This window comes from Mucilaginibacter rubeus (assembly GCF_003286415.2).
Taxonomy (GTDB): domain Bacteria; phylum Bacteroidota; class Bacteroidia; order Sphingobacteriales; family Sphingobacteriaceae; genus Mucilaginibacter; species Mucilaginibacter rubeus_A.
Genome location: NZ_CP043450.1, coordinates 865,073 through 922,743, shown reverse-complemented (window position 1 = coordinate 922,743; position 57,671 = coordinate 865,073). Strand labels below are relative to the sequence as shown.

Annotated in this window: 52 protein-coding genes (2 of these 52 running past the window's edge); 19 read left to right on the top strand and 33 right to left on the bottom strand. The window is 44.9% G+C overall.

The features are described 5' to 3' along the window. The 7 genes in view from DEO27_RS03715 to DEO27_RS03685 are tightly spaced (at most 8 nt apart) and all read right to left on the bottom strand, a layout consistent with a single transcriptional unit that may run on beyond the window. On the bottom strand, positions 1–735 hold the 5' portion of the coding sequence (locus tag DEO27_RS03715; RefSeq protein WP_112569869.1) for a type II secretion system F family protein. Its footprint begins 414 nt before the window's first position; 735 of the gene's 1,149 nt are visible here — the first part of the coding sequence; it begins with the start codon at positions 733–735; the stop codon falls past the left edge of the window. Further along, a complete protein-coding gene (locus DEO27_RS03710) occupies positions 722–1,222 on the bottom strand; it encodes a type II secretion system protein J (RefSeq protein ID WP_112569867.1) in 501 nt (166 codons plus the stop codon). The genes DEO27_RS03715 and DEO27_RS03710 overlap by 14 nt, the downstream gene beginning before the upstream one ends. Continuing rightward, on the bottom strand, positions 1,206–1,580 hold the full coding sequence (locus DEO27_RS03705; protein ID WP_112569865.1) for a hypothetical protein: 375 nt from the start codon (positions 1,578–1,580) through the stop codon (positions 1,206–1,208). Before DEO27_RS03705 ends, DEO27_RS03710 begins: the two co-directional genes overlap by 17 nt. Next, on the bottom strand, positions 1,562–2,830 hold the full coding sequence (locus DEO27_RS03700; RefSeq protein ID WP_112569863.1) for a hypothetical protein: 1,269 nt from the start codon (positions 2,828–2,830) through the stop codon (positions 1,562–1,564). Before DEO27_RS03700 ends, DEO27_RS03705 begins: the two co-directional genes overlap by 19 nt. 1 nt (position 2,831) lies before the next feature. Further along, complete coding sequence (locus DEO27_RS03695; RefSeq protein ID WP_146750012.1) at positions 2,832–3,431, bottom strand: toxin-antitoxin system YwqK family antitoxin; 600 nt, start codon at positions 3,429–3,431, stop codon at positions 2,832–2,834. Further along, positions 3,428–3,931 (bottom strand): hypothetical protein, encoded by a 504-nt coding sequence (locus DEO27_RS03690; protein ID WP_112569859.1) that lies wholly within the window; start codon positions 3,929–3,931, stop codon positions 3,428–3,430. Before DEO27_RS03690 ends, DEO27_RS03695 begins: the two co-directional genes overlap by 4 nt. Positions 3,932–3,939: 8 nt before the next feature. Continuing rightward, positions 3,940–4,899 (bottom strand): hypothetical protein, encoded by a 960-nt coding sequence (locus DEO27_RS03685; RefSeq protein ID WP_112569857.1) that lies wholly within the window; start codon positions 4,897–4,899, stop codon positions 3,940–3,942. Between the two features lie 213 nt (positions 4,900–5,112). Between DEO27_RS03685 and DEO27_RS03680 the strand changes: the two genes are divergently transcribed. From DEO27_RS03680 to DEO27_RS03645, 8 genes are all read left to right on the top strand, one after another. Next, a complete protein-coding gene (locus tag DEO27_RS03680; protein ID WP_112569855.1) occupies positions 5,113–5,538 on the top strand; it encodes a type IV pilin protein in 426 nt (141 codons plus the stop codon). 52 nt (positions 5,539–5,590) lie between these two features. Continuing rightward, entirely contained in the window at positions 5,591–6,055 is a 465-nt protein-coding gene (locus DEO27_RS03675) for a hypothetical protein (protein ID WP_112569853.1), read from the top strand. Then, a complete protein-coding gene (locus tag DEO27_RS03670; RefSeq protein ID WP_112569851.1) occupies positions 6,055–7,485 on the top strand; it encodes a GspE/PulE family protein in 1,431 nt (476 codons plus the stop codon). The genes DEO27_RS03675 and DEO27_RS03670 overlap by 1 nt, the downstream gene beginning before the upstream one ends. Positions 7,486–7,487: 2 nt before the next feature. After that, positions 7,488–8,489 carry a hypothetical protein gene (locus tag DEO27_RS03665; protein ID WP_112569849.1) on the top strand — a complete coding sequence of 334 codons (1,002 nt, stop codon included), beginning with the start codon at positions 7,488–7,490 and terminating at the stop codon, positions 8,487–8,489. Between the two features lie 180 nt (positions 8,490–8,669). Continuing rightward, a complete protein-coding gene (locus DEO27_RS03660; protein WP_223818155.1) occupies positions 8,670–10,598 on the top strand; it encodes a type II secretion system protein GspD in 1,929 nt (642 codons plus the stop codon). Continuing rightward, on the top strand, positions 10,520–11,818 hold the full coding sequence (locus DEO27_RS03655; RefSeq protein ID WP_146750011.1) for a hypothetical protein: 1,299 nt from the start codon (positions 10,520–10,522) through the stop codon (positions 11,816–11,818). The genes DEO27_RS03660 and DEO27_RS03655 overlap by 79 nt, the downstream gene beginning before the upstream one ends. Position 11,819: 1 nt before the next feature. Next, the gene (locus DEO27_RS03650; protein ID WP_112569845.1) at positions 11,820–12,347 is read left to right on the top strand and encodes a hypothetical protein; all 528 of its coding nucleotides are present in this window, start codon (positions 11,820–11,822) and stop codon (positions 12,345–12,347) included. A 52-nt stretch (positions 12,348–12,399) separates the two neighbouring features. Beyond that, complete coding sequence (locus tag DEO27_RS03645) at positions 12,400–12,669, top strand: hypothetical protein (RefSeq protein WP_146750010.1); 270 nt, start codon at positions 12,400–12,402, stop codon at positions 12,667–12,669. A gap of 434 nt (positions 12,670–13,103) precedes the next feature. Here DEO27_RS03645 and DEO27_RS31955 read toward each other — a convergent pair whose 3' ends face one another. Then, a complete protein-coding gene (locus tag DEO27_RS31955) occupies positions 13,104–13,259 on the bottom strand; it encodes a helix-turn-helix domain-containing protein (protein WP_410505398.1) in 156 nt (51 codons plus the stop codon). A gap of 376 nt (positions 13,260–13,635) precedes the next feature. On the opposite strand from DEO27_RS31955, the gene DEO27_RS03635 reads away from it, so the two are divergent. Continuing rightward, complete coding sequence (locus DEO27_RS03635; RefSeq protein WP_112569841.1) at positions 13,636–13,875, top strand: hypothetical protein; 240 nt, start codon at positions 13,636–13,638, stop codon at positions 13,873–13,875. On the opposite strand, the gene DEO27_RS03630 is transcribed toward DEO27_RS03635, so the two are convergent. Then, positions 13,850–14,950 carry a hypothetical protein gene (locus DEO27_RS03630; protein ID WP_112569839.1) on the bottom strand — a complete coding sequence of 367 codons (1,101 nt, stop codon included), beginning with the start codon at positions 14,948–14,950 and terminating at the stop codon, positions 13,850–13,852. The two genes, DEO27_RS03635 and DEO27_RS03630, sit on opposite strands and share 26 nt — an antisense overlap. Before the next feature lie 441 nt (positions 14,951–15,391). Here DEO27_RS03630 and DEO27_RS03625 point away from each other — a divergent pair, with 441 nt between their 5' ends. Both DEO27_RS03625 and DEO27_RS03620 read left to right on the top strand, forming a co-directional pair. After that, the gene (locus tag DEO27_RS03625; RefSeq protein WP_190295311.1) at positions 15,392–16,300 is read left to right on the top strand and encodes a sensor histidine kinase; all 909 of its coding nucleotides are present in this window, start codon (positions 15,392–15,394) and stop codon (positions 16,298–16,300) included. Next, the gene (locus tag DEO27_RS03620; protein ID WP_112569835.1) at positions 16,281–16,988 is read left to right on the top strand and encodes a LytR/AlgR family response regulator transcription factor; all 708 of its coding nucleotides are present in this window, start codon (positions 16,281–16,283) and stop codon (positions 16,986–16,988) included. Before DEO27_RS03625 ends, DEO27_RS03620 begins: the two co-directional genes overlap by 20 nt. Here DEO27_RS03620 and DEO27_RS03615 read toward each other — a convergent pair. Together DEO27_RS03615 and DEO27_RS03610 are read right to left on the bottom strand one after the other, a co-directional pair. Further along, complete coding sequence (locus DEO27_RS03615) at positions 16,972–19,887, bottom strand: lantibiotic dehydratase (protein ID WP_112569833.1); 2,916 nt, start codon at positions 19,885–19,887, stop codon at positions 16,972–16,974. The genes DEO27_RS03620 and DEO27_RS03615 overlap by 17 nt on opposite strands. Beyond that, positions 19,884–20,558, bottom strand: a complete 675-nt coding sequence (locus DEO27_RS03610; RefSeq protein WP_112569831.1) for an RNA polymerase sigma-70 factor — start codon at positions 20,556–20,558, stop codon at positions 19,884–19,886. The genes DEO27_RS03615 and DEO27_RS03610 overlap by 4 nt, the downstream gene beginning before the upstream one ends. 505 nt (positions 20,559–21,063) lie before the next feature. Between DEO27_RS03610 and DEO27_RS03605 the strand changes: the two genes are divergently transcribed. Then, entirely contained in the window at positions 21,064–21,600 is a 537-nt protein-coding gene (locus DEO27_RS03605; protein ID WP_112569829.1) for a hypothetical protein, read from the top strand. 389 nt (positions 21,601–21,989) lie between these two features. Here DEO27_RS03605 and DEO27_RS03600 read toward each other — a convergent pair whose 3' ends face one another. The 9 genes from DEO27_RS03600 to DEO27_RS03560 form a co-directional block, all read right to left on the bottom strand. Continuing rightward, a complete protein-coding gene (locus tag DEO27_RS03600; RefSeq protein ID WP_112569827.1) occupies positions 21,990–22,622 on the bottom strand; it encodes an SMI1/KNR4 family protein in 633 nt (210 codons plus the stop codon). Between the two features lie 389 nt (positions 22,623–23,011). Then, entirely contained in the window at positions 23,012–23,602 is a 591-nt protein-coding gene (locus DEO27_RS03595) for a suppressor of fused domain protein (RefSeq protein WP_112569823.1), read from the bottom strand. After that, positions 23,574–27,404 carry a DUF6443 domain-containing protein gene (locus DEO27_RS03590; protein ID WP_112569821.1) on the bottom strand — a complete coding sequence of 1,277 codons (3,831 nt, stop codon included), beginning with the start codon at positions 27,402–27,404 and terminating at the stop codon, positions 23,574–23,576. Before DEO27_RS03590 ends, DEO27_RS03595 begins: the two co-directional genes overlap by 29 nt. A 29-nt stretch (positions 27,405–27,433) precedes the next feature. Then, complete coding sequence (locus DEO27_RS03585) at positions 27,434–28,186, bottom strand: DUF4200 domain-containing protein (protein WP_112569819.1); 753 nt, start codon at positions 28,184–28,186, stop codon at positions 27,434–27,436. A gap of 81 nt (positions 28,187–28,267) precedes the next feature. Further along, positions 28,268–29,293 carry a hypothetical protein gene (locus DEO27_RS03580; RefSeq protein WP_112569817.1) on the bottom strand — a complete coding sequence of 342 codons (1,026 nt, stop codon included), beginning with the start codon at positions 29,291–29,293 and terminating at the stop codon, positions 28,268–28,270. A gap of 4 nt (positions 29,294–29,297) precedes the next feature. Continuing rightward, positions 29,298–30,002 carry a hypothetical protein gene (locus tag DEO27_RS03575; RefSeq protein WP_112569815.1) on the bottom strand — a complete coding sequence of 235 codons (705 nt, stop codon included), beginning with the start codon at positions 30,000–30,002 and terminating at the stop codon, positions 29,298–29,300. A 20-nt stretch (positions 30,003–30,022) separates the two neighbouring features. Continuing rightward, positions 30,023–33,508 (bottom strand): hypothetical protein, encoded by a 3,486-nt coding sequence (locus tag DEO27_RS03570; RefSeq protein WP_112569813.1) that lies wholly within the window; start codon positions 33,506–33,508, stop codon positions 30,023–30,025. Between the two features lie 64 nt (positions 33,509–33,572). Beyond that, complete coding sequence (locus tag DEO27_RS03565; protein ID WP_146750009.1) at positions 33,573–33,755, bottom strand: hypothetical protein; 183 nt, start codon at positions 33,753–33,755, stop codon at positions 33,573–33,575. A gap of 209 nt (positions 33,756–33,964) precedes the next feature. Continuing rightward, positions 33,965–34,363 carry a hypothetical protein gene (locus DEO27_RS03560; protein WP_112569811.1) on the bottom strand — a complete coding sequence of 133 codons (399 nt, stop codon included), beginning with the start codon at positions 34,361–34,363 and terminating at the stop codon, positions 33,965–33,967. Between the two features lie 82 nt (positions 34,364–34,445). Between DEO27_RS03560 and DEO27_RS03555 the strand changes: the two genes are divergently transcribed. Both DEO27_RS03555 and DEO27_RS03550 read left to right on the top strand, forming a co-directional pair. Then, positions 34,446–35,720, top strand: a complete 1,275-nt coding sequence (locus tag DEO27_RS03555; RefSeq protein WP_112569809.1) for an IPT/TIG domain-containing protein — start codon at positions 34,446–34,448, stop codon at positions 35,718–35,720. A 471-nt stretch (positions 35,721–36,191) separates the two neighbouring features. Continuing rightward, the gene (locus DEO27_RS03550) at positions 36,192–36,596 is read left to right on the top strand and encodes a hypothetical protein (protein WP_112569807.1); all 405 of its coding nucleotides are present in this window, start codon (positions 36,192–36,194) and stop codon (positions 36,594–36,596) included. Positions 36,597–36,969: 373 nt separating this feature from the next. On the opposite strand, the gene DEO27_RS03545 is transcribed toward DEO27_RS03550, so the two are convergent. The 3 genes from DEO27_RS03545 to DEO27_RS31830 form a co-directional block, all read right to left on the bottom strand. Further along, positions 36,970–37,179 carry a hypothetical protein gene (locus tag DEO27_RS03545; RefSeq protein WP_112569803.1) on the bottom strand — a complete coding sequence of 70 codons (210 nt, stop codon included), beginning with the start codon at positions 37,177–37,179 and terminating at the stop codon, positions 36,970–36,972. A gap of 123 nt (positions 37,180–37,302) precedes the next feature. Further along, a complete protein-coding gene (locus tag DEO27_RS03540; protein WP_262714157.1) occupies positions 37,303–38,067 on the bottom strand; it encodes an SDR family NAD(P)-dependent oxidoreductase in 765 nt (254 codons plus the stop codon). 29 nt (positions 38,068–38,096) lie between these two features. Continuing rightward, positions 38,097–38,348 carry an SDR family NAD(P)-dependent oxidoreductase gene (locus DEO27_RS31830; RefSeq protein ID WP_262714156.1) on the bottom strand — a complete coding sequence of 84 codons (252 nt, stop codon included), beginning with the start codon at positions 38,346–38,348 and terminating at the stop codon, positions 38,097–38,099. A 76-nt stretch (positions 38,349–38,424) separates the two neighbouring features. On the opposite strand from DEO27_RS31830, the gene DEO27_RS31285 reads away from it, so the two are divergent. From DEO27_RS31285 to DEO27_RS03530, 3 genes are all read left to right on the top strand, one after another. Continuing rightward, the gene (locus tag DEO27_RS31285; RefSeq protein WP_190295310.1) at positions 38,425–38,595 is read left to right on the top strand and encodes a hypothetical protein; all 171 of its coding nucleotides are present in this window, start codon (positions 38,425–38,427) and stop codon (positions 38,593–38,595) included. Positions 38,596–38,954: 359 nt separating this feature from the next. Beyond that, a complete protein-coding gene (locus DEO27_RS03535; protein ID WP_146750008.1) occupies positions 38,955–39,191 on the top strand; it encodes an NUMOD4 domain-containing protein in 237 nt (78 codons plus the stop codon). Continuing rightward, positions 39,188–39,625, top strand: coding sequence for an NUMOD1 domain-containing DNA-binding protein (locus tag DEO27_RS03530; RefSeq protein WP_112569798.1), 438 nt, complete (start codon positions 39,188–39,190; stop codon positions 39,623–39,625). Before DEO27_RS03535 ends, DEO27_RS03530 begins: the two co-directional genes overlap by 4 nt. Positions 39,626–39,685: 60 nt before the next feature. Here DEO27_RS03530 and DEO27_RS03525 read toward each other — a convergent pair whose 3' ends face one another. From DEO27_RS03525 to DEO27_RS03480, 10 genes are all read right to left on the bottom strand, one after another. Next, a complete protein-coding gene (locus tag DEO27_RS03525) occupies positions 39,686–39,871 on the bottom strand; it encodes a hypothetical protein (protein WP_190295309.1) in 186 nt (61 codons plus the stop codon). A gap of 88 nt (positions 39,872–39,959) precedes the next feature. After that, entirely contained in the window at positions 39,960–40,289 is a 330-nt protein-coding gene (locus DEO27_RS03520; protein ID WP_112569794.1) for a hypothetical protein, read from the bottom strand. Positions 40,290–41,911: 1,622 nt separating this feature from the next. Further along, the gene (locus DEO27_RS03515) at positions 41,912–42,217 is read right to left on the bottom strand and encodes a hypothetical protein (protein WP_262714171.1); all 306 of its coding nucleotides are present in this window, start codon (positions 42,215–42,217) and stop codon (positions 41,912–41,914) included. 1,103 nt (positions 42,218–43,320) lie between these two features. Then, a complete protein-coding gene (locus tag DEO27_RS03510) occupies positions 43,321–44,043 on the bottom strand; it encodes a hypothetical protein (RefSeq protein WP_112569786.1) in 723 nt (240 codons plus the stop codon). A gap of 21 nt (positions 44,044–44,064) precedes the next feature. Continuing rightward, a complete protein-coding gene (locus DEO27_RS03505; protein WP_112569784.1) occupies positions 44,065–44,664 on the bottom strand; it encodes an RHS repeat-associated core domain-containing protein in 600 nt (199 codons plus the stop codon). Positions 44,665–45,026: 362 nt separating this feature from the next. Beyond that, the gene (locus DEO27_RS03500; protein ID WP_112569782.1) at positions 45,027–45,629 is read right to left on the bottom strand and encodes a hypothetical protein; all 603 of its coding nucleotides are present in this window, start codon (positions 45,627–45,629) and stop codon (positions 45,027–45,029) included. A 21-nt stretch (positions 45,630–45,650) separates the two neighbouring features. Continuing rightward, positions 45,651–49,559: a TIGR02594 family protein gene (locus DEO27_RS03495; RefSeq protein ID WP_190295308.1), complete on the bottom strand. Its 3,909-nt coding sequence runs from the start codon at positions 49,557–49,559 to the stop codon at positions 45,651–45,653. Positions 49,560–49,588: 29 nt separating this feature from the next. Beyond that, the gene (locus DEO27_RS03490) at positions 49,589–53,509 is read right to left on the bottom strand and encodes a PKD domain-containing protein (RefSeq protein WP_112569778.1); all 3,921 of its coding nucleotides are present in this window, start codon (positions 53,507–53,509) and stop codon (positions 49,589–49,591) included. Between the two features lie 140 nt (positions 53,510–53,649). Continuing rightward, positions 53,650–54,549 carry a hypothetical protein gene (locus DEO27_RS03485; protein ID WP_112569776.1) on the bottom strand — a complete coding sequence of 300 codons (900 nt, stop codon included), beginning with the start codon at positions 54,547–54,549 and terminating at the stop codon, positions 53,650–53,652. Next, entirely contained in the window at positions 54,546–55,604 is a 1,059-nt protein-coding gene (locus DEO27_RS03480) for a hypothetical protein (RefSeq protein ID WP_112569774.1), read from the bottom strand. The genes DEO27_RS03485 and DEO27_RS03480 overlap by 4 nt, the downstream gene beginning before the upstream one ends. Before the next feature lie 637 nt (positions 55,605–56,241). On the opposite strand from DEO27_RS03480, the gene DEO27_RS03475 reads away from it, so the two are divergent. Continuing rightward, positions 56,242–56,436 carry a hypothetical protein gene (locus DEO27_RS03475; protein WP_112569770.1) on the top strand — a complete coding sequence of 65 codons (195 nt, stop codon included), beginning with the start codon at positions 56,242–56,244 and terminating at the stop codon, positions 56,434–56,436. 267 nt (positions 56,437–56,703) lie between these two features. Then, on the top strand, positions 56,704–57,671 hold the 5' end (the start) of the coding sequence (locus DEO27_RS03470; protein ID WP_112569768.1) for a lanthionine synthetase LanC family protein. The gene runs 1,693 nt beyond the window's last position; only the first 968 of its 2,661 coding nucleotides appear in the window; its start codon is at positions 56,704–56,706; the stop codon falls past the right edge of the window.

Below are 57,671 nucleotides of genomic sequence, written 5' to 3'. Positions count from 1 at the left end.
CTTTTGCACGATGTTACCCGCCAGCGGCAGGCGCAGTACCAAGGCGGAAATAAACTGCCGGTAACGTTCCGTTTTGCGGCTGTACCAGATCACTCCCGCGATGATCGAGACAATGATAACGAATCCATAAAAGTTATTCTCCATCGCCTGCGAGATGCTGATGATCTTTTCCGTGATCCAGGGCAGCTGGCCACCGAAGCGTTTGAACACGTCGCCGAACATTGGCACCACAAACTTCAACATAAAAAATACTGCCCCCAGCGAGGTGCTTAATACCACGCAGGGATAAGTGAGCGCAGAAACGATCTTCCGCCGCTGTTTGATCTTATTCTGGTAGAATTTCGCCAGGTCTTCAAGCACCTCTGTAAGCTTCCCCGTTTCTTCTCCGATCTGTAAACTGTACACCTCGTAAAGCGAGAATTTCCCGGTTTGATCCAATGCCCGGGAAAAGGGGGCCCCTCTCAGGACGGATTCCTGTATGGTGCCAAACAATTGTTTGTCCTTTTCTTTTTCCTGGTCGGCAGTAATAAGCTCAAAACTGCTTTTGAGATTGATGCCGGCCAGCAACAGTGAGCTAAGCTCCAGGTACAAGGCTTCTTTTTTTTTATCGCTCAGCTCCTGGTTACCAAAACTGATGTCCTTGTTAAGCAGGGCTAACAGGCTGTTTTCACCGTTTTGTTTAGGTGGTTTCGGCGCTTTTTGGGGTTCGTATCTGCTTAGGTCAATGCTTGGCATCTTTTAATGGCTGGAAAAGGTTGACGGAACTGTATATTTTATGATAATGATACGGAATTTTCTGGTTGTCCAGGAGCAGTACGAGTTGTAAATCGTCTATCATCTTTCCAGGTTGATCGCCATCAATAGGCACTGATTCAAAGGCAGTGTTGAAACTTTCGGTGATTACCTTAAAAGTATCAGCCAGCATTTTTTGACGGATGACTTTATCTGCCAGGAAACGATAGCTGACCGTATCTTTGCTGCTTGTCAGCGTAAGGGTATTGCCGTCCCTGGTAATCCCCTCCGCTTTGCCGATTTCCCTGCTCAGGCGCTGGTCCAGGGTGGTCACGGTACTGGTGCCGCCATTTCGGTCGACAAAAGACAGGTACGAATGACTGATGATCGCGTAGGCACTGTACATCATGCCGATCACGACGGCGGAGATCAGCATGGCGATAATAAGCTCCATGATCGTAAATGCCGGAATTTTATGGTTGATCTTCATGGCTGATGATTACTTTCTTTAACTGCGCTACCTGTTCCTGGTTAGCGTCAAAAGCGGTCAGGGTAATGACCGATAGCCGGGGCTCATTTTCAAACGGGCTTATGTCCTGTTTGACGGTTATGTCGTCAACGGTGACCGTCTGACCTACAGCAGAACCGGCCAGTTCGTCCCGGAAGAGGATTTCCTGCAAAACAGCCTGGGCCCTCAGCTTTTTCGGGGACAGCGACAGGCGGCTGATATTCGTAAAGATCATCATGGCGATCCCAAATACGACGATAATAATGATCATCGAGACGATCACTTCCAGCAGCGTAGATGCACGGAGCTTATACCCGATGTTCAGTTTGCCTCCAGCCATTGTAAGATCTTTTTAGGTTTGCCTGCAACCGGTGCAAGTTCGCTGCTTAAATAATACGAAGAAAGCGAGCGGGAATCGATACTGACATTGATCAGGTAGTTTTCGTACCGGGTAAATTCGCTCTGGTATAAAAAACGCCTGGCAAAAACACTGCCGTCTATCCTTACCCCCGCCTTTAGGTTCAGGATACCCGAAGCGTAAACCTGCCCGCGGACCAGGGCGCTTTTGCCGAGTGAAATAACAGGCGGCAATTGCTGTTCGTCTTTTTGGTAACTGAAAATAAGGCCTTCAAATGTACTTCGGTCTCCGAGGTCTGATCTGGCGGACAGCCCGACGGTATTTCCGGTACCAAACCGGAGCAGCCCAAGGCAGGAAGGGTAACTGAAACGGCAGTTACGCCCTGTGCTGACGGAATCCGAAGCAAATAGCTGACAGTTGCCACGGAAACCGCTGCTGACGGATATGCCTTTTGCGAATACCAGGATATTGTTCAGGCTGGCTGTGCTGTCGATGAATATGGTGGTGTCTGAATATAAAATGATATTCCCGGTCAGGCTGATATGGCTGATGGTTTTTACCTGCTTACCAAAACTGTAGGTAAGGACCGGTTTCAGGAAGGACTGTGCGATGCTGTCCGTGCCGGCAGGAAAGCCACTCACCGGGGGCGACAATGCCAGTTGTTTTTTTAGCTGTTCCAGCCTGCCTGCTGAAAGTTGCGGCAGCTTCCTTTCACTATCGGAGATTTTACCGTTAACAATGTCGGGGTTACCGGTATAGGCTTTGTTATCCACATAAGCGGCCCTGATACCTGCTTTAGGGATAAACGCGTTACCCCTGATAAGCGTATTTCCGCTGACAGAGACCGGGCGGTCTTCATCAATGAGGTATAAGGCCGCCCATTGGGCTGAGTCTATGGCGTTTGCCAGGGAAAATACCTGGTAAAGCGTATCGCGTCCGGTAAATGCACTTGCACTGCACACCTCAAAGATACCCCAGTTCGTTTTTTTTAAGCTGACCGAATCGGCATCACTGTTGAAGAGGCTGAAGGTACGACCATCGTTATAAATACTGTCCCTGGTGTTGAGCAAAATAGTTATACCGGAATTCAGGTTGTTCCGGAGCTGATCTGAACGGAATTTGGCCTGGTACCGGGTTTTATACAGGTATGCGGTGATAATAAGCGCGGAACAGATCACGCTGATAACAAGCGTGATGACTATGACCATATACAGGGCGGAGGCTTTGAGCATGTTATGATGTTGGCGCTTGCCGGGTCTTCCCGGCTTTCTTTTTGAAAATATTGATCCTTTTCAGGAAACTGCCGTTTTTGGAAGGAACTATTTTACCCTTTTTGTAAATGACCGTTCTGACAGAATCGCTGCCTGCATGAAAAATGATCTTGCCGTCCAATTGGTCTCGTTCATACCTGCCGGATTGCGTTTCGGTGCCCTTACTGTCGTAATAGGCGAATTTTCCGGTTTTAAGGCCTTCCTGCCAGGTGATGATGCTGCTCAGCCGGCCTGTTTCTGTCCAGGTTTTCCATGTACCGTCCCTGAGGCCGTTCCTGAATATGCCCTGTTGTATTAAATGGTGGTTGCCGTCTGATTCCTCGTAAATGCCATTGAGCAATTTGCCGCTGAAACCGCCCTGCTGCTCATGAATAGCGTTGTTGCCGAACCAGTAATAAAGCAGATCCGGCCGCGTGGAAATCGTGCCGGAAACGGGATGTACCTGGGTACGGATCGTTTTCCCGGAATCAGAGATATGGATATTGTACAGCCCGTAATCGGGCATCTGGGCCATAGCGTTCCGGGAAAATAATATAAATAAACAAGTCAGTAAATGCCTCATGGTGTTGCCGGTTTTAAGGGGATGTATTTTGTTTCGCCCTGGTAGGCGATTTTAATCGAGTCCTGGTAGTTTCTGATCAGTTTCAGACCGCTGTTCATCTCGCCTTCGCTCATCATCAGTTCCGTCCCGTTCAGGTGTACGATGGCTACCAGTTTCCTGGAATCGGCGTTACGGATATAGCCCACATACCTGATAAAATCCCAGTTCATAGCAGCAAGCCGCTGATGCGGCGCAATTTGTGCCATGCCTGGTGGCGCTGGTTTACGGCTGGCCGTATCTTTCCTTTGCACGATACCAAAAGGATCTCGGTAGTTCAGCAACAGGCGGGTGGTATCTTCGGGGATGGAGTAATCGTTATAAGCCTCTTTTTTCACCGGGCCCGACATTATGGCCGCATCCGGCCCGTTATCACCCAAAGCGCCGAATACCCGGTAGATGATCAGGCCCCAGACGATCATTACAGCACCTCCCAAAAGGTATGTGAATTTTTTGTTCTTCATAAAACCGTTTATTGGAGCACAAAACTTTGTAACGCTGAAAGGGCGCTTTCATTACCGGCTCCGTCGAGTGCGGAGACCTGCCAATAGATCCTTTCTCCGGAAGAACCCTGCGCAAAGCTATAGGTATTGGTATTCAGCAAGGCCGGGAATGCAGTACTATAGAGCGTCGTGGAATCTGCCTTATAAACATACAGCTTATAGTTTGAGGCTGTAGCGGACTTAGTCCACTGCAGGCCCACCGGCTTGCTGATCACCGCATTGTTTTGCGGGGATGAAAGTATAACGGCAGCAGGAGCTGTGGCGTCGAAACCGATGTTATTGACGGCAGACCATTTTGATTGTTCTGTCGCGCTCTCCGCCCTGACCCGCCATTGGTAGTTCTGGTCTTTAGGAAATTTATAGGTATACTGCTGGCCCGGGATGGTCAGGTCAATGAGTATATGGCTGGCATCAGCAAAATTATTCGTATCCAATTGCAGGTGGTAGCTGGTGGCGCTGAAAAGCGCGCCCCATTTAAAAACTGTGCTGCTTTGATTGGTTACTGTATTGTTAGATGGGGAACTCAGGATCACTGTTTGAGCAGCGAGTGAAGAAGGTATAATGGTCAGGTGATTAAGGGTGCTGAACTCAGTTTGGGAACTTCCGTTTTCTGCCCTCACCCGCCATTGGTATTCGCCGGGGTCAAGGGTCAGCGTAAACCGGTTACTTTTAATAAGTGTATCTTCGACCAGGCCGCCAATGGTGTCGAATCCCGGTGTCACTACCTGTAACCTGTAGTAAAGGGCATCTTCCACTTCATCCCACCAAAAGTTCACATTGTAACTGGTGCTTTGGTATTTATCTGACGGGGCTTTAAGTGTTACAGGCCGCTTGCTGATATTGGGTTCGATAAAATCCTTGCAGGCAGACAAGAAGACCATCGATAGGGCAAACAAAAAAAACAGGAGCTGTGCGGGTTTAAGTTTCATTCCGACTAAATTAAAAATAATTCATCATATGACCGGGAATGTTTTGCATGCAACGTGAATTAAGTATCCGGATACCAAACTGGCAACGCTGATTATTGTACCCTGATTGACACTTTACATTTTTCAATACAATATTTATTCTTCTGTATATCAAATGCTTTCAGACGGAAACATTTGCACTGAAATATTTTTTCTGTACTTTAGGCAGGAAATATGAGATTGCCTAAATTAAAATCACAAAAACGCCTTCCCGCGTACACACTTACCGAGATCCTGGTTGTACTGGTGATCATCGGTATACTCATTCTGTTGATCCTTCCGAATTTACTCCCATTGATTACGAAAGCAAAAAGTACGGAGGCCAAATTGCAGCTCAGTCATTTGCAGATGCTGGAGAAAACGTATTTCTATGAGCATTCCAAGTATTCGAAGGATCTGGGCGAACTGGGTTTTATCCAGGAGAAGCTGAGTACGGAAGGGAAGGATGCGAAAGCCAATTACCGGATCGAAATCGTTAATGTTTCCAATACCGGTTTTACTGCCAGGGCTACTTCTGTTGTGGATTTTAATGGAAATGGTACGTTCAACGTCTGGGAGATCGACCAGGATAAAAATTTAAAGGAAGTAACCCCCGATTGACGTGGCACTATTTTTAAAGTTAATTGTCTTAACGACGCTTGGCGTATTTACTATGCAGGATTTTAAAGAACGTGCCGTTTACTGGTTCCTCCCTCCTGTTTTAGCTGCTGCTTTGATCGGCCTGAAGCCATTCCGGAACATGGATGATTGCTGGCCGGTTATATTCAACCTTAATTTTATCGCTTTACTGCTCCTACTATCAACGGCTGTTTGCTCGCTCTGGAAGCGGCGGTTTATTAATATTTTAAAATTCTGGGGATCAGGCGATATATTGTTCTTTACAGCCATCTCGTTTTATTTGTCGGCACTGAACTTCATCCTCTTTTTCGTTACCGGCTCGATAGCCCTGCTGTTTTGCTGGAGCCTGTGGAGAAGGGTCTCAGGGAAGATCGCCCGCTATATTCCAATGGGGGGCTTTCATGCTATTTTATTACTGGCCTTATTGAGCTGCGACTGGTTTTATCTTCATTTTAATGTAACAGAGGATCTCTGGCTGTGGCACATGATCATTCACTAATGGAAAGGGAAGAAATATTTTTGCTGACGGAAAACCTCCACCTGCTGAGTAAGGAACAGGCCTGGCATTACCGGGTATTGCCCGAGCGTGGAACAGAGCTGCTGATGGAACTGTATTGTGAGGCTGGCGTAGACGAGGGCAGCCTGGCTGCTGAACTGGAAGTATTGCTGGGAAAAGAGATCCTGCTGAAACCGGTACCGGTAACAACGGTTGCCCGTTTGCTGTCAAAATATTACCTCCGGGAAAATGCGGCAGAAGGCACCGCACAGTTACAGATGAGCAGGCATGCGGATGATTTTCTTGAAAATCTTATTTCAGAGGCTAAAAGCCTGAAAAGCAGCGATATTCATATTGAAAAATATGAACATAAATGCCGGGTCAGAATCCGGATCGATGGGAATATGGTGGAGCGTTACCTGCTCAAAAATGAAGATTATCCGGCGCTGATCAACAAGATCAAGATCTACGCTAACCTGGATATTGCTGAAAAGCGGCTTCCGCAAGATGGCAGGATCAACTTTAAAAGCGGGGATCAGCAGTTCGATATCCGTGTGTCTGTGTTGCCGACCTTATACGGAGAAAAAGCAGTACTCAGGCTGTTGAATAATGACGCGACCGATATTGATCTGAACAGTCTTGGCTTTTCGGATACTGACCTGGAAAATTACCTCCAGGGTGTGAAAAGCCCCAATGGTATCCTGCTGATCAGCGGGCCGACGGGTTCGGGAAAGACAACCACACTGTACGCAACGTTAAAATTATTGAATAAAGAGACCCGGAATATCCTCACCATAGAGGACCCGGTGGAATACACGCTGGAGGGGATCAACCAGGTACAGCTTAAAGAATCAATAGGGTTGGGTTTCGCGGCGGCACTGCGCACTTTCCTCAGACAGGATCCGGATGTGATCATGGTAGGTGAGATCCGGGACCCGGAAACAGCCAATATGGCCATCCGGGCGGCACTGACCGGTCACCTGGTATTGTCAACAATCCATACCAATTCAGCCTGGGGAACAGTGTCACGCCTGATCGATATGGGGATACCGTCTTTCCTGGTGGCTAATACCCTGAGTACAACAGTAGCGCAGCGGCTTATCCGGCTGCTGTGCCCGCATTGCAAAACACTTCATGATTTTGACAATTCGCTGTATCCGCGCCAGTACCGGCCGTCGCGTGATCTGGCTTACCATTACAAGCCGCATGGCTGTGAACAGTGTTACTATACCGGTTATAAAGGAAGAAAAGCGATCTATGAAGTAATCCCGATCGACCTTGACCTGGCCGAAGAGATCAAGAAGGGAAACGCTAATATCCACAGTCTTCTGGCGGGTCGCGGTATCCATACACTGGCAGAGAATGCTTTCAATATATTCAGCGAGGGCCTGACTTCTATTGACGAGATCTACCCGCTGTTATTTAATTATTAAGTATGATGAAGAGAATTTTAACTTTTGGCGCTTTTATAGTTGCCGTTGGAACCGTCGCTCCGGTTTTGTCCAAAGGAAAGCGTGCTGTAGTGGATGTCAGCCCGAAAGCAAGCAGGACAAACGATTTGCATTTATTCCGGGCCAGCTTATGGCAGAACATAAAAAGTCTTACACCGATGAAAGCTGCTCCGGCAATTGAAAAAGAGGATTCAGCATTCAGGGACCAGCACATCATATCTGTTTGCGGAACGGAGATAAGCTTGCGCAAAGTGACAACCTTCGTCCCAGCCAACGGCGGGCCCGGGCCAAAGGTATTAATCGAATTATTCAAAGTAGACGTCTATAATCCCGGGCGCGTTGCCGGCGCTCAGCACGATCGTAAAACCGGAGTCGGCTTATCCTGGGGCACGGGTCACATCTTAACTTCAAAAAGTATAGACACCTTATTGGACAGGCTGAACAAAAACGCCTTTATTAATCTTGGGCAGTTGGCGCCGGCTTTTTTTGATAATCTGAGGGCGCTTGACCGTCATGATAAAATTGAAGTGGGCAGATTACCCCAATTGAGCGCAACCAACGCCGAGGCTGCAGAGCTGAGCCTCGGCAGCAAAAACTATTACCCGAAAAATAAACAAACCGGAAGCGCTACTGCAGCTTCAAATGCTGTTTCCTCAAAAGTTTACGAAATGATTAATAATAGATTATCCGTAGCGTTCAAACCTGATAGCCTAAATGGTGATGAACTAAACTTTAGGATCAGCGTGAAGATTTCCGACGCTATTGAAAATCCGGGGACCTCTCCCGGCAACCCGGTGATCAGTAAATCAGAGGCTAATTTACCGGTTCACAGTGGCGATGTTATTGTTTTGGGCGGGATCGGACGCCTGGAGAGCAGGGAAAACCCAACACATGATCCGTCCTACAAATGGGTATTCATGGGGTTACCAAAACCCCAATCAGGCATTATCAGTGTCCTGTTTATTAAACCTACAGTTATCAGGTGAGAGAACGGATGTAAGGCTACCGCTTAGATAGCTTAGGACTTAACAGGGGAGGCATTGAGGAACCGGATGGGGCTTGCCGGTAGCGTTGCTTTCAATCCGCAGCCGGAGACTTAATTGATGGTATGTGGAAGTCCACAGGAATGAATTGAGCCGACCGTTGCTATTTTATTATAAAGTAATATGGGGAAAAGATTTTTACTTTTTTTATTTTTTATCATTATTGCCGGACGCCTGAGTCCAGCCATCGCGCAGGAAACGGAACGTGTCCAGGGGATCCATCAGAAACTTGACGACCTGGCCGTAAGGGTCCCCGGCCTCGGGCAGCGTGTACAGCTGCGTATCAGCGGGATATCGATCCGCGAATACCTGAATGCTCTTGGCCGCGCCAATAACCTGAACATTAGTGTGGATCCCACACTTACGGTCGTCGTCAATGACAATTTTAACAATGCGACCGCAGCAAATATCCTCATGCTGCTGGCACAGAAATACAACCTGGATATTACCGTGGTAGGAACGATCATTTATATCACACCTTTCCAGGACCCCAATCGTTTTGTGAAACCTTTGTTGAAGGATATCAACGCGAAGTATAACCAGGCAGAGAATAAACTGTCGCTGGAATTGCAGAATGACAGCCTGCCGGCGGTAGCTAAAAAGATCAGCCAGGTTTCAGGTAAGAATGTGATCGTGCCGGGTTCGCTACAGGCTAAACTTGTAACGGCATTCATCGAAGGAGCTCCTTTTGACGGGGCACTGGAAAAGCTGGCTTTTACCAATGAATTGAAGATGGTGAAGACCGGTGACGGCTTTTACCTGTTCCAGCCATTGGGAGAAAACGAGGAGCTGTATATCAATGGGGATAAAAACACTTCTGTCCGGAAGAATTTCAGGCCTGCCGGGCCTGTTGCCGGAGGCGCAACGGGCTTATATGTCCGGATCGTAAATGGTCAGAAACTGATCTCAGCTGATGCGGTTAACGCACCGATCAATGATATGGTCAAGCAGGCCTCACAGGAAACGGGTAAAAGTTATTCGATCTATTCGGAGATCAAAGGCAACATTACCTTACACGTGATGGATGTAAGTTATGATACGTTTCTCAACCTGCTGTTCAAAAGTACGGAGTATACATTTCACTCAGAAAGCGGGATCTATGTTATCGGAGACAGAAAACAGGAAGGTCTAAGGTCTTACCGGGCGATCCATCTGCAAAACCGGGCGATCGATACGGTAATGATGATGATCCCGTCCGACTGGAAACGCGGACTGGAGATCAAAGAGTTCCGGGAACAGAACACCCTGCTCGTGTCAGGATCGGATGCACAGATCAACGAAGTGGAAGCCTTTATCAGGCAGCTTGACGTTTTGGTGCCAAGCGTACTGGTTGAAGTGACGCTGATCGATATCCATAAATCAAATACAATCTCTACCGGGATCTCAGCCGGCGTTTCCGATAGCGTAAAAACCGGAGGCACGGTTCTTTCGGGCCTTGATTACACGTTCGGGGCCAAATCAATCAACAGTTTTCTCAGCAGCCTGAGTAAAAACAGCTCGATTAACCTGGGCCGGGTAACGCCTAACTTTTATATCAGCCTGAAAGCGCTGGAGGAAAGCAATAATGTCGATGTTCGCTCAGTGCCCAAACTGGTTGCCCTGAACGGGCACACTGCTAAGATGAGCATCGGCAGTAAAAGATATTATAAAAATACGACCCAGAATGTGATCACAACCACGGCCACGCAATCTATTTTTTCGAATGTTTATGAAGCTGTTAATGCTGATTTATCCATCGGGATCAAGCCGCTTGTATCGGGCAATGATGAAGTGACGCTTGGGATCAGCGTTAATATTTCTGACTTTACTTCTATCCCGACGGACGGCTCTCCGCCCCCACAGTCAATCAGCAAGTTTGAAACCAGTTTGCGGGTACATAGCGAAGATACCATTGTACTGGGTGGTATAGAACGAACGGAAAGTGACGAAAGCGGCTCAGGAATTCCGATACTTTCCCGAATCCCGGTGCTGAAATGGATTTTCAGCAGCCGGACGAAAACCAAATCAAAAGTGGTCAGTGTATTATTTATCAAATCGACAATTATCAGATAGTGAATATGGCGGTGCTGGATCGTTTTTATGCAATCAAACAGGCTGGTGGCCTGAGTGTTGTTATCCTCAAGGATGGCAGTGCCGAGGCTGGTTATTGCCAGGTATCGCTTGACGGCAAAAAGCTTTCGTTTGAAAAGAAGCTCAGAGGTCTCGATTTACTGGAATTACGAAAGCACATCGTGCCGGCTGTACCCTTAAGTGTCACTATTTCAGGTCGCGGGGTATTGTATAAACAACTGGACCGGGCAGAAGATATCAGCCCGGCCAATTTTTCAGCAGTGCTGCCCAACGCGTCCATGGATGATTTTTATGTGCAACATTTCCCTTCGGGGGCACACTCCTTTGTGGCTGTCATGCGTAAAGCAGAGGCTGACAAATGGCTTGACCTGATTTTGGGCCAGGGGCTATCTCCGGTCATGCTAAGCCTGGGTCCTTTTCCTGTGGAGCATATCCTGCCGCAGCTGAATATTTATAATGAGGAAATTATCTTCAGCGGCATAAAAATTGAAAGGTCGCCGGACAGGAACTGGAAAAGCTTAAGTTTCGGCGAGGCTTTTCAGTCGGTTTATCCCATTAAGGTTGAGAATGAAGTGCTGGAGCAACAGCTCGTTGTTGCGTATGCAGCGGCTTTTCAGTTACTGCTTTCCGGAAAGGTGAATGCGGTGAACGCGGGTGTGCCTGCTGTAGGATTGGCACTTGACGGGTTGATCAGTGACCGGAAATTTAAGGTAAATACAGGCGTTGCCCTGCTGGTCTGCCTTGTTTTACTGCTGGCTAATTTTATATGGTTTTCGGAGCTGAACACGGAGAATGCCCGTTTAGCGGAGGAGGTCAGCACCTCCGCCAGGACAAGTACGGACATAGAAGCTCTGGCTGATAAGATCAGGCAAAATGAATCTTTACTGACCGAGCTTGGCTGGGACGGCGGCATCAATAAAAGTGTGCTGATCGATCAGGTCGCCGCATTGATGCCAGGTGAGCTGACCTTAAAGCAAATTGATATTAATCCGGTTGATGCAGCTGCTGAGCACGATTTTGCCAGTTTGAAATTCCAGGAGCGGAAAATGCTGATCCGGGGGGAATCTGCGCAGATCATCCCGGTCAATGAGTGGGCGGCAAGGTTAAAATCAAAGAAATGGGTAAAGAGTGTGGAACTGGAAAGCTATAATTTCAATAATGAACTGAGCACCGGGTTATTTACATTAACGCTGACCTACTGATATGCTGAAGTACTGGCCTTTTAAGAAAGACTATTTATTGGTATTGATAATTGCCCTGATGGTCACAGCGGGTTATAAGCTGGCTTTCAAACGTACGATGGAGGCCCGGAGCCTGAACAAAGAGTTTAAAGAACAGCTCAAGCAGCAACACAGCGTTGCAGACCAACCCGGTTACACAGAGCGGAAGGATACCAATCTGGCCCGGATCATCGGTCTTTACCGGGTTGATACTGTTACTTTCAGGAATAATGCAATCAACTCGATAGCCCTGATAGCGGAGAAAAATAATGTAAAATTCATAAGCGCGCCGCTGCAGGAAAAACGTTATCACACCGAAAAATATATGCTTCAGAAATTAAGTTTCTCGGGAGATTTTTTTTCATTATTGAAATTGCTGAACCAGCTGCAGGCTGCGAAGGGTACGGGGATGATCCGGTCCTGCTCTTTCAGGGTTCCTTCGGGGAGAGCGTCTCCGGAGGTCGCGAAAAGTGTTTTGTTGGATATTGTCTTTCAGGTGGTAATCAAGTAACCTGCCATAACGCCCCTGCCCCGCTCTTTTTGTCTCTAAGCACTGATTCATAATGTCAATTTCATATCCCTCATGTTATTGCCCTCCATTGCGGTTATCCCCTTCGGGAACAACCAGTATACAAACCAATTTCACGTACGACCATATGTACCGGGTTACCGCGATCAACCAGTATTATAACGGTTCGGCAACGGTAAGCCATGTGGCCACTTATAGCTACAATGAACTGGGGCAGGTCTACCAGAAAAAGCTGGCCCCGGTAAGCGCTTCCAGTTACCTGCAAAGCGTGGACATGCGCTACAATATCCGGGGCAACTGCTGAGCATCAACAATAGTAAGCTGAGCAATGACAGCGGGCAAACGAACGGCGATACCAACGACCTGTTCGGAATACAGTTATTGTACGAGAAGGTGGATGCCAACCTGGGTAATAACAGTTATTATAAGGGCAAGCTTTCGGCTGTCAATATCTAATGATCTGAGTGGAGTTCGTCTCAGCAGAAACTTTCCGGGAGCAGCATCGAAAGAATCTTGATCGGCGCCGCGGGGAGGAATGAAATTGAAATACCGCATTAGTTACCGGAAAGCGACTTCATAACACATTTAAGCGAATATTAAAGCTATAATAGCCCAACTGCCCGCCGGAAATGACAGTATTAATTGAGCCAGATCAGGTAAATTTAGATTAACAAAATGCCAAAAATTGCCTAGTCCTTAGCATAAGACAGGTCAGGGAGCGCCCGGATAAACTGCTTTTTATTTTCTCAGTAATTCAGTAATGTCGATCTCAAGGCCCTTGCAGACATCCAACAAGTACAGGTAGGTCGGGTTGATATTACCCCTTTCGACACGGCTGATTGACTGCGGGTCCTTATTGATCCTGTATCCCAGATCCTTCAGCGTAAGCCCCATACCGTTCCGTATAGTCCTGAGCCTGTTACCCAAAACGAGCAAACTTTCCTTCTGTGCCTCCTTGATACCCATGTGTTAACTACCAGTATCAATTTTGGCCACATTTAAGAAAAAATCAATCAACGTATACGTTGATAATTGAAAATAATTTCTATCTTGTCAGGCATCAGCATCAAAGACGGCGACGGCTTTGAAACAAGCCATTCCGACAGTTCCGGGTGGCTGACCGGTCAAAATCTCCGGGAACGGCAATACCCGTGATTTAACTCAGGTCCGGAAAAAATTAACATCCGGAAAAACCCAAACAGCTACTTTTTTACCTGGTAAAACACCGACAAAACGACCAACAGGCAAAAGCCCTATTAACCCATCAGCAATGAAAAACCCGGAAATACTATCCGTACCCATCCATAAACTGCCGGTAAGCCGGTTATTTAAACAGGGCAGCGAAAGACTGGGTTTTGGGACCTTACAGGAAATCCTGGATGAGACACCCGGAAAGCTAATGAAAAAAGAAAATTTTAATTACGTCTGGTTCGGGGAACTGATCGATATCCTGACAGCAGAAGGCCTGCTGCACCTGTTACAACCTACGCAGGGAAACAGTAGGGTTTAAGAAAATCAACCGCGCTGCCGAGCATCCGGACAACTTTTAAAGCGGAAGACTGCTCTAAAGCATAATACGCGTTACTGATACTTTCCGCCGAGATCTGCTCCTGGCGTTTTGTGGAAAAAACCGCAGCGGCGTGATCGAATATCGCAGTCAGTTTGACCGCCCCGTAAAAACCCGACTGATACAGCGCCCGGATCATACAAGCTAATTGTTTCACAGAAATATTGAGCGGGATTTTAGAGGTATCGCTCCCGGCAGGAGCAGAAAGCCTTAAAAGCGCCTGGTAATCATTCAGCCAGTCCCGGTACAGGGCACCGATAGGCGGCCATTTCGTGTCAAAACAGCGGCTGCACGCCACATGCGTCACTGGAACACCGGCAATTAACTCGGCGAAATGTTCTGCATGATCTTTAGGGCGTAAATTCGAAATGCCTTTTAAACACCGTTTGCGCAAATAACCAAAGAACCTGGCGTGATTGAAATTGAACGCCATCAACGTAGCAACCAGGATTTCATCCGTCATCAAGGCGAGATTCTTCCCTTTGCCAGACAGTTCCAGCATCAGTTCTTCCCGGTAATACAAAGCCTCCAAGGTCATTGGCCCCGCGTCCGGGGATTGGTAAATTGGTCCAAGACTTTCTCTTAAACACAATTTAAAATCCTCATCGACATTTGACAGCAAAAGCTGTTGACAGAATTCCCGGTAAGCCGGCTCAAGCAAACGAATCCTGTACTGTAAATATTCCAGAGCAACCCATTGATCCTGATCAATAAACCCGGTGTAAAACCTCAACAGGTGATCCATGAGTTCATTGAGTACTTTCGGTCCATCCGGAAAAGCATTAAGAAACTTCTCGGATATCAGCCCATTCAAAAAACTGAAATGAAAATCAAAATATCGGGATAGTGCATCTTTATTAATATCAGAAAAAGCTGCAATCGACCATGCTTCCCTGGCCCGATTACAGCTTTCTGTCGCCACTTTGCTGAAGTCCGAACTCCATTTATTATCAACGGCAGCTTTCTTACCTTGTCGGGCAAGTATCGTTGTCAATATCTGCAATTCGTTTTTCAACATTCCTTTTTATACGATTACAATATGGGTAGTCGTACCAACGGTCGTACAAGTGGTGGTAGGATCGGTTGTATTTGTACTGTTTGTAGTGGTTTCAAATCCCAAATAGGCTCTGCCCTGTTTGTAAGATTTCAAACATTTCGGTTCGGTTAATTTTAATTTTCCTGTTTTCATAATTATTTATTTTAAATTAATACGTATTTGATATATTGAGTAAATAAAACGTAAACAACATATTTCAACTGGTAAACGGCAACTAAATCCATCAAAGCTATAAACCACTCCATGAATAAATATATTATCCCACATATCGTATACTGGCTTGTTTATATAGTTTATGAGATGCTTTTCAACAAATTTCTATATCGCGTATCCACCCCGCTTGCCAGCTTATTTTTTTTCTATACATGCAATATATGTGTGTTTTATTGTCACTATCATATTTTGAACCGCTACTTAAATCGTACACCGCCGCGATATCTGGCCTTGATTTTCATGGTGATCGCAGAAATTCTAACAGCGTCTTCAATTAAAATAACCTTCGACTATTTCATGATGTCAACGAGTCTCCCACCGGAGGAATTTTGGCGCCAATTCAAAATGGTGGCCGGGTTAGATTTTCAGCGGACTTTATTTTTTTTATTTATTTCAACTGTTATTTGGTCTGCAATAAATTGGGGCCGGCTTCAGCGAAAAACGACAGAGGCTCTTCTCAGAAGTACGCTTGCCGACAAAACAAATGCTGAATTAAGGTTCCAGTTCGCCCAGGCCCAGAACGCCTTTCTTAAACAACAAATCAACCCACATTTGCTGTTTAACACCTTAAATGCCATTTACAGCACCGTGTATTTAAACGCACCAAAAGATTCGGAAGCATTATTATTGCTGTCGGAAATCATGCGGTACAGCTACGAGGAACCGGACAGCAAGGGACTTGTTGCGCTCGAAAGCGAACTATTTCAGTTGAAGAACCTCATTAAATTAAACACTTACCGTTTCCGGGATACCGTTCAATTGGACTTTGACCTTAAAGGCGACGCTAACAATCACCGGATTATCCCCTTAGTCCTGCTTACCCTCACCGAAAACATGTTCAAACACGGCGATCTCCGGCAAAGACCGCGCTCACTTGGTATAACGATAAATGAAGGTGGACAATTGAGCTATTTCAGCAATAACGTCCGCAAACTGCGTGGACAGGTCGAACCGAATGGCAGCGTCGGCCTAACAAACACCCGGCTCCGCCTTGACTACGCTTATCCCGGCAATTACAACCTGGACATCACGCAAACCGAAGAACTGTTCACCGTTAACCTTAACATCAACTTAGCCTATGAACGCAGTGATCATTGACGACGAACCGCCAGCTATAGACCTACTTTCTGCATACATTCAAAGAACAAACCTGTTGACTTTGCAGTCAACCTTCACCAACCCGGCAGAGGCCATCGGCATTTTTAACAGCGCCAATCCGCCGGACATAACCTTCCTCGACATTGACATGCCGGGCATCAACGGCCTGGATTTCGCCCGTCTTATCGGGCATAAAAGCCAGATCATCCTCACCACGTCCTTCCGCGAACACGGCCCCGAAGCTTTCGCACTTGCCGTGCGCGATTATCTTTTAAAACCCATCTCCTACGAGCGCTTCCTCGAAGCGATCAGCAAAGTGCTTCCCGCCCCTTCCCCCGGTACGCCATCGCCAGGCTTCTTCTTTGTTCACACCGAAATACGCGGCATTTACGCTAAGATCGATGTCGCCGATATCCTGTTAATCGAAAGCGATGACAACATCGTGCATATCACCCTGTCGTCGAACAAAATAACCGCCACCCACCAACTCGCCGAAGTCCAGAGCTGGTTGCCACCGGCCCTGTTTTCCAGGGTCCATCGTTCCTTTATCGTCAACCTGGCCAGGGTTACTGCCATCGACCACGGCCAGGTCCAGCTGGAAAACGGCACAAGGGTCCCCATCGGCAGGAAGTATAAAGAACCATTGATGGCCAAGCTCCAGCAACTCACCATCAACGGCCGTCCATAACCGCAGCTTCCGATTGCGCCTGCCGCTTCGAACCCGTCACCGCCATTTTCAACAGGCAATGCCAGATCAAAGCTTCATGGCGGCGCTGTTCCGAAGTAAAAAACCGGTTCACCTGCATATGGACTATATCTGCCATCAACTGCTGCCGGTTGAAACCACTTTCCATAGCCGCTTCCGAAAGGCGCCGCAAGGCCAGCTCCAGGGCCGGTGAAACCATACCAGCGATCCCATCCCCTGAAACCGCCTCAGCCAATCCGGCCCGCAGCTCACGGAAACGGTCATCCATCGCACGCTTCAGTTTTTTACCCCCGCCATGCTCCCGGAAAAAAGCATCCGCGCACCAACGGCACAAAGGGATCACCTGCTCCCAGTCACCATCGAAGAACACCGTAATGATCCGGTAACAATGCACCAGCGGCCAGAGGCTATCCCTGGCTTCCTCCCTGGTTGCCATAAGCGCCAACCGCTCCGCGACAAACTCACTTCCCCGGCAAAACACCTCCTCCACCGCTTCGATCAGCCCGGCCGAGTAGCGTTCAATTTCCCGCTGGTAGGTGTCGAAATAAGCTTGCTGCACCACAGCCGAAACCTCCCCTCCCGCTAACAGCGATTGCAGCCCGTACTGGAAATCTTTCACTATCCCCGCATCCAACCGGAAGCGGACCCGGAGGTGAGGCCCGGTATCGTAATAGCGCACAAAGAACCATTGCCTGATCCGCTGCCTGTTGCTGCTGATCCAGGGCAACAGCGTCCCCAATAAAATTTGCTCCAGGCTTTGATAGGTCGCGTAAACCTTCAGGTAAACCCACTCCGAACCCGGGGCAAAATCCCGGACGACCGGAACGGCTTCGGCTCCCGGCTGCACCGGGGCATAAACAGCCGCCGGATTCATCAAAGACAGCACATACTGGTCATTAAAACGGCGGCCTTCAGCTTTCCCGATATATTCCCTGATGACCGGCTCCACCTGCTCCTTCAGCGATTCCAGGAAGAAGAGCGCCTCTTCATCATCCGACAGGTCGAACACCAATTGCTGGTCGCCCCTGCCCATCGACACCCTTGCGGGTATCCCCCGCTCCCGGCAAAACAAATGCAGGCGGCTGATCGACAGCGGCCGCCGGGTAAGCGCCGCCGTTTCCGCCTTGTCCAGGTACCATTTCGCCAGGCTCAGTACCGTTCGTCCGTAAGCCATCCGCGGGTAGAAATTCAGTCCCGGGAAATATTTCTCCGGATCAAAGTCAAAATTCGCGCGGACCGATTTGTACTGCAGGGCACACAGGAAACGGAACAGCACCATTTCATTATGGTGATAATTGAAAGCCGTCGGCAGTCTCGGGATAACGCGTTTACCGCTTAGCCGTTGCACCAGCAATACCTCCCCACCCCTGACCAGCACATCCACGTCCTTTGGTAAAATACTCCCCTCCGGTGGAAAACTGTTCAGGGGTATCACCCGCCCGTAAACCCGCCTGCGCCGGTTGATATTATCGACCTTACGGTGGCTTACCTGCAGCACCTCGGCAAACAAAACCTCAGGGTTGGCCCCTTCCTCCAGCGCCGCCACTGACCTGCAAAACCCTTCAAAATCCCCGCTGAAAGCAGAAAAACGCCCCGTTAGCGCATTGGCCGTAGCACCGCCGATATTTTGAAAAATGAGCTTATCGCCGGCGATCGAACAAAAAACACTCGTAGACGGCGGGAACGGCAGCTCATTCCCCGGCAAACCGGACACATCCCCGGCAGTCAGCACCACCGGCTCATACTGATCCCGCCTGCCGTTTTGCAACCAGGCCTTCACCAGCAAACGGTGCACCGGCGTCCAGGTCAGCTGATCATTCTTTTGCTGCACCTGCCCAAACTCCAGCCCTTTCAGCAATTCATGCTCATCCGAAAGCTCGCCCTCATCAAAAGGAACGCCCAAATCAGGGTCAAGCGCCTCCAAAAGCGGGACCCGGCGCTCGCCGAACTTTTGTTCAAAAGCCTCCCTGAACCTGTCCAGGTTATTCTCCGGCGGTACAGGCGCCAGTACATCCAGCACTTGCAGCGCTTCCAGCACCTCCTGTTGCCAGTGCAGCGGTAAATCAACCGACGCCTGCAATTCCAGGCCCGCATAAAACGACTTCCCGTCCCGGACCCCACCGGCAACCAAATCCGGTAAGGACAGCCCTTCATTATAATTCACCGAAACCTGCCCCTCAAACACACCGTCCCTTAAAAGCGATAAAGCCTGCTCCGTGATCAAAACTTGTTCATCCACCAGCCTCACTATATGCGCCCCCGCCTCCTCATCCGTACAATCCGTCAGTTCCCTTAAATAGTCAACCAACCGGGCCAAAGGCGAAGGTTTATCCGCCAGGCGGCCCAACAGCAGCTCATCCACCTCGTCATAGGCCAGCAGGTACACAAAAAACGACAGCTTGCCTTTAGCGTCCGTTTCATAACGCGAATACCGCCAGCCCGCAGCGAACCGGTACAAGGTCGGGTTCAGCGCAAGCAGCACATCACCCGTCAAGGGTCTCGCCTCCAGCCCATCCAGTTCATATTGTACCGAGGGCAGCAAATGCAGCACCGGATCGATTCCTTCAACCTTTCCCCCTTCACCCTCCAAGGCCCAGCCCCCCAGCCCGAAAGCCGAAAAAGCACCAAAAGGCGTAGCCCGGAAACTCATCCGGTTATAAAACTTCAGCGCCGTTAAGCGCTCCCTGCTGTTCAGCAAATCAAATTCAAAACCCTTCTTCTCCAGTTCCCGGTAAAACTCCGGCGAAGCCAGCCATACCGCGTTCCTGAAAGCCTGCAGCTTCAACACCTCCCCAAGCCTGTCCACCCTATACGCCGAAGCCTCGAAATACGGCCTTCTGACAAATACCTTATCCAGGAACCCGATCTGCTCAAACTTCATACCGCCCTCCCCGAAAAAGTGAAAACCACCTGAACCGCAGCCAGCAAGGAAACCCTCAGCTGCCAAGCCGCCAGCATCATCACACCAACAAACACCAGCAACAGCAGGTAAATAACCGCCCCCAGCTTCGCCCGCAGGATCCGCAGCGCATTGCCCACCTGCTTGGAAACATTCCCCTCCGAAGTATCCAGACGTTCCGCAATTTCCTTATGCGACAGGTATTCCTTCCGGCTCAGCTCAAAGATCCGCCGCATCTTCGGCGGCAGCTCCTGCACCTGCAGCTCAATATAATCCATCAGCTGCCGCTCCCTGATCCGGTGATCCGTAGGCGCATCCGCAAACCTTTCCATACCCACATCATCCACCAGCGAAGCCCAATACGCACTTTCCACCTTTTCATGCGCCCAGAAATTAAAGATCCGGTTACGTACAGCCATATATAAATACCCCGCCAGGTTAGCCTCCACCGCACACGACGACCGTTTAAGCCATAAACCCGCGAACACATCCTGCACCACATCCCTGGCCACCTCCTCATCACGGAGTTTCTTAAACGCATGCCTGAAAATAAGCTTAAAATAACGCTGATAGATTTCAGTGTATGCTGAATGATCAGACTTATCTAAAAGCCCGAGCAATTGAGTATCAGAAATTTTGGAATATCTTATCATGCCTTATCTTCCATTATGCCTAGACGAAAAGCAATAATGGAAGACAACTATGCCGCATAAGACTAATTGCTGCAGTAATTTATATCCGTATGTATATTGAATTCCGCTCATTGTAATTTTTAAACAAAGAGCCTAAGAATCGGGAGATTGTCAGTAACACAATAGGGCTGGCAACTCGCCGGTCTAACGTCCACAGGTTCTGGTAAACCGACTATTTCTTTCGAAATAGCTTCACACGTTAGCATAAGCGAGCACCAGCCCTATTGCAAATAGGGTATGGATGCTCAACTTACCGACGCGTGAAATTTACCAGATTTGTGGGCGCGGCTCGTATGCGGATTCTAAAATATCCGCAAATCTATTTATAAAAGAATTAATCGTTCATAATAATCAAATATAAAATAATTGCATTTAATATGCAAATTAAATAATAAATACACGTAATCACTCAAAAATTGGGGTTCCATAACATGCTATATACATTTAGGCAAAGAATATAGATAATTTGAAAGTCACAGCCCCGGGGAACGATATTGGAAAGATTTTTGTAAGTGAAGGAATATCTAATATTGATATATCAGTTAAAACAAATATTCCTACGTACAAAATCAGCAGGATCAGAAATGGGGAAACTGTCGCAATCGAAGCTGACAAATTTTACTTGATCTCCTTGGCGGCTGCTATTCCGATAGAAGATTTTCTTAAAAGAGCCTATTGTAATCTTAAATTGATTGATGGAGGTGTTGTTTACCAGTCTAAAAAGCCTTCTTCCTTAACATCATTAGGAGCGATTCTAAAACCTTACGAAGATAATTCATTAAAAGGTATATCACTTAGGACGGGCATTACACTCCAACGATTAAAAGACTTATCAGGAAAAAAATCGGCCAAAGTTTTAGCACACGAATTGTGTTTGATTGAGATGGCAATTGGAAAGAATCCTGGCGATCTTTTTAAGGAGTTATTTAATAATCTCGAGTTAAACTCATTGGAAAAGGAAAATGAGTTGAGGGTTAAAGAAATTCAGAAGAATTATAGATAACGGAACGTAGCACATCATACCTAAATCCTCATTGGCGATAATTTATTGGAAACTCACTGTTTAATTTTCAAAAGAGCCTTAGCGAGTTCTATGTCATTTTCAGATAGATTAGCTTCCGGAAGAAGTACGTGCTGCTATTAATAATGAAGCTCCTCGAATAACTGACTTATTAAACCGGGAACCATCGTCTTTATTAGTGAACAAATTCAAAATAAAGGGTTCGGATAAGGTTGCTGTTTGTAATCCACACTCATACGATACCAATTGTCGCAAGTGTATCGTAAGTATCCTAAAATTAAATTAAAGTTTATGTTTAAAGCATTATAAGAAAATAAAAAAGCGAAGCCTTTGACAGCTTCACTTTCTTTTAATTAGTTCTACGCAGATTATTACTCCGTTATTTTAAGTCGAACGGGGGTGCCATCTGGCAGATTATATATCTGGCGAGCTATATTGGCATTAGAAGAAATATACCCAGGAAAAGTCTGGCTTGACAAGTTATCCACCTCATATTCTCCGCCAATGATAAAGGGTTTTGTTGGACATAATCTCATGTTTAATTCTAATAGTCCTCCCTTTTCCTTCCATTCTCTTGATATATTCTGTCCGGTGTAATATGAAATGTCATCCAAAATAACGTCGACCCATTCGTCAAAGTTATTGGCAACAACTTCCTTCTCACCTGTTTCTATATTAAAAAAAACAATTCCCTCTTTTGAGAAACCGAACTGGTTGGAAAAAATTTCCTGAGCAAAAAAGAAGATGCCTTCGACTATCTCTTTGTACTCATCCGCTATAACTTGATTTATGCGAAAGATATTGTTGTACTCCTTATCTGTTTTGATAGAATAAATTTGCAGCGCGCGGTCGTAAAAATATCCTCCGTTGCAAATCTTGTCTATAAAAGATATATAAGATTGGTCGTTAACTATTTCATTCAACCTTTTTAAAGAAATCGAATTTGACTTGGAGTTTGCGAAAACTACATCTGAATTATTAATTAAATCTTTATAATTACTCATTGTGTTACCCCCATTTTAATTTAGCGCTATTCGGCTTGATTTTAATGATTGATTTGTCAAAACTCAGTTTCTCCAGTAACGATATGTTATCGATTAAACTGTAATCTCCATTGCATCGTTGGCTAACAGTACAAGGCTTGAGCCATTTTTTCGACGCCATCAACACATACTGCCTACAACTCATATAAATTACTCTTTTCAACTGCAAATCTAAATGACCAATTTCGAAAATATTAATTTTAGATATAAACATATGTAGTTGTATATCAATAGTTTAACTTACCGACAAAGCAGTTGAAAAGAATATAAAAAGCGAGGATTTATCCTCGCTTTTTTGGGAAATTGTCGCGTGAACGCTTTTAAAACTAAATCAGAGTTACGAAAGCTTATCATACAACACTTTGTCGCATATTGTCGATATAATTGAAGTTTTTACTGTCGAAGATTTCTTCCAGAGCTTCCAAGCCATAACGAATTTTAAAATCTCGTTCTTCTAAAGTAATAGGAATAAGCCAATAACAATGTATTGTTTTATCTTGTTCTGCTGAGTATAGCACTTCGAGATCCGGCCCATCAAGATAAGGCAGCGAGATCAAACCATATGTACATATTGATGATAATTGCCAAGGCTTCCCAAAATTGACGGTATGTTCTAAATTAAGATTTTGATCAACATTGTGAAAATACACAACACTTGAGAGCAATTCTAGCAAAGAGTCATCCTGTACTTTAGAAAATATATGTAATTCAATTGGCGAACTTTGTGAAAAAGTTGACATTCCACAAGTAGCGTAAGTCCACATTTTCCGCTCCCCATGTGGAGGAAATTCTAATACCGTAAACTGATTCGAAAGTTTATTTATCGGCCCACTGTTCCAGGTTTTTTCAAGATAATTATTACCCCAATTTGCGATGTAATGCTTTTTGAGAATCTCTTTATAAAACTTCACACTATAAACCATATTTTTTCTTTTGTTCATTAGAATATTTAGCGGCTTTGCCTCCCTGCGAATTCGACTCTGACTGGGGCTGTAATTTCATTCTGGTACGATCGTTAGCGCTTTGCTTCCTTTCCTCTGGTGTCATTAAGTAACCTGGTTTTTCTCCTGTACTAGGATCTCCTTCATAGTAGCGTTCCACCAATGGAGGATCATGATCCACTACGTCACCTGATTGAGCATTAAGAGCATTTCGATCAGACTTTTTTGGAGTATTTCCGTAGTGTTGTTTTCTGTTATATCGCTCTGTCGGAGCATCATTACTTCCAGTAACCTCGCCTTTATCCTCCCCATTGCCTGTGACTATATTTACTATAGCATTTTTTATCGTAAACGTCCCATGTGCAGCCACGGCTCCCCCCGCTGCTGTCAATCCTAATGATAATCCACCACTTTCGGGAGCAGCCACAACTCCCGCCGCGCCAGCTGTTCCTCCTGCTTGAAATTCGGCACCTCCTGTAAAAATTGCGGCAACGTGGCCAAGTCTTCGACCAAAGTTATACACTGTCGCACTCGAATGTCGAGACATTGGGGCATTTGCTCCTGTCATATCGGAAGCCAATGCGTTTATTGCGCCTGCTAAAATGTCATTAGTGTTGCGCGCAATACGCCCCCAATCCGGCCACATTCCGTCTGGATCAACAAATATAAGAGAATTATCAAACCCATAAACATACGGGGACCACCTTCTACCTTTCTCAGCGAGGGGGTCAACGCTTGTCCATCTCCCAATCACCGGATCATAAAACCTTGCCCCATAATCATACAGCCCAGTTTCTTCCTGTAACTCCTTATGGTTATAAAGATATTCATTTTTAGGAGAAATGGTTTGCTGTGTCGACTGGATACCATACCCAAATGCATAGAAATCGTTCTCCTGCAGCAGTTTTGCTGTTTGCTGGGTAGCGTCATTCGGGTCAGGTGTCAGGGTTACCCTGGTGTTGCCCAAATGGTCTTTCAGGTCATACTCGTACACATAGTTGCTTCCGCTTTTCCTTGCCCGGCCTTCCTCCGTCTGGATAAAGGCGATGGTGTTGGTGCTGTTATCATACTCAATACCGTTCTCGTATTCTGTGGTTGTGGTGAGGCCTCCTGCTACCAATATTTTCCGCAGCTTATTGCCTGCCGCGCTGTATACATAAGTTACCGTACTGCCGTCGGTTTTAGTGATCAGTTGCGGCAGGTTTAGTAAGTTATATGTAATACTGCTAATGCCTTTGTTCTGGTCTTTCAGCTCATTGCCGTTACCATCATAGGTATATTCATTCGCTACCTTCACCGGGTCCTGGAAACCGAAGGCTCCGGAATAGGTTGAAGCATCATCCACCTGGTTTACCTGGTAATGGTTATACGTATATGTCAGCGTATCAATCTGGGTTTTGGTAGTGCCGATCCTATCATACCTGCCCAGGTTAGTAATATTACCCATATTATCATAGGTCACATTCTCCCCGTACAGGTTATCTTTTGCCGTACTGCTGGTTGATACCGCCGAGCGGAGCCGGTTCAGGTTATCATACCCATAATCATAGGTTTGTTTAACAGGAGTTATCGTTGTTCCGCCGATGATGATTGGTGCCGATTTCCAAACCGCGGTGGCAATATTACCGCCGTATTGTTTGGCTGCCGTGGTTGCTCCGTCATAACTTAACTCCTCACCAAACTTATCATTGCTGTCGTTGTTGGTCAGGCCGCCGTCGCTGTTCAGGTTGGCATTGTTGATACTGCTGAGCCAGCCCCTCGGGTTATAACGGTAGTCAATAGTTTGCAGGTAGTTCGTCCCGCCGTTCTTTGAATGCAGCCCTTTGGCTTTTAGCTGGGCTACCTCGTTATAATCACTCCGGGTCAGGATCACCGAATCCTGTGCAGCATTACTGCCATCCTGTAACTGGTGGACGGTTCTTTGCTTACGGCCCATATGATCGTAGGCATAACTGTTCCGTTCGGTCAGGGTAAGCACTCCGGCAGTTCCGTTGGTGTTCTTCAGGTAATGCTTCCGTTGTACCAGCGTGGGCTGTTTAACAAAGTTATATACCGTGCTGTCGGCATCATAGTTATACATGCTCAGCGATGAACCTCCGCCCACATAGTGCTGCGTGAATGATTTAACCACCTGCCCTTCGTTATCATAGTATGGTACGCTCCACAAATAGTCTCCGGTGGTGTTCAGCACCAATGTTTTCGAGGCGGTGAGCAGCCCTGTGGTTTGTTTGCTGAACGCGGGATTAGCCGTTTGGTCATAGGCCCCGGGAAAGCTTGGGATACCTGCGTAAGTATCATAATAGTTCACACTTAGCGTGGTTGACCATGACTTGGGCCAGGTGTTTGCGGTATAGCCATTACCGCTATTCACCGGTGTTTCCCACTGTTTGCTGGTGGTGTCCGCTGCGGCTTGCAGGGTCGCATGGTAATCTGTTCCTGCTGTACCGCCTGTATGCTGATAAATGCCCGACAACACGGTTCTTCCTATCGCGTCATATTTAGTGATCATCCATTCCTGCGGTGATTTCATCCGCTGCACCGAATCCTGGGTGGCTACCGGTTGATCAAGTTTGTTGTAGATTATGTATTCCCAGCCTTTGCCCGGCACCTTCTTTTGCACCAGCCGGTTCCTGGCATCATAACGGTACTGGTAGCAGCGATTATCCAATGTTGCTTGCGAAATTGCCGCTTGTGCGTCCGGGTTTGCTCCCGGGGGTAATACAAAGCTCAGGTTACCCAGGTCGTCATACACATAATAGGTCGAGAGCTCTTCGGCTGCCGTGCCCTTGATGTTATACGTGCGTTTCAGCACCACGTGCCCTTCCTTGTCTTTATACTCTTCGGTGGTATTAAAACAACCATTTGCCGGTTGCCAGTTTTCATTACGCGTAATGGTAACCGATAGCTGGTTGGGGCTGTAGGTGGCATTGTTGCCAGCCCTGCTTAAGGAACGGCTTTGATTGCTGTTTATGCCAGCTGTATACAGGGCTGCTATCCGGCTGCCGTTGTTGCCTGTTATTGCTGTACTGAAAGTGCTGCTCTGGTCATTCGCTGTGTATACCATCCGTACCGAATGGCTGCTGCTGCCGGCATCGGGTGTTGTGCCCAGTTGCCAGGCAGAACCCGGCGCTCCCTGCTCAATCACCCGGTTCAGGGGCGAGGACTCGAAGCCCGTTTGAGCGAATGGAAAGGAAGTATTGGGTATACCATTGGCTTGCTGGGAAGCCCCGGTATTACCCGGGTTATAAAAAGTGGTTAGCGCCCCGGTCAGGGCATCGCTTTTATAACTGCCATCGGTAGTGGTAGCCGCATACGGCAGGTATTTCATCGCTTCCCGCCCGTACTGGTCATAAGCAAATGCCTGTACAATGTCTTTTTTTAACGGCGAGCCTTTGATCTGTATGGTTTGCAGCGGCCTGCCCAACCCGTCTATATACTGCACCGTCTGCATCAGCTCGCAGGTCATCCGGCCGGCGAGCATGGTATTGCTTGTTAAACCTTTTGTTCGTGGTATCGAGGTCAGGATATAGTTCTGGTTCGCGCTCAGCGATATGGTTTGAGGAACGCAGTCAGCGGCTACAATATAAAACTTCAAACTGTTCCCTGCGGTTGCCGCGAAACTGAAGTTTGGGGTCAGCGTGATGCCCGTGTTGTTATAATAGGAGCCAGGTGCTGGTGCGGTAGTTAACGTTACCGGTGGCGTAAGGTACGTCTGTGCCGAAATACGTATGTTGAGCGTAAGCAACAACAAGAATATAAATGGTACTTTAAAACGGCCATTGTGATAAGCATTTCTTTTCATGCTTTAGTATTTAGATGTGAAAGGTTTCGTTATTTTTTTATCTCCTTTTGAACAGCCGTCAGTTGCTCTTTTAGCAAATCGATCTGTGCCTGGAGCGTCGTAAGTAGTTTGTCTTTTTCCTTATCCTTTTGCTCGTTCTCTATCGCGTACAACGTCAGCTCTTCCACTTTCTTCATCAACAACTTGTTCATCTCGCCTACATTCAACCCGTCTTTTTCTATTTCTTCGGCAGACGGGATTTCGGGCAAATGCCGATGTTGTTGTATGTAAGATTTAACAGCACTTAACGACGGTAATTTATAGGTCGGTTTAAAGACATAATCCGCCCAGCTACCATACAGCTTAACGGTAACGGAAGTGGCGATCATACTGCCGTTAACCCCCAGTTTATAGCCCTTGGTATCTGTTGTGCCGATGCCCACCGTGCTTCCTGTGACTGCAAATACAGTTCCTCCTGAATTAGTTTGGATGGTAAATTCATTATTAGCCGAATTTTGCAATCGTACATTATAATCCTGTGATGTACCTGAACCAAAATGAAAATCGAAATACGGCACGGCCCCCGTGCTTGAAACCGGGCCAAGTTCAATACCGCCGTTAACGTCCGAAACAAGCATGCCGGTACTCCCAGGTCCCCATTTGATATCTCCTCTTACATCGAGAGGGGCGGTTGGCGCATTCGTGCCAACACCGACATTTCCTGATGCCGGAAATGTGTTTTGTGCATATAAACGAGTGTAAAAAGCGAAACTGATAAATATTACTATTGTTAGTGCTTTCATATGTGAGGGTTAAAGGTTTTAAACAACATACCATTAGTATCGCTGATGGTGCAGCGTATTACATTATTGGGTGTTCAATCGTTATTTGAAATGAGTTCTGTAGTGTCTCTGTTTGTTCCTTTTTAAATCATTGATTTCTTTCTGAAGCCAAGCCAATTGTTTATCTTTTTGCTTGTCTTTTTTATCGTTTTCGATGAGGTATAAGGTCAGTTCCTCTACTTTCTTCATCAACAATTTGTTCATTTCGCCTACGTTCAACCCGTTTTTTTCTATTTCTTCGGCAGACGGGATTTCTGGTAAATGCTGATTTTGGTCGATGTAGTCCTTGACTTCAGCCAAAGGGCGGAGTTGATAAGTTGGTTTGAAAACATAGTCTGCCCAGCCATTCAGGTCAATCAATACCGATTTAGAATGTATGGTGCCGTTAACATCCAGTTTGTTCGCTGGGTTAGTTATACCAATGCCTACATTGCCTTGAACAATCGTCATATACGTATTGGCTGATGTTCCCCATGATTGAACATCCTGATTCGGATCTCTTTCCCACCAGGTGCGGGTATTTGTTTGCGGGTTTAAAAATGAGACATCAATAGAAATGCCATCGTGTAGCCGGGCAGTAATCCAATCGCTCCCTGCGGAATTTCTTACCAGCCAGAGGTTGTTCTTAAAATTATTTGCCCCAGAAGCGCCGCCCACTGAACTTACCAATACCGCATTTTTTGCAACACTGCCTAATGGTGTAGGCGAAAATACTGTTAGTTTGGCATCAGGACTGGAATTGCCAATCCCTAAATTCCCCGCAAAATAACCCTGCCCATCAGCCCTTACACTAAAATTGGTTGTACCGTTCGTTATACCGTCAAAATAGTAATTGGCTGCATTGTTATTATTGTCAGTAATAGCACGAAAGATGCCCGCGGGATAATAATAGCCTGTCCCAATTTGGTGGCCCGTAAAAAAAACCTGTCCAGAAGAGGTCTGCGCGACGATCTTTGTATTGTTATTTAGCACGTCATTCGCGTCGACTGTTACCGTCTTGGTTTGCGCATTGACAGTATGTACCATCAATAAACTTCCCGCCAGCAATAAAAGTGATAATATTTTCATAGGATTAATTGGATTTAACTGGTGTTTTGATTTGTTTTTGGAGTTGGCTTACTTCGGTTTTCAGTTCAATAAGATATAGCGTCAGTTCTTCTACTTTCTTCATCAGCAGCTGGTTCATCTCTCCCACATCAAGTCCGTTTTTAATCATATCCTGTTCTGAAGGGATTTCTGGTAAATGCTGATGTTGGTCGATGTACGCTTTGACTTCTGTTAACGGCAACAACTGATACTCTTTTTTAAACACACGATCTTGCCATCCATTCAGGTCGATCAAGACAACCTTGGAATGAATTGTGCCATTTACGTCCAGCTTGTTTTGAGGATTGCCTATACCGATACCTACATTGCCGGTATAACTGATTCTCATTCGCTCGATATTTGCGCCGTCGCCTCCGGCACCGGTAGCCCAGCTTGTTCTAAACAAGATATTAGTGACATCATCGTAATTGGTTGAAAACCGCATTGCATCAATGGATGCCAATTCGTTGGCCCCGGAACCAAAAGCCAATTTTCCCAGGCTACTTCCATCACGAGGATTGACGTCTTTATCGAATAACTGAATTACGGGGGTCGCATTGGTTACTGTTAAAACAGCAGCAGGCCCCGTCGTTCCTACTCCGACATTTCCGGTAGATGGGAACGTATTTTGAGCGTGTAAATGTGAGTAACAAGCCACCAGCAGAATGGCAGATATAAATAGTGTTTTCATGTGATTGGTCTTTAAAACGGTTATTGTCCGATGTAGTGGTAATCGTAATGCTTGATTATATTTTGGTCTTTATCCCTGATATTTTGTAATCGCAGGAAGTTATCATATTCGTAAAATGTCGTCTCTCCTTTTGGGTCAGTGGCACTAGTAATTCCGATGAATGGCGCAAAAGTATATGTAGACATTTGTGCTCCTTTGGGATAAAGTCGTAACTCATCTATATTCCCAGCTCCTGAAACTGTTACCGTTGTTTGGCCAGTTACTTGATGTTCGTAATATGTCCACCCATTAGTTGTACTGCCTTTTATAGGATATCCACTTGTAGTTCCTGCAATCGTTGACGGCGAGGCGTTTCGCGTCCAATATGACACGACGTAAACGTTTGCAGCCGTTAGGCCGCTTTTGGTAATGTTTCCGTTGGAGAGATTGTAAGACCTAACCCCTGTGGAGGCTGTCGTACCGTCGCGTTGCGTAGAAGCAATAGTCCAATTCCCCGTACCGTCAGCCTCAAAACTGGTAAATGCAATGGTGTCAGTGCCAGCATTGATACTCTGTGCTATCGGAAACGCTTTTTGATAATCCCAGATATATCGTTGGGTTGGCCCTCCTTGTTTGGAGACGGTTAACAGATTGCCTTTGGTGTCATACTTTTGATAATTCAACCGTACTTCTGAAGGATTAGCCATGGTTTGTAGTTCGACCGTTTGGGGTTCTATTACATTATTTGTAAGGGCATAATTGGTCTTTGACTTCATTAACTGCGTGCCGTTTTTTGACTCGGTAAACTCAATGGTTGGACTAATCATATTGGCTGTTGTCATCGTCGTATAAATCCCGGTTGGATCTTTACCGGCAGTAACCATATCCTGCGGATAACTAATCTGTTTCTGTAGCGTTTCACTTCTACTGCTTTTTTGGGCTATCCGTGTAGGAAAGACATGATTTAAATTGTCGTAATAGTAGATAACAGTGTCCTGCACCAGTTTTTTTATGCCGTCTGTATCGTAATTAATCGTGAGTATTTGTTTGGGCACACGGCTACCGGAAGAAATGGGATAATCAAAAAAGCAATAATTTGCCAAAGGATTATTGGGGATGGCATACGTATTGATATTTCTCAGCTCAAATCGTTGGCCAATGTATACGCTCAGACCCGCCGTACGAGCGTAATTATAATAGTCGTTGAATTTCTCCTGCACTAATAAGTATTGATTGCTCCCAGCGTTTCTGTAATGCGCCTCATAAGACAGCTGCCCGTTCTTCCACCCCACCGCGATAGGCTTTACTCCGTTTTGATACGCCTGATCTACAGTTAAGAGGCTATCCGGAAACGAGGTGTATGCATATACGCTTTTACCTGCATTGGTGACACTATCACCCTCGAATACAGTAACACCGGAATAGCTCACAGGACTTCCGCTAAGCGAAGACAACGAATAAACAGAACTGCTTGAGTAAGTAATATTTGAGCCCGTACAGACATCATATGTTGAACTGCCAGCCGGATAGTACTGATTATAAAAGGTCCTTGTGGTGGTATTGACAAATTGCAAACGCCCGCCCATGAGATCACCTATACCGTTGTTCCCTGGCCCATACTGATACGTCTCCGACGATGCCAGACTGCCTGAATTGGTATAGTGCTTTATGGCGTTGATGCGCAGGCCGCCTCCTGCCATGATCGTTGGTACACTGCTAGGTGGTCCGGCATAGGTAATACTAATATTGGCGGTGGGAATCACATCGGTACTCATGGACATATTACCTCCGCGGGCCAGTGAATATAGCTTGTATTGGGTATTGGCCTCCAATGGGAAAGAAAAAGTCGTGTTTATATCAGTACTGTAGTTCGCGTATTGATTGTATAAAACAGCACCGTTTGAGACCTTTACAATCTGCACATACGGCGTTTCCGGCAACGATCCGGGAAATCCACTGGTGTGCTTTAGCAACACGGTCACAGTAGCAGTTACGGCAGTCGCATCAGTAGTAAAGAGGGTTGCCTGGGTTTCGTGATAGTAGCCGGCGGAAGCGGCGGAATAGGTGTTTTGAGTAGGTGTTTGATAAAGGTACGTGAATTTATGCGGTTCGTAGGTAAAAGTAGTATACCCCTTAGTTGGGTAAGTGATCTTTTCTAACATCCCGGCCTTCATATAGTTAGGATCGGGTGTCCTGTCAGCTCCTTCAGTACCGCCGACGGTATAGACCGTATTGCCCGTACCATATTGTTGTAATGCTGGTAAAAGGGTTTTATTGCCATATTTTCCATTATAATATCCCCAATAATCCTGCGCGAAGAAGTTTACGGGAGGAGGGCTAACAGGATCATAATCAAATTTATGCACGTTGATCCGGACATTAGTCGCATCGTTTTCTGCAAGACTGTCCAGCCGTAACCGGTATTTACTGCCAGTATTGAACTGGTTTCCTGTTGGCAGATCTAGGTTGCTATAAAAATATCCGGTGTGTATCTTAAAGCTTTTGAGCCGACTATATTGTTTCAGTTTGTAGTTGTAATTTGAAACAATCACCGAATCGAGGGACAAATGCATGCCGTCTAACCGACCACTTTTGGTTACGAAATCAACTTTGCCGTTTTTGAATAAAATTGTTTTGATATACAGTGGAGCTATGGGGCTGCTAATGTTCATTGACTTATTCATCGGCCATAATTGCACTGCACCGCACCCATTTTCGTTATACAACGTGCCATAATTCTGGCTGAAGCTATACGAGTATTGATTATAGCCCTGAGGGTCATTCTGATAAATGAATTTCACTGTGTCAGACTTGTCGGCGGATATCATTTGACTCAGGTACCAGCTTGAGACCCCGGTAAGGGTTTCACTGATGCTGCTTGCTGTTTTTTCTGTGTCGTTGAAAATATACGTATTACCATTTTCATCGAGCACCTTGAAAGAGCCAAGCATCGGATTAGCATTTGTTGTGAACTGGATCTTTATCGGTTTATAGGGTGTAATTACCGGCTGTTTGTCGGCTCCAAACACAAATGCGCCAGATTTGTCAAGGAAATTGTAGAAGAAATTATCCGGCTGAGTATCATATCCTGCGGTGTGGTTTGTTGCTTCCTTAACGTAATTTTCATCATTGGTGTTGTAAATCTGTGCAGTGGTTTTCAATGTTGTCGAGAGAAAGCCGCCATAATCATCTGGCATGTTGACAATGCTCCGGGTAATAACTCCTCCTGCATTTAACGACCATCCGGTGCCCACCCAGGTTGCCATTTCATCAACTTTTACCCCAGAGGCATGGTACGATAAGGAAAGAGGGACTTTAAATCGCGGAGTACTAATTTCATATAGCGGAATCGAGATAGATGGTATTCCGGTACTCTTATCAACGGGAATTTGTCCGTATTTACCCAAAGCGGCTGCTTCCGGGGGTGGAGGAGTTATCCTGGGGGCATTGATTTCAGCTAATGACTGGGCGTTCGCTTTAAAGAAAAAAGAACACATCAGCACCAAGAGGTACAGTTTTTTGTGCATGAGATTATATTAATAAATTACGATAGTGATTTAGTGTCAAACGAGTGGATGAATGATATGCTTGTTATAGCGTAACGGCGCAGCGAAAACCAACGTTGTTTTTTGCAAAGCCAGTATAAAGAGGTCGCTTCAAAAGCATTGTGACGCGGTCGATTTCAGAGATCATATTTGGTTTGCGCAACAGGTCATTTGAATTCTGATTGAGCAAACGAAGCAGAAATATGCCAGGAAGCCTTGTTTTGATCATTGTGATAAGCAGTTTAGATTTATTTGCGGATAGTTTTTACAAATAGTATTAAGTCGCTACCGAAGATAGTTATAAAAATTCAAGAAAATAAACAGGTGTTTTAACTGTAAATGACTCCGTATAAACACTGATTACCCTCAAATATTATTCAATTATTACTACATCAATGGAATTACAATATACTCTGCTTGCATATTTTAAACAGGGTATTAAAAGCTCCGCACCGAACACACAGTCGCATAACCGGAGATAAGAAACTGGTCAGGAGTATCAGTAATGGCATCAGTCCCCAGACACCATGCATACCCGGCAGTTGTTGCAGTCGAACTCCAAAAATGCCCTGATGCGAGGCCAAGAGGATTGTCATAGAGATTTTTCTTTAATTGGGACAGCTCATCAGTTGACGGTAAATACCAATCTGTGTAGCCGTTTTTATTAAGGTTGTAACTTGCCAGTGCAGCATATACAATTGTTTGTGTGGTGCCATACTTGGAAACAATGGTGTTAGTATTAGCATTGCCGGTACCGAGGGCCTTACTGGTGGTTAATAAGGCGTTGATATTACTATCTCCGATCCATTTCGGCCCGCCGCCAAAGTTATAGACCAATGCATAAACACAAAGCGCTCCGAATCACCTGCAAAATCCAGAACCGAAAAATTTCCGTAATTTTGCATAAATCTGAACCTTTATGCGATTTCATAAAACCTGCTCCCTGTTACTTTGCTCCTTCATTTTGCTGTGCCTTAACTCATGCCGGAATAAAGTTGAATTTACGCCAAACGTTGCGATTATCAGCCTAAGCAAAAATTATGGCCGTGCAAATGAGCGGATCACTATAACCGGAACCGGGTTTGACGAAAACCCGGCCGGTAATAAGGTTACCTTTAACGGCAAAACCGTAACCGTTACGGCGGCAACATTCTATGAACTTACGGTACTGGTGCCCAAGGGTGCGGAAACCGGTGAAATCCGGGTAACCGTCAAAAACAACAGTGCGACCGGGCCGATCTTCAATTATATCTATGAAATGACCGTCAGCACCCTGGCGGGGAATGACTACTATGCAGAAAACGTTGATGGAATAGGCGATAAAGCTTCATTTCGTGATTTATATGGCATAGCTGTAGATAGCCGTGGAAATATTTATATTACCGACCGGATTAATCACGTGGTAAGGAAAGTAAGTGCTACCGGCAATACAACAACCTTCGCAGGTAACGGATCGGCAGGCTACAAAGACGGCAATAACAGGGAAGCATCATTTTATACCCCGACCGAGCTTGTTGTGGACCGATCTGATAATATCTATGTTTCAGACAAATACAATGAAGTAATCCGTAAAATCACACCTGAGGGCGTAGTGACAACACTGGCAGGCAAGCCTGGGAATTTGCAGCATGATGGTAAAGGATCCGGCGCAGGCTTCTGGACTATCGGTGCGATGACGATAGATGAACTGGATAACGTATACGTTACAGATGGGGGCCAAATCAGAAAAATAAGCCCCGATGGCGTAGTAAGCACACCCGTCACTTCATTCGGAATCATTCCTACTTTCGGGCTTACGCGCGATAAAGATGGATTTTTTTATGTGAGCTTTGCGAACGGTGTAAGTAAGATAATTGACTCGAAGGTTGGTTATCTTAACTTTATGGGTGACAGTGAACTGGGATACCGCGACGGACTTGCAATGCAGGCAAGATTCAGGTATATAGCTCAAACTTTGTATGACAGACATGGGAACCTGATCATCTTAGATAGTGACAACGGAATGATTCGCGAACTGACCATAACAGGGGATGTAATCACACTCTTGGGAAAACAAGGCACTACCTATCCCTTCCATGACGGCCCCGCAGATCAAGCGACCTTTAATGCGCCTTTCCGGATGGCCATGGATACCAAAGGCAGTCTTTATGTGCTGGATGAAACGCATCGCGTTAGAAAAATTATATTTGAATAAACCGGACATGTCCAGGGTACTGGCACTCTTAGTTTATTTTTTATTAAATATCTAACCTGCAAAGCGTTATATATTACTATCAATAAGTAAATTAGTCCAACACATTTTATAAACCTATATTCCTTATGGCTAACGAAGAATTAAGGGACGACTTAGCACTCCGTGAACTTGATCTAAAAGTTCGAGAACTGAAACTAAAGGTAGAAGAACCTGGAAAAACCGCCGTATAAGAAACTATCCTGCTGGACTTCTATAGTTACGGTTATAATCGCCGTATTTGGTTTCGGCTTACAAAGTTATCTATCAGACATTAATAATGCCAAGGCCGATCTGGACACCAAAATAGCGGAAGCTAAAAAGGATACCTTAGACAGGCAAATTCGGTTATACAACGATAGCCTTGGCAGGATCACCCACAGGGTAGATTCGGCGTCAAAGGCCTTAAAGCAAGTTTCCCAGGCATATATAGAAATGAAAAGCGCCATAGCCTTTTCAATGAATAGCCTTAGTGAACCGTCCCAAAATAAAATTCAAAGCGCCGACAAAAAAGTATCCGGTCTTTTATTAAAAAACAATTTTGGAACTATTTTAAAAGCTGCAGTTGTCAAAATTTATTATTTGCCGGCGCTGAAAGAAAAAGCAGAAAGCATTAATAAGATACTAACGGAGAACGGTGTGCAATCTAATTTGGATACCGCACCCTATGACATATCCCACTCACAAAACCAGGTTGTATATTATAACGACCCGCAACTGGATTACAGTAAAGCGGTGCTATCACTTTTGAATAAAAACGGGTGGAACAACTTTGAATTAAGAAAGAGCAGCAAAGCTAATGTTTCAACGCAGTTTTTTAAAATCTACCTGACGAGTTAATTCAGCGGCGTTTGCTTCAGGTCGGTATTTTCACCTCATTGTGTTATCAAATTTTAAATAAAAAAGAAGCTGTTTCATAAATAAATTTGAGCATCCTGGTGTGGTGGTACTTATAAATTGAAATTTTGCTGAAAGTATCAATGCAAGAGTGGGTTGACACTTTTTGAGCCAAAAAAAGTTCAATACACTCATTATCAAATTCTTAAGTAAAAAATTAGTACAAAATTCTGTTAACCCTGTACCACCTTTTTTAGTAGTATCAACCGCTCCCCAGGCGATATAATTCAATATGCAAAAGCAGGCAGCAATCATTCATACAAACCCTGTCTATCGGTATTATGAAATATCTCCAAGAGTGATTAGTGAAGCCAGATTATTTCAATTCACCTTCAGTGTCCGAATATTGTTTATAAACAATCATTGTTGTATACAAAGTCCCTATAGGCGTTTGCAAGAGCTTGTAATGGATATCTTTTAAGTTATCATAATCCACGGTATCCAAAAATGAATTGGTTTTAGTTTCCAGTTCTGCAGCGTTATCCGATTCGATTATTTTGACAAGGCGTTGTATCCGGGTAGGCATAATTTTAGTTTTGATTTAGCTAAGGTAAAAAATGCAAAACATAAATGGTCATCTGCTAAAAAACGGTCAACAGACTTTAGCGTAACCAATGCATTTCAAAACTACAAAGTCTCTCAGCCGCAATCATCGCCTGCTACCGATAATAGCAGTTCCCAAAGCCAGGCCGGCCAACAACGCCGCAGCGATATATTTGCGATGAGCTTTTGGCTTTCCCGCTAAGCCGAACCGGCCATGGGTACTCATGCCGTAATCAACGGTTGTAAAAACATTGCCATCGGTCATAGTGATCGGCCCTGCTGATCCAAAATAACGACGCATGACAGTTCCGGCTGCCTTAACCGTGAGTCCAGGAAACAAGGTGTGTGATAATTTAAACAACCGGGATATACTTCCTACATAGTTATTCGATGCGGGAGAAGCAGTCACCTTTACCATGGCCTGCGCAAGCCTCGCCGGGTCATAAACCGGAGGCCCCGGCTTCAACACCTTACCGGTATAGTTACCGGCATGGGAGATGCCCGGCGTATCCAGGAATGCCGGAAACAGATCGCACACATAAATCTCAGGCCAGGCTGAAAGTTCTGCCTTTAGCGCCTCCGACCAGCCGCGCAGCCCGAATTTAGCTGCTGTATACCCGGCGCCATAAGGCACCGGCAGGTAGCCGCCGATTGATATAATGTTGATGAGCGTACCCCACTCCTGCTCCTTGATAATGGGAAGCACAGCGTGTGCCCCGTTCATATAACCCAATAAATTGGTTTTGATCACCTGCTCATGCACCGCCATAGGTGTTTTATCAAAGTCCCCGGCTGCAAGCACCCCGGCGTTATTGACCCAGACATCTATCCTGTCCTGCCAGTCGACAGCTTCATTCACCAGCCTGATCATCGCCCTGGCATCGCTGGTGTCGGCTGCAACTACAAGGCCTGCGCACCCAGCAATTCACATTCGGTCTTAACTTCGTTCAATGCCGCCTCATTGCGTGCCGCGAGCACCAGGTTCAAGTCTTCTGCCGCAAATGCCAGCGCAGCCGCCCTCCCCGCTCCGCTAGACGCACCGGTTATGACTATAGCTTTTTCCTTTAGGTTGATTTTAGCGCTCATGATCATGTAAGGTGATAACCCGGATTGATCGGGATAAGTTTTAAATGAATAAACTATTCTATCCACGAGCGTTTGGGAGCATTAGGCAGTACCTTCCCACGCTGTACATGTTGCTAAACTTGGCGGAAAACGCAAGGCAGAAATGAAAGCCAAAGATGAACTGAACAGCAAAAGCAAGATGAACTGGAAAAGGATGATCTGCCCAGGATTGTACAAATCATTGCCTAAAGGTATGCCGGTAATTCTCTTACGGGAGAAGAATATCGATTTGTTGCGTTCATTGAAATCCGGCACAACGACCCAAAAAAGATAAAAGCCCCGTAGAACTCGCTTCACGGGACTTTTTCTAAACTTTATCACAAATCAATATTACATTGATTTTTTGCGAATCTACAAATTACCGTTTATTGTTAGCTAGGCTTTAATTCAAAAAAAGCCGTCCCCTTTGAGCTTGTGATAAACAAGTAGCGAAGTAACAAGAATATTCCTGATCACGACCTGTAACGAAATTATAGTAAAGGAAAGTTTTCGCTTTAAAAAAAAACGGATAGACTAACTTTGAATTAAATGGAGTAGCAAAAACCAATGTTCAACGCAGCTTTTAAGGCTACTAACGAGCTATACTTGAATATCCAAAGGCTGAATACATTTTTAAAACCGCGGGGAATTTATATGACCGTTTTAAATATTAACGATATTTACCTGAATAGATCATTAGCTGATCTGCCCGGCGAAATCTGGAAAGACGTACCGGGTTTTGAAGGCTCCTACCAGGCATCCAGCCTCGGGAGGGTAAAATCACTGGACAGGACGGTACCGCACCCACAGCTGTATAAGCAGTTCGTAAAAGGCCGCATCCTAAAGCAATCCGTTCATAAAATAATAACCAGGTTTCAGATGTACCCATGATTGATCTTAGGGTAACCCTTACCATCGAAAACAGGGCTTATTATTTTAATACCCGGAGGTTGATTTATAAAACTTTTATTGATCCACGTCTGGATTACAACAAAGACGGCCTGTATGTAATCAATACAGACAATAACGGCTACAACAACCGCCCGGAAAATTTAAAATTGGTGACAAAAAGTGAAAAGCAAAAACGGGCCGTTCAACGGGACCGCGTATTGCCCTATCTTAAAACGGCCGACAGGTCCGGTTGGAAAAAGAACTATTCAACCAGCAAACCTGTTGCCCAGTATGACCTGGAAGGAAACCTGATCAAAAATTATCCGAGCGTTAAAGAAGCGTCCAGGCAAGTGAAGCTGGGAGACAAAGCCATTATCCAGGTAGCAAAGGGATTATATAAACAATGGAACGGTTTTGTTTGGAGATATATTTAAAATTATCTCCAAACGGATCATTAGACATAAGAGAATTATTGCCTCCATAGTGATAAACCATCATGCTTTCCGCACTTTCCGCTTTGGGTCAACGGCTATCCACCGGCCTAAAGCCGCGTCATAATTTCGGTTAAGCGTTTGATAGTAATCCGGTGCATTGCTATAATCATTTTGCCATTCACTGCCACAATTGTACAGGTTTTTATTCGGACTTGTGGGCAATACCATGGTACTGGTCATTGCCATTCCCATACGGTAATTACTATTTTCCTGTCGTACTACGGGGAAGCATTCTGTGAAGTTGCCTATCGACTCTCTCTTCTCAGACCTTCGCTCAAACTCGCAGCGGCTCCCAGATTTGCCAAAGGCTAATAACGGATTTTTCATTTACGACAAAATCCCGGATGTCTGTTTCATCCGGGATTGGTACAGTTTTACTTGCATAAGAATCACGAGTCGTAATACTTAAAGCGGCAGGAATATATTCCCACTCTTTCCAGGTATCTTGTTTTTTACCAGAAGGCTTCTGGCCGTAACCATGTACATAGGTGCTAGCACTCTTTCTGGCCCGGACATCTTCCGCTTGGATGAACGATACCGCATTGGTACTACCATTGAACTGGATGTACGGCAGCCCTTCAGCAGCGGCTTGCCGAGCCGCCAAAGACTAATAACAAATTACTCATTTACGACCAAATGCCGGATGAAATCAACATCCGGCATTTTTTATACTCCGCAAGGTAATTTTGGAGTGCTTCTTTTATCGCAGGGTACGCAAAGCCCGGCTGGTGTGACCGGGCTAAACCTATTCCTCAGCATAATGTAATAAGATCCCAGTCTAGGCTAACGAGAATGTTTGTCATTGAATTTTGAGGGTTCAATTATAAGTCCCCCGCATCGTGGTATGACCATTGGTTTCTCGAGCACCCGAATCTGGGTAAATACATAAATAAACCATCTACCCCACTTATATATCCTTCCGAATTTTCAATTTCATTAGATACTTCTGCCGCGTTACTCAAATCCGCAGCCGAATCTTCTACCAAGGTAATCCTTTCTTATCCTCTCTTGGTTACAACAGAATGAAAACGTAGGTAAACGCTGGGTCTGGCGCCGACGTGATTGATATATATAGATGCTTTTTATACGCCATAATAAGACGCTTCATCGTGCATTATTACGACTGTTAGTAATCAAATAAATTGTTAAATAACTTTGTCGTCGCATCATATTTATTCCCCTGGTTTAATTAAAAAAAAAGATGAATAACCTTCCAATAAAGATCATAAAAGCAATTAAAAGAATTACTATTAAAGTCTTGACAAGCGTGTTATATTTCCCCCAATTATAATACTGGAAACCTAAGGTGTCTGTAAGATAGGACTTCCAAGTGTTTCGAATTAAGAAGTAAATAACCGTTATATAAGCGAGTATTATTCCAAGGAAGAAAATGTCCGTTAATAAAGTTTTTTCATTTATAATATTATATAGTAAATACAAAATGCTTATGGGCAAAATAATGATTAATATCATAATTAACTGGAACGATCTACTGACATTTGTCTTATGGTCAGCGGTCGGCTCGTAATGAATTACTTTATACAAGAATTTTATCATATTTTAATTAATAACCTAAAGCTTTGCCCCGCTACCGCAAGGCTGTGCCCTGTGGTAAATATGCAGAGTAATGAAAATGCAACTCTCGGCTGTTAGTTCACCCGGGGGGGGCCAATGTGTATACCTATGATTATGGCTGCAACTCCTTACAGGTCGAAGCTCCGCTTACGCTAACCTTTGACCTAAAATAACCCAAGCATCCTACTTGCGAGGTATGATCTTTAGTTATAAAAATCAGCCAGAATTGAACCGTTTTCAATTTAAGTCTAAATCTGCCAACCTTTTTAAATCGTAAAAGAAATTGTTTGTTATAATTAAAGTCAGACCAAACCGCTTTTAACCTGAGTACCGATTTCGCCCAACAGGGCAATAATGCTTTAGTCCTGAATTAATCCAATAAGAGGGAACAATCCCCCTTTCCTCTTGGATTAATAATAAAAAACGGCAATGCCCTTCGATATTCAATACCCATATTTCAGCGGGTGATGCACCAGCAGATGACTCACACGTTAAAAATATAAAACCCAAGATACATTGATACAGTCTGGATTTACGTGTTATATACCCTACTACCACAAAGTAAAACCTTGCGGTAGCAGAGATAAACGTTTATTATTATTATGTAAATAAGCTGAAGCTTGATTTATTTTGGTCGAAGTTTGGCTATTGTCAAACTTCGACTTTGAGGTTTACTTTGTTATTGGAACCTGAATCATGATATAAGCAGAAATAAAGAAATTTACAATTACGAAAAGTACGAACAACGTAACGCAATTTAAAAGCCGCCCTCATTCTGGCATTGAAATTAGGATCAGAGAATGGGCTAGCTACAGCCGCCTGCGGGTTACTCATGAAAGAGTAATACAGCGACTGCGCATAATTCCCCTCCGGGTCATTCATCATGATCGGGTTATTATTGGCATACTGATAAACGCTCATTGATTCCGTAGCTTCTGCCATAGGGTCAACAGCAATAAACCGTCCTAAAGCCGCGTCATAATTGCGGTTCAGTGTTTGGTAATAATCAGGTGAGTTACTGTAGTCATTCTGCCATTCGCTGCCCCCGTTATATAGATTTTATTAGGTACGCTTGGTATTATCGTTGGTACATTCATGCTCATTCCGTAGTAACTGTTGTCCTACGTCACTATGGCCTCCCTGCTGTCGTACTTTCTTTAAAGCTGATCTTGGCATTGCCCTGCGGTCTTCAATGATGTATTCGAGGTCTAAAGAGCTGGTGCATTTCGCACCCAACTTTCCGGGATCTGGCGTTCATCTAGTAACGGGATGCGCGCACCAGCAGATGGTTCATGGGTTAAAAATATAATACCCCCGGATATATTAATGCAACCGGATTTGCACACTAATTTCCTCCCTGCATGCTACAAGGTTATAACTTGTGGCATGCAGGGGAAAGTATATTGGTAAAAGTCCACTTTCCAATCCCGAGACCGTGCGAAACCTATTAAACTCAAGTGATGCTATAGATCGATAAACATCTAAACTAGCTCGTTGTCTGAACTTTGATTTATAAAACTATTTTGTTGGCATAATGCTAAAGCTAAATATAAAGAATAAAATCGCAAATAGAAAAACCCCAAAAGTGACTAAACTATACTTGAAGTTTTTTTGATAATTTAAATTGTCAAAAACTTTAAAATAGTCTACGTATCGATCATTTCTATATAAGAAGATGTGAAGTAAAAGACCCGCGGGAATGGTAAGTAAGAGAAGGAATACGATAAGATAAAAAGTATTCTCAAAAATATACCTAATCAAAGGTTTATCCATTAATAATTGAACAAAGTTAAAGACTCCATATTCAACCAGCACTATTGGAATAAATAAAAAGCCACCGGCTCGCGTTATGCTAATACCATATAACTTGTTCTCAAAGCTATTGTCAATTGAAGTTCCGATATTTGAAACCCCATGTCTACGGTAGAATTTATCTATCGATTTGATCTTATAAATAATTCTAAAAGGGTTGATATAGTTAAATAGCATATGTAATTTGAAATCAAATTTGTATAGCATATAAAATATCATATTGAAAAACCAACTAATTTTTTTCATATTTATTTAAGTCCATAATGACGTTTTACGATCGATCCGCCTAATTCACCTCCAGCCCAGCCGCCACCGAAACCGCCTACAAAACCTCCAATTATACCTCCTATCGCAGCTCCAGGAGCAGCACCAACACCAAAGAAGAAAGCCCCTATTCCTGCTCCTAAACCAGCGCCCCCTGTAGCACCTATTTCAGCGCCTACCCAGCCCCCGATAATTCCTCCACCTACACTTCCCATAGCAACTCTTGTGTGATTACCATAAGCCCACCCATCTTCATAATATCCATACCCGATTTGTGCAGCGCCTAACGCGTAGCCAAAGCGCGATGTATATCGCGAAATTTCAGCTCCGGTTTTTGCGATGGAATAAGTCGTAGTATATTGATTTCCCCGAAAAACGAAACCATTTGGTCTCTCGAAATATACAGATGTATTACTTCCCACTCTGGTTAATCCCCCTTTACTTGCCATCGCTCCCATAAAGGCATCAACGGCCCCATTTCCATCAGCCAACCCATTAAGATATCGATTACCTCCAGCGTCAAAAGATTTAGTATGCGTCGTTAACAATAACACAAAATCTCCAGTTGTACGATTAAATGCTCCTGTCTGAACATCCCAACTAATTTTGCCGGTAGTAAAATCTATTGAAGTTTTATGGCTTAGTAAAAGATCAGTAAGTTCTTCATTACTAATTGAATTATTATTAGCTCCCGCCTTATAGATCAAAGTACAACCACCACCGCAACCTTAACCTGGTCCAGAACCGCCACCACCATTGCCATTAACATCATTTGTAAGCCAGTTACCGCCACCATCTAGGTTCCACACGTTATCGGTTCCGCGCAATTTAAAAGCCGCTCTCATTTTTGCATAGAAATTAGGATCAGAGAAAGGACTCGGTTCAGCCGCCTGCGGGTTGCTCATGAAAGAGTAGTACAATGACTGCGCATAATTCCCCTCCGGGTCATTCATCATGATCGGGTTATTATTGGCATACTGATAAACGCTCATTGATTCCGTAGCTTCTGCCATCGGATCAACAGCAATAAACCTGCCTAAAGCGGCATCATAATTCCGGTTCAGTGTTTGGTAATAGTCCGGAGCATTACTGTAGTCATTCTGCCATTCGCTGCCCCCGTTATACAGGTTTTTATTAGGTAATGCAGGCAAGGCCATGGTGCTGGTCATATTCATTCCCATTCCGTAATAGCTGTTCTCCTGTCTAACCACTGGTACGCCGGCTGTCGTACTTTCCTCAAAGCTGATCCTGGCATTTCCCTGTTGATCGGTGATGATGTATTCGGGTTTTAAAGAACTGCCCGTGTTCCGTACCCGGCCTTCCGGCATCGGGGCATCTCTCAGTGGGACATGTCCACATTAGCAGATGCCCCATACGTTAAAAATATAAAATCCCAGATATATCAATAAATACATCCGGAATTTGCATGTTAAATACTTTGCATACGCACCACAAGGCAGAGCCTTGCGGCAGCAGAGGGGAACAATTCCCCCTTTCCTCTTGGCTTAATAATAAAAAAACGGCAATGCCCTTCGATACTCAATACCCATGTTTCAGCGGGTCATGCACCAGCAGATGACTCATGCGTTAAAAATATAAAACCCCGGATATATTAACACATCCGGGATTTGTATATTAAATATCATACATACAAGCCACAGAGCAAAGCTCTACGGCGGCAGTGGACTGATTATTTACATTCGCCCTTCCTCATTACCCCATCGTTTGGGAATTTCTTGAGATAGGTACTGTATCCTCCTAAAACTATGTCAGGCTGGCTGGTTGTTACTGAAGTAACGCAAGCTTCATAACCTTGTATGTCCAATCTAATCTGTATTCTATATCCCGTGGCTTCGAAATCATAATCTGCTGCATCATAGGCCCCTCCATCTTTTTCTGAATTATCAGAAAAAGATTCTTCAGAGCTCGTTAATTTAGCAACACCTTCAAATACTTTATCATCATACTTGTGTTGTTTGTCGTGAAGTACTAGTTTAAACTCAAGTTTTTCGGGAATCTCAAGTTTTTTATCTTTACTCATTTCTTTAACGCTTAAAGTTTGGCAAAGCGTGTCGTTTGAAAACGAATAATTAATCCCGTTTAAAGGATCACTACTCTTCTTTATTTTGGAAGTATCGACATCAGATTTCTCTGTTATGGGGGCTTGAGCTGGAGTTATTGCCTTTGCATTCGAATCCGCTTTAGCTTTTGATGTGCCATTTTTAACATCATTGTTGCAAGAGAATAAGGTAAACAGTGCGATTAGGATAAATAGCTGGTTTCTTTTTTTCATTTTTTAATAGGTTATTTTATTTTATTGCATTCTAACTCCCCTTGGTATGCCAGTCATTGAAGGTAACGTATACGAAGGTACAAACCCGGAGGGATAATTAAACTTCAAAATAGAAATCGGAAAAGACTCATATGATACGGCATCTCCCTGGTTGCCACCCAACATTACAACCCACCCAGGCCGATCAGCATCAGTTGCTACAATAAGTCCAACGTGACCGCCTCCTTTTCTTTCACGACTTCCGACACTACCAAAGGCAGGTCGATTTAGCTTTTGTCCAAAATCCCGCCAATTTAAGGCCAAAGCTGGATTTTTTGGTCGGCCTGTTATTCCCGCGCTTTTCATAGACCAATTTACAAAACAGCCACACCATGGTAAGCCGGTTCCTGATAAGCCAGCAGTTGCGAGATATTTATCAACATCGGGGCCATCATTATGGCCTGTGGCTTCCTTTACTCCTAACTGACTTCTTGCAAAGTTTACCCAAGGTGTCCCACCTTGACCTTGATTATTACCTTGTGCTGCATTGTTTAAATTTATAGTATAAGGAACCCATACAGTCCCGGCTCCTTTGCGAGCATAATCAAGCGAATATCCTCCTGGAGCATAATATGTTAATTTGCCTGTTATAAAGTCTATTCCAACGTTCTTTTTCAACAAAAGGTACGTTAGCTCCTCGGTACTCATTAAATTATTGTTTGCTCCCGCCTGATAGACCAAAGTACAACCGCTGCCGCAACTGCTTCCTGGTCCGGAACCACCGCCGCCTGATCCATTAACATCGTTTGTAAGCCAATTACCCCCGCCATCCATATTCCACATATTATCAGTACCACGTAGTCTAAATGCCGTGGTCATTTTCGCATTGAAATAAGGATCAGAGAAAGGACTCGCAACTGATGCTCCTGGATTACTCATAAAGGAATAATACAGCGACTGAGCATAATCTCCATCCGGGTCATTCATCATGATCGGATTATTGTTAGCATACTGATAAACCGTCATGGATTCAGTCTCTTCCGCCATCGGGTCTGCGGCTACAAAACGCCCCAAAGCCGCATCATAATTCCGGTTCAGCGTCTGATAATAATCAGGGGAGTTACTGTAGTCATTCTGCCATTCGCTGCCGCCGTTATACAGGGTTTTATTAGGACTTGTGGGCAGTATAGTTGTACTGGTCATGGACATGCCCGTACCATAATAACTATTCTCCTGTCTTACTACCGGTACGCCAGCTGTTGCACTTTCCTCAAAGCTGATCCTGGCATTTCCCTGTTGATCGGTGATGATGTATTCGGGTTTTAAAGAACTTCCCGTGTTGCGCACCCGACCTTCCGGCATCGGGAAATAACTGAGGGAGTTGCCAATATACACAAAGCCGTCAATATAATCTGTAGTAGTCCCCAAAACACCATTATCGTACTGTTGCTTTCGAATCAGCGCACCAGAGGCGTCATAGGTATAATCAAGGTGCCTGTTGGTACCGGAACTTACCGTAATCACATTGGTCTTGTTCAGGTCATTATAGGTGATTCCGAGTACTTTGTAAGGATCGGCCGTTAGGTTGCCCACAGCATCGTAGGTATAGCTTCCAGCACCTCCAACAAACCCGGCACTATTACCACTGGCATCCACTACAGATTTCAGCTGATTGGGGTTCGCGACATCATATGTATAGGTTAGGTTATCAATGGTTGACACCGAGGAGCCACCTGGAGTGGAGCTTTTTCTGGTCAAGGTTTGAATATTCCCGTTAAAGTCATAAAGCCCCACATTTTCATCAAAGCCCCCAACGTTGCTTCCGAAAGCGCCTGTAGATGCTGTTGCCCGTTCGGCGTAACTTTCGCCTTTATAGCGATTTGCGGCATCGTAAGTATATTTATAGCTCCGTTCAACACTGCTTGTGCCGCTTCCGTCTTTGCTCATCCATTTTATCGCAGATAGGTTGCCGTTATAATAAGCGGTATTGCCAATATTGGCATCTGCATTATCATACAGGAACTGCATCCCGAAAAGATCATTACTGTCATCATTGGTATAACCGGTGCCGTTATCCGCGCTCAGTTTACTGTTATTGATACTAATTAAATTTCCCCTAATGTTGTAACGGTAATCTACCGACTGAAGATAGTTTGTCTGAATTGAAGCAGAAAAAGTAGAGCCCGCCGGAACTGAGAAATTTTCAGATAACGTAATGCTTTGAGAAGCTACAAATGCATTGGTTCCGCTGTAGGTGGCTTTCAAATCAAGGGTTTGAGGTATTATTCCGCTGTTAATCAAACCCAGGTTTTTCTCTACCAATTGTCCAAGCTCATTGTAAACATAGGAAGCTATCCTGATAGCTGTCCCGCCATTATAGCTCTGGTCGATACTGTTAACCCGTCGCGTAGGATCATACCCGATAGTGGTTATAACAGAAGTTGTATTGCCTGCCACCACTTTCGCCACTTTTGTTTGTGTGGGGCTGCCGGCGAAATCATACACATTGGTCTTACTGTCGCTTACTGTTGTGGTCAGCTGGTTATTGCTTTTGGTTTGTATCGGCCTGCCGTTACTATCATAAAAAGTATAGCACACCAACCAGGTACCCGCTGTGATGCCATTGCCGACTGTCGTTTTCCGCGTCATGGTGGGCACCCCCCGGAGGGTTGCCGTAGTCTGGGCGTTTTCGCCGGTCAGCCCGCCGGGACTGGTATAGGAATAATCATCCGAGCCCGACATGTCCATATCGTAATTGTCGAAATAGACATATGTGAGAGGAGTGATACCACTCGAAGGGAAAGTGTTATTCGAATAGTAACCTGTCAAAGCTATGCTGTTACGGGTTTCGTACCAGTAGGTATTATAGGTAGTGTTGCCATTCACCGCGGTTTGCATGGCACTTGCCGAATAATGGTTGGGATCGGTATAAACACCGCTGCTTACCGGGTGGTCCTTCGCATCATATTTGGTATAGTACCATTTATAGCTTGTTGCCATCTGTGCGTCCTGTACCAGTACTGGCCGGTTGAGCGGGTCATAAATGATATTGACCAGGCCCTTGGTTGGTATCAATTTTTGATTAACGCGTCCCTGGTTATCGTACCAATATTGGAAGATCAACTTATTTACTCCTGCTTGTGCCAGGCTGTAATTTCCTGCCGTTACCATCAGGTCGAGCGCCTTGGGCGGTACTACATAGCTCACCTGCCCGGCGCTGTTATAAATGTAATAGGTATCCTGGTACTTACCTGCAGTTTCGGTATATTCCCGTTTAAGGATCAAACGACCTGTCGCGTCGTTAAAAGTTGCAACCTTTTTTTGATCCTCATCCGTAGCTTCGGTAACCGATAATTTTGTGGCCGCATAATTTCCGGTATTCGCACCTGCTGCACTCCAGACAATGATATTGCCATCGCCGGAATTGTTGGAACGGTAGTTTATATTTTTGGAATGCTGTCCGACCTGGTAGCCGTTACCGACTTTGCCTGCCAGTAATAGTCGCTGGGAAGGATCATCACTATAAAAAACCTGCGAATAAGGATTGCTGTCGTCAGCTACTTTATCCGCTAAGCCATTACTATAAAAGGCAGATTGCTCAGTAGTAAGTGCATTAGGGCGATAAACACCGGAACTGCCTGTCGCCACATAGGGTAGGTAGCTGATGGTTTGCTGTCCTAAGGCATTGAAAGCATAGGGCTGGATGATGTCGTTACCGGCAGGGCTGGATTTTACCGCGATGGTTTGTAAAGCCTGGCCAAGACCGTCATAATAGCTCCTGATCACCTGCCTGTCAGCGATGCCAAGCAGCGGAATATCAGCATCTGTATACACAGCTTGCCTCTTGATAATATCCTGTTGTACAAAACCGGGCGTTTGCCCTTCAGCTGTATTATTTAGCAGGAAAAGCGTTAATACCGCCAGTGAAATAATGCAAGATCCTCTGTACATTATTCCTTTAAATATGATAAGGTTCTTCATTATTGTGGAAGTGCATTTGCGCAATTAGGTTTGTATACGGTGAAATACAGCGAGCCTGATGTGGTAAGGTTACTGCTCAGGAAGGCATAGGTATTGGTATTATGAACATCATAATCACGGCAGACGTTCAATTTACCAGTCAAGTATACACAACCATAACCAGAGTCTGTTGATGAATTGTATTGCGTTCCGCCGCCCAAAGTAACGGTTATCGTGTAGGTGCCCAGTGGCAACTGGTAACCTTCCAATTGCGCCCCGGTCAGGTTTATAGTAGTGCTTCCATTGTTGAAGGCGACATTTGTGATACTGCCGTTGCTGGTCGTGTAATTGGTATAATGCAAAACAACATACGTGGGTGGTGGCGGAGGCGTGGTAATGGTTACGGATGTAGTTACGGTTTGTGTACCGTACAGCGGGGATGTAGCCGTCAACGTTATGGTATAGGTGCCTGTTGCGGAATAAGTATGTGTTGCATATCCTGTAGAAGTTGTTGCTGTTCCCCCATCGCCAAAGTTCCACTGGTATACGACCCCGGTATTCGTACAGTTGGTATAGCCGGAAGTATTAATGGAAATAGCTGAGCCTGTATAGAGGTTGTATCCTTGTGCCGTCACGGTTAGAGGCAGAGGATTTTGCTGGTCACCAGGTGTTACATATGTATTTCTCGATAGCAAATTTTTGTCCTGGTCATAGGTGTAAAGCAACCTGCCCCATATGTCATTGGTATAATAGGCTGAGATCCCATTGGTGTTTGTCTTGCATCTCAGCGCGAACGTAGATGGATCATAGTTGTAAGTGGTTACTTCGCAGTTCTCTGGGTAGAAGAGAATGTCGTCTACCGTAACATTGACATTATTGGAAAAACCGAAAGTAAATGACGAAGGCACACCTGACATTGGTATGGTAAACGAATAATATTTCCAGCCGCCTGTACCGGCATAGGTTTTGGTAATGGTAGAAATACCTGTCAGGTTCATCGTGAGGGTAACGCTGCCTACAGGTGCATTCGCCCAAAATGAAAAAATATAATTTGCCGCCTGGGCATTCTTTTGCAGGGCTTTGGAAAAGGCGACACCGCTATTCATGGGTATGGCATTTCCACTATGGCCAACATTACTTACGGGTATAGCTGTGCCGACATCGAAAGCAGTTCCCTGTACCAAAGGGCAATCAAAGTCCAGGAAGCCAACTTCACCCGTTGCTGCATTGGAGAAAGTGGCCTCGACGGTGTTGGTCAGGTAATTGGTTACTGTTGTACTTACATGTTTATGCGCATCATCTACGGTTGCGAGGTTTCCGAAATAGTCGTATGTAAGATAGTTTGTTGCTGGAACATACCCGCTATAGAATGCCGGTGTACCTGAATTGATCTGGTATGGTGTAAAAGCAGCATCGCCATCGGCCGAAAAGAATTTAAGTGATTGCGCTGGCATATAACTGGTTACCCCTCCGATTGCAAAGGCCCCGAAACGGGTCAATGAAGCGGATACTGTTTTGGTAGTTCCACCTGCCGTAACCTGCTGATAAGTTTCGACAGGAAGGTTTATATTGAGGGCTTTGAGGTTATTGAGCGCCACAACATCAGCGTTGGTTCCTGAGGTTGTGAAATCTTTAATGTACTTAATGTTGTTGGTCAGCACGCTCCCATCGCTGTTCGTGGTGCTTTGCTGGATCAGTTTATGTTGGGTAGTATTATAGGCATAGGTAACCGAAGACGTTTTATAAGTCGTTGAACCAGGACTATCATATACCAGGTTCGTTTGCGTCGCTTGCAGTTCACCAGTAGAGGTATAAATACCATACTTGCTGTAGGCTCTGACGGTCAGGCCACCATTGACGTTGTCATCGATTTCGAGCGCAGGAATAACAAACGGTGTTGCGGTACGCAGATACGAATAAGTGGTTTCACTTACTTTTAGCTGATCCCCGCTGAAGGTTGTTTCTTTTACAGGCAGCCCCCTTTCAAAATCATAGTTGCCATTTGGCGCAAAAGGATAAGAACCAGTATAGTTTTTTACCGGCCCATAGCTGGAAGCGCAGTTTGTCCGTGCGGCATAATTAATTGTAGGCAACCATTCTGTTGTACAGCCACTACAGGCTGGGGCAGCACCATTGTCCCAGTTCATTGCGGGCAGGTAAACCTGGGTCAGCTTAGAACCGGCCCCGTTGCTGCTTTCATACACATACTCATACATGATGGAATGGCTTTCAGCCGAAAGATCCGTTTCCGAACGGATGGTGGAATAATTCCAGTAGTCATTCCCTGTGGCAGTTCCTGAATAGGGGGTAGTAAAAGCGAACTGCGGCAGGGTTACCGGTTTGCCACTGGAAGGAGCGTTAATGAGTAATGAGGTTTTATAGGTATAGTTGCGTACCATCGTAGTGGCCGAAGTCACCGCGGAATCCGTGATTGACTTAACCCTGATTCCGCCGCCTTGTATTGTGGTGTTTGACGGTACGTCGAGGTAATCGTTGGGCTCATACTGGATGGTGGTATTCCCTCCCGTCGCGTAATAGATTTTGCTTAAAGACCCGGCGATAATATTACTGGCATTCACGGTACGGGTGTTGCCTGCCAGGGCATTGGCATAATCAGAACCTACTGTCGAAGATACGTTCACTGCATAACGGGCATAATTGCTGTTGGATGGATTAACAATTAGCGAAGGCAGCAGGCCGGTACTTGTACCATTGTAATAGCCCCAGTAATCCACTTTGGTGGTCGTTGAATCGCCAAGTGAGGTTGTATAATCATTTCCTGTTGATGGTATTTCATTATAATACTTAAATTGATAATTGAATGGGGAGCTGCATCCGCTGATATAGACATTCCGAAGAAATGCCCGTCTGAAATTAGTACCTGATGAATAAACTGCCGAATAATTAAATGTGTATATCTTAGCCCCCCTGGTAACATTGTTGATCACCATTTGACCGGTCGACCACTGGCTCCAGTTAAAAGTTACGAGCGGCGAATAACCATCTGTATAAACTTCGGCGATCATGCCGAGTGTCTGGGGTGTTATCGTACGCACAATATTATATTGCGCAATTTTGGTAGTGCTTCCGCTTGCTCCGCCTGTATATAAAACGATAGGATCAGAACCACTCCGGGGTTGCCCGGCGTTGTAGGTGATACTAACCCCATTGCCGTTAATATCCGTTACACTGGTCAGGTGCCAGTTGTCATAGAAATTGATTCCGTTAACAAATTGGTTGTAAGTATTTTTAAAATAGTTAATCGTTGCACCGGCAGCGATTACCGCTTTCATTGTCACAAGTTCAGGCGAAGAAAAGACGTATTTAATACCCTGATCGTTGACGATGGTGAAGCCCGTGATCACACCAGTTGTGGCGTTATAGGAAGGTGTAATAACAAGATCCTGGTATTCGACCGGCCGGAAGCCCGACAGGTTTTGGTCCCAGATCAGCTGGCAGGAAAGCCCCGGTGCACTCACATTAAAAACATCGGGCTCGGTATCAGAGTTATAAGCAAAATTGGCAGTCAGGTAGTTGATATCTGTGGTTTCATTGGCACAGGTTGTGCCATTATTAACAGGGGCAAAACTATTGATCTTGCTTTGATTGGTATTATAGATCCAGCCCGTCATTGTGGCGTTGGAATTGTCTTTTTTGCAATCATCGGGCAGGCCACGCAACTGACGGCTTACCTGGCCACCTGTTTCTACCGACCAACCAATGCCTGCGTTTCTTTCCACATCTTTGGGTTTAACGCCGCCGCCATAATACACCAGGTTTACAGGGATGGATACCCCGCCGCGCTTGACTACTTCAAGTGGGATAACGGCGCTGGCAGAGCCGTTCAGCGTGTTTACATCAACAATACTTTTTTGGGCGAACAGAGGCATCGTGCCTGATAGCATACAGAACGCCAATAGCAGAAACTGCTTTATTTTCATGATAGGTTTAATAGTAATAATTTAAGAAATCAAAATATAGACACAGGCATTTCGGCAGTTAAATACTTAACTATCAATACATAGACGAAATACTACTTCACGACTAATGTGATAAAGTTTAATTTACTGCTCTGGATATTTTATCGATTAGTTTTTAACGAAGGCAAAAAACTTTCAAGTCGCTTCAGCCGCTCTTCCGAAACCTTATTTATTAACTCCTGATCGGACAATTTTTTTTGTTGTTCCTTAATGATTTGGTCTTTTTCGATCAAATACAAGGTCAACTCTTCCACTTTCTTCAAAAGAAGCTTGTTCATTTCGCCTAGGTTCAAACCATTTTTGGTAATCTCTTGCTCCGATGGAATCTCAGGCAAATGCTGGTTCTTGTCAATATAGGTTTTAACTTCCGTTAAAGATGGAAGTTGATAGTTAGGTTTAAAAACATAATCAGGCCATTGGGAATAGAGTTTAATAGTTACGTTAGTCGCGATTACACCACCATTTACTGCGAACTTGTAACCTGTAGGTAAAGTACTCGTACCGATACTGATACCGTCGTTAAAAACTGAGTTTCCATTTACAGCGATGCCGTTTGATCCCACCTTTATTGCAAACCCAGCACCAACAAGCGGATCAACATAGCTGCCCAAATAATAATGGGATTCGCCAGATGCAGTAATGCCGCCTGCAACATCTAATTTAGTTTGCGGTGATCCTGTACCTATGCCAACATTGCCCAACCCATTGATCAGGAATTTAAGCCCCGCGGCATTTTGGACTTTGAACAGGTTGTATTGTCCGCCGTCACCAGCAATGGTCTTGATTCCGGCCAAAGTCGCTCCCCCGCCAAACCCGGCATTGACTCCACCGACCAGAAATAGCGCCCCATCATTCACATTCGAACCTTCTGTATGTACTTCCAACCCACTTGTTGGGCTTGAGGTCCCAATTCCAACGTTTCCACCGGCGGGAAATGTATTTTGCGCGAAGGCGCTTACCGAAAACAACAATGCGGATAAGGCCAGGTATAGATTTTTCATTTATTTGAAGTTTGTGATTTGAAGGCATTAAGTTGATTAGTCAGTAATTCGAGATGTTTGGTAAGCTTTTCTATTTGAGTAGCGTAATTTTGATTGATTTTCTTTTGCTCCTTTTCCACCTTGTCTTTCTCTATCAGGTACAGCGTTAGTTCCTCTACTTTCTTCATCAACAATTTGTTCATTTCTCCTAAGTTCAACCCGTTTTTTTCTATTTCTTCGGCAGACGGGATTTCGGGTAAATGTTGATTTTTGTCGATGTAGTCCTTGACTTCCGCTAAGGGTTTAAGCTTATAAGTTGACTTGAAAACGTAATCAGGCCAGCTACCATAAGACTTGATAGTTACTGACGTTGCAATAACACTACCGTTCACTGCAAGCTTATATCCTTTAGGATCTGACGTGCCAATGGCTACATTACCATCACCGCGAATGTAAAGTAACTGATTTTCGTTATTGCTATTGTCATGGTTATAGAATGAAAATCCACCAAGGGGACCGGCTCCTTGATTAGCGATAAAATCCGTCTCCCCATCACCCCGGGTCCTGTTCCAGCCCAAAACCATCTGACCAGTATTGGCTAAAAAATTAAGGCTGACCGTGTTATTTCTGTTATCTAAATTGCTCCAGTTTCCAGCGAAAACAGACATGCCGTTGACGTGTAACGCCCCCTGTGGAGCTGTTGTTCCAATACCTAAATAGCCCTTAGACGTAAGGCGCATAGCTTCAAACCAGCCGGTACTTCCATAGTTCCAAAATGCGAGGTTACTTGGTACCCCGGGTGTACTGCTTCCAATAATCCCTATCTGATCTGAGCTATCATAACCAAGATAAATACCTCGATAATTAATGTGATCTTGTATGAAAGCAGCATTGGCTTTACCCGTAGTACTAAAAGAACCTCCCGTTCCAGTTACATCAAAGACTTGATTTGGGTTTGCGGTCCCAATGCCAATAGAATTAGTAGTAGATGTTACTGTTCCGCTGGTTGTCCATTGGGCAAAAAGAAAGTTCGATATAGATACGAACAAAATTGTGATTAAGGTTAGCCTTTTCATCTGTTTAAATTATTTAATAATAGTTGTTCTTGAAAATGAGAGCCGACATGTTTGATGGGATACTATTGCGTACCTGTAAAGTTTTGCAGACGCTAAAAACCGTCACAGCCATAAAGGGATGTCGTTTATTTCGTATTCGTAATGCTTATTATTTTGATGAAGTACGCATATTGGTTTTCATCCTGGCACGGATCAACTCATGCAAAGTTGTCTTCGGCTTGTCGTCATCTATTCGTTGAGTGTAACGGGTTTTGCTAATATAGGAAAAGGGAGCCGGAAAGAAGGTGAAAGTATCATTTTCTCATTCGTGATAAGGGTAACAGTTAATTACAGGCAAATAGCGATTTGCGAAATGCGTTATTATAATACCATCGCAATATACGTATTCGACATTAAAAATCAACTGGGTGTCTTCAAAAAAGATAGTATAAACAAAAACTTGAGGCGTGGTAATCACCACGGAAAAAAAACCAGGTTGGGCAAGGTTTTTATAGCTTGGACATGCCCGTGGCGTGCTTTCAAAACATTAAAAGCTCCGAACCGCACAAATTATGCATGATATGAGAGATTGATTGTGCGCATCAGCTATCGCATCAATCTAAGCACATCGAAAAACGCTTGAAAGGCACTTTAGCCCATGCACTTAACCCGATATAACAAAAAAAACCGCCCGTTTCAGGACGGCTTGGCGCTAGGGACAACAGTAACGCTGAGACAGGAACTTGCTGTAACCTACCAGCAGGGTAACGTGCGCATAGCATTTGATAATACGGGTACCGGCGGTGCCGAAAAAACACGGAGAATAGCTATTAGGCTTTGTCTTTCAAACTAATTGTATTGACGTAATTAATTTTTCCTAAACTGGAATCAGGCAATAATAAATTAATTCGTTATTTAGGGTTGAAATGTATTAAGGCTTTGAACATCTGAACATAACGAAAAAACATTAAAAGTGAGTTGAATTATTATATTTCAAATGTATTTCCCATAATACTTCTATTTATACTAGGCAGATAGTTTCCCACCCTTTTCCCACTGTTTTTGCTTTCTTAAAGCCCGTTCCTTTGCCTGTAAAGAAACCATCTTTCATACCAGCAAAATGGAACAAATTGAATTCAGCCAGCATTATGACACAATTACTCAACCGGATAATAAAACTACCGGATCTCAATTAAACAGGCAGAATGATTACGCCTCCTATTTAGCTGAACAAGGATATGCTTATTGCATTGCTGCACCCTATTTAATTTCAGGCAACCCGAACGAAAACAACGCCTGGCTGATCCATATCAGTATTGTTCCGCAACAGTTTGACCAGATAATCACAGCGGTACTTGCATGCCTGAAACCCCTAGGCGTTTGCTTTGCTATCCCAGCTAATACAGAAGCACATAGCACCATCCTCGACGGACGGGCAGGCTTTGCGTTAACCGGGAAGGTGATCACGATCATTGCAAATACCGGCAAAGAAGCGAGGCTTATTGCTGATGAATTGCAGTCTTTGACAACAGGCATCATCGGGCCTTTGATGCCCTGCGCTTTCCACCTTACACCCGTTATCGCCGTCAGCTATGGACACCCCTTTGAACAAAACTCCCTTAACATCGCAAAAGAGGATATATTTTACGGCGCTACAATTGCTGATGAATTACTGCAAAAAATCAAATCAAACAATATGTCATGGCCATTCGACGATATCAGGCCATTGAAACCGTTAAAACAACCGCGCCTATTAAACCGGCAATACATCCCCATCGAAATTTTAAAAAAAGACCCCAAAGGCAATGTGTTCAAGGCATTGAAAATAAACCGGGTCTTTGATATGCAATGGTGCGTCATCAAACAGGGCCGGCAATACCAAAGCTTCGATAATGCCGGCCGGGATGCCAAAGACCGCCTGAAGCGGCAATTTGAAATCCACAGGCACTTTGAAACAAAAGCCATCCTTCCAAAAGCCATCTCCTATTTTGAATTGCACGGAGATGCATTCTTCGCCATGGACTACAAAGAATCCGTGTCACTAAGCGAAAAAACAGCCCAACTGAATGAGGGTCGCACCTGGCGAAC

Coding starts and splice junctions, on each gene's coding strand:
- DEO27_RS03530 (WP_112569798.1), top strand. CDS start 39,188: ATGATTGATCTTAGGGTAACCCTTACCATCGAAAACAGGGCTTATTAT.
- DEO27_RS03585 (WP_112569819.1), bottom strand. CDS start 28,186: ATGAAAGCACTAACAATAGTAATATTTATCAGTTTCGCTTTTTACACT.
- DEO27_RS03535 (WP_146750008.1), top strand. CDS start 38,955: ATGACCGTTTTAAATATTAACGATATTTACCTGAATAGATCATTAGCT.
- DEO27_RS03565 (WP_146750009.1), bottom strand. CDS start 33,755: ATGATCAAAACAAGGCTTCCTGGCATATTTCTGCTTCGTTTGCTCAAT.
- DEO27_RS03580 (WP_112569817.1), bottom strand. CDS start 29,293: ATGAAAATATTATCACTTTTATTGCTGGCGGGAAGTTTATTGATGGTA.
- DEO27_RS03600 (WP_112569827.1), bottom strand. CDS start 22,622: ATGAGTAATTATAAAGATTTAATTAATAATTCAGATGTAGTTTTCGCA.
- DEO27_RS03665 (WP_112569849.1), top strand. CDS start 7,488: ATGATGAAGAGAATTTTAACTTTTGGCGCTTTTATAGTTGCCGTTGGA.
- DEO27_RS03690 (WP_112569859.1), bottom strand. CDS start 3,931: ATGAAGAACAAAAAATTCACATACCTTTTGGGAGGTGCTGTAATGATC.
- DEO27_RS03480 (WP_112569774.1), bottom strand. CDS start 55,604: ATGAAAAGGCTAACCTTAATCACAATTTTGTTCGTATCTATATCGAAC.
- DEO27_RS03525 (WP_190295309.1), bottom strand. CDS start 39,871: ATGGCAATGACCAGTACCATGGTATTGCCCACAAGTCCGAATAAAAAC.
- DEO27_RS03630 (WP_112569839.1), bottom strand. CDS start 14,950: ATGTTGAAAAACGAATTGCAGATATTGACAACGATACTTGCCCGACAA.
- DEO27_RS03575 (WP_112569815.1), bottom strand. CDS start 30,002: ATGAAAACACTATTTATATCTGCCATTCTGCTGGTGGCTTGTTACTCA.
- DEO27_RS31955 (WP_410505398.1), bottom strand. CDS start 13,259: ATGGGGCTTACGCTGAAGGATCTGGGATACAGGATCAATAAGGACCCG.
- DEO27_RS03660 (WP_223818155.1), top strand. CDS start 8,670: ATGGGGAAAAGATTTTTACTTTTTTTATTTTTTATCATTATTGCCGGA.
- DEO27_RS03475 (WP_112569770.1), top strand. CDS start 56,242: ATGCACTTAACCCGATATAACAAAAAAAACCGCCCGTTTCAGGACGGC.
- DEO27_RS03695 (WP_146750012.1), bottom strand. CDS start 3,431: ATGAGGCATTTACTGACTTGTTTATTTATATTATTTTCCCGGAACGCT.
- DEO27_RS03635 (WP_112569841.1), top strand. CDS start 13,636: ATGAAAAACCCGGAAATACTATCCGTACCCATCCATAAACTGCCGGTA.
- DEO27_RS03490 (WP_112569778.1), bottom strand. CDS start 53,509: ATGAAAATAAAGCAGTTTCTGCTATTGGCGTTCTGTATGCTATCAGGC.
- DEO27_RS03650 (WP_112569845.1), top strand. CDS start 11,820: ATGCTGAAGTACTGGCCTTTTAAGAAAGACTATTTATTGGTATTGATA.
- DEO27_RS03645 (WP_146750010.1), top strand. CDS start 12,400: ATGTCAATTTCATATCCCTCATGTTATTGCCCTCCATTGCGGTTATCC.
- DEO27_RS03495 (WP_190295308.1), bottom strand. CDS start 49,559: ATGTACAGAGGATCTTGCATTATTTCACTGGCGGTATTAACGCTTTTC.
- DEO27_RS03615 (WP_112569833.1), bottom strand. CDS start 19,887: ATGAAGTTTGAGCAGATCGGGTTCCTGGATAAGGTATTTGTCAGAAGG.
- DEO27_RS03545 (WP_112569803.1), bottom strand. CDS start 37,179: ATGCCTACCCGGATACAACGCCTTGTCAAAATAATCGAATCGGATAAC.
- DEO27_RS03700 (WP_112569863.1), bottom strand. CDS start 2,830: ATGCTCAAAGCCTCCGCCCTGTATATGGTCATAGTCATCACGCTTGTT.
- DEO27_RS03485 (WP_112569776.1), bottom strand. CDS start 54,549: ATGAAAAATCTATACCTGGCCTTATCCGCATTGTTGTTTTCGGTAAGC.
- DEO27_RS03705 (WP_112569865.1), bottom strand. CDS start 1,580: ATGGCTGGAGGCAAACTGAACATCGGGTATAAGCTCCGTGCATCTACG.
- DEO27_RS03685 (WP_112569857.1), bottom strand. CDS start 4,899: ATGAAACTTAAACCCGCACAGCTCCTGTTTTTTTTGTTTGCCCTATCG.
- DEO27_RS03570 (WP_112569813.1), bottom strand. CDS start 33,508: ATGCACAAAAAACTGTACCTCTTGGTGCTGATGTGTTCTTTTTTCTTT.
- DEO27_RS03595 (WP_112569823.1), bottom strand. CDS start 23,602: ATGAACAAAAGAAAAAATATGGTTTATAGTGTGAAGTTTTATAAAGAG.
- DEO27_RS31285 (WP_190295310.1), top strand. CDS start 38,425: ATGAAAGCCAAAGATGAACTGAACAGCAAAAGCAAGATGAACTGGAAA.
- DEO27_RS03655 (WP_146750011.1), top strand. CDS start 10,520: ATGGATTTTCAGCAGCCGGACGAAAACCAAATCAAAAGTGGTCAGTGT.
- DEO27_RS03680 (WP_112569855.1), top strand. CDS start 5,113: ATGAGATTGCCTAAATTAAAATCACAAAAACGCCTTCCCGCGTACACA.
- DEO27_RS03670 (WP_112569851.1), top strand. CDS start 6,055: ATGGAAAGGGAAGAAATATTTTTGCTGACGGAAAACCTCCACCTGCTG.
- DEO27_RS03500 (WP_112569782.1), bottom strand. CDS start 45,629: ATGAAAAAAAGAAACCAGCTATTTATCCTAATCGCACTGTTTACCTTA.
- DEO27_RS03610 (WP_112569831.1), bottom strand. CDS start 20,558: ATGATAAGATATTCCAAAATTTCTGATACTCAATTGCTCGGGCTTTTA.
- DEO27_RS03675 (WP_112569853.1), top strand. CDS start 5,591: ATGCAGGATTTTAAAGAACGTGCCGTTTACTGGTTCCTCCCTCCTGTT.
- DEO27_RS03590 (WP_112569821.1), bottom strand. CDS start 27,404: ATGAAAAGAAATGCTTATCACAATGGCCGTTTTAAAGTACCATTTATA.
- DEO27_RS03550 (WP_112569807.1), top strand. CDS start 36,192: ATGAAAAGCGCCATAGCCTTTTCAATGAATAGCCTTAGTGAACCGTCC.
- DEO27_RS03505 (WP_112569784.1), bottom strand. CDS start 44,664: ATGCCGGAAGGCCGGGTACGGAACACGGGCAGTTCTTTAAAACCCGAA.
- DEO27_RS03540 (WP_262714157.1), bottom strand. CDS start 38,067: ATGATCAGGCTGGTGAATGAAGCTGTCGACTGGCAGGACAGGATAGAT.
- DEO27_RS03620 (WP_112569835.1), top strand. CDS start 16,281: ATGAACGCAGTGATCATTGACGACGAACCGCCAGCTATAGACCTACTT.
- DEO27_RS03710 (WP_112569867.1), bottom strand. CDS start 1,222: ATGAAGATCAACCATAAAATTCCGGCATTTACGATCATGGAGCTTATT.
- DEO27_RS03555 (WP_112569809.1), top strand. CDS start 34,446: ATGCGATTTCATAAAACCTGCTCCCTGTTACTTTGCTCCTTCATTTTG.